The following is a 56,946-nucleotide window of genomic DNA, read 5'->3' on the forward strand; positions in this document are numbered from 1 at the left end:
GTCGACTCGTGCGGCAACCCGCTCGACGTCGGGCGTGAGGAACGGCTGTTCACGCCGAAGCAGCGGATCGGGCTCGCGGTGCGCGACGCCGGTTGCCGGTGGCCCCGGTGCGACCGTCCGGCGTCGTACTGCGAAGCGCATCACATCGATGAATGGCACCGCGACCAGGGCCGCACCGACATCGACCGGGGGATTCTGCTGTGCCGGTTCCACCATATGGAGCTGCACCACGGTGGATGGCGGATCACCCGCGACGGGAAGGGCGACTTCGTCCTGCACGGCACCGATGGATCGGCGACGATCCTCACCCGACGGTTGCCGCTCCGCTACCTCTGGGGCGACGTGGATCCACCACCCAAACGATTTCGCCCCGCCGCCTGACCGAACCCGCGAAGGGAACCCCGGCCAGGCCGGACGGAGTGCGCAGATGCGCTGATTCGTCTCGGGGATCCGGAGCCCGAGTATCAGCAGCAAGAACGCGCAGCTCCGCGGAGAGAGCGTCGGAGGTCGAAAGTAGACTCGAACCATGGCATCAGACTCCTTCGTCCACCTCCACGTGCACAGCGAGTATTCGATGCTGGACGGGGCCGCGCGCATCCAGCCTCTCGTGCAGGAGGCTGTCGCCCAGGGCATGCCGGCCGTCGCGGTCACCGACCACGGCAACACGTTCGCGGCGTTCGAGTTCTACAAGGCCGCCCAGGCGGTGGGCGTCAAGCCGATCATCGGCATCGAGGCCTACGTCACTCCGGGAACCCATCGCAGCGACAAGTCGCGGGTGCAGTGGGGATCGCCGGAGCAGCGCAGCGACGACGTGTCGGGATCCGGTGCCTACACCCACATGACGCTGCTCTCGGAGACCACCGAGGGCATGCACAACCTGTTCCGGCTGTCCTCGCGGTCGAGCCTGGAGGGCTACTACTTCAAGCCGCGCATGGATCGCGAGATCCTGCAGAAGTACTCCAAAGGCCTGATCGCCACGACCGGCTGCCCCTCCGGCGAGATCCAGACCCGGCTGCGTCTCGGCCAGTACGACGCCGCACGCGCCGCCGCGGCGGAGTTCCAGGACATCTTCGGCAAGGAGAACTACTTCGTCGAGCTCATGGATCACGGCCTCGAGATCGAGCGCCGCGTCATCGACGACCTGCTCAAGATCGGGAAGGACCTCGGGATCCCGCTCGTCGGCACGAACGACCTGCACTACACGCACCAGCACGACTCGACCAGCCACGCAGCCCTGCTCTGCGTCCAGTCCGGATCGACGCTGAACGACCCGAACCGGTTCAAGTTCGACGGCGACGGCTACTACGTGAAGTCCGCCGCCGAGATGCGCCAGGTGTTCCGGGACCACCCCGAGGCCTGCGACAACACGCTGCTGATCGCCGAGCGCTGCGACGTGTCTTTCAACACCGGCGCGAACTTCATGCCGCGCTTCCCGGTGCCCGAGGGCGAGACCGAGGAGAGTTGGTTCATCAAGGAGGTCGAGAAGGGCCTGCACTACCGCTACCCGGGCGGGATCCCCGACGCCGTGCGCACCCAGGCGAACTACGAGGTCGAGGTCATCTCGTCCATGGGGTTCCCGGGCTACTTCCTCGTCGTCGCAGACTTCATCAACTGGGCCAAGGACAACGGCGTGCGCGTCGGGCCAGGGCGCGGATCCGGTGCAGGATCCATGGCCGCGTACGCCATGCGGATCACCGACCTCGACCCGCTCGAGCACGGCCTCATCTTCGAGCGCTTCCTGAACCCGGACCGCGTCTCGATGCCCGACTTCGACGTCGACTTCGACGACCGTCGTCGCGGCGAGGTCATCCAGTACGTCACGGAGAAGTACGGCGACGAGCGCGTCGCGCAGATCGTCACCTACGGCACGATCAAGGCCAAGCAGGCGCTCAAGGACGCGGGCCGCGTGCTGGGCTTCCCGTTCAGCATGGGGGAGAAGCTCACCAAGGCCATGCCGCCGGCGGTGATGGGCAAGGACATGCCGCTGGACGGCATGTTCAACCCGGAGCACCCGCGGTACAAGGAGGCCTCCGAGTTCCGCGTCGTGATCGAGTCGGATCCCGAGGCGAAGACCGTGTTCGACACGGCTCTGGGCCTGGAGAACCTGAAGCGGCAATGGGGTGTGCACGCGGCCGGCGTGATCATGTCGTCGCACCCCCTGATCGACATCATCCCGATCATGAAGCGCGAGCAGGACGGCCAGATCGTCACGCAGTTCGACTACCCGTCCTGCGAGTCCCTCGGCCTGATCAAGATGGACTTCCTGGGGCTGCGCAACCTCACGATCATCTCCGACGCGCTCGCGAACATCCGTATGAACCGGGGGGAGGAGCTCGTGCTCGAGGACCTCGCCCTCGACGACCGTCCCTCGTACGACCTGCTCACGCGCGGCGACTCGCTGGGCGTGTTCCAGCTCGACGGCGGCCCGATGCGCTCCCTCATGCGCCTGATGAAGCCGGACAACTTCGGCGACATCTCGGCCCTCATCGCGCTCTACCGTCCCGGCCCGATGGGCGCCAACTCGCACACGAACTACGCCCTCCGCAAGAACGGCCTGCAGGAGATCACCCCGATCCACCCCGAGTTCACCGACTCGCTCAAGGACATCCTGGAGGAGAGCTACGGCCTCATCATCTACCAGGAGCAGGTGATGGCGATCGCCCAGCGGGTGGCCGGGTTCTCGCTCGGACAGGCGGACATCCTCCGCCGCGCGATGGGCAAGAAGAAGAAGTCCGAGCTGGACAAGCAGTTCGAGGGCTTCCGGGCCGGCATGAACGCGAACGGCTACTCCGACGGCGCCGTGAACGCGCTCTGGGAGATCCTGCTGCCGTTCTCCGACTACGCATTCAACAAAGCGCACTCCGCGGCCTACGGTGTCATCTCGTACTGGACCGCGTACCTCAAGGCTCACTATCCCGCCGAGTACATGGCGGCGCTGCTCACCAGCGTCGGCGACTCGAAGGACAAGATGGCGCTGTACCTGAACGAGTGCCGTCGCATGGGCATCAAGGTGCTGCCGCCGGACGTGCGCGAGTCGATCAATTACTTCGCGGCCGTCGGCGAGGACATCCGCTTCGGCCTCGGCGCGGTGCGCAACGTGGGATCCAACGTCGTCGAGGGGATCGTGCAGGGACGCAAGGAGGAGAACTTCACCTCCTTCCACGACTTCCTGAAGAAGGTCCCGCTGCACGTCGCGAACAAGCGCACCGTGGAATCCCTGATCAAGGCGGGCGCGTTCGACTCGATGGGCGACACCCGCCGCGCGCTCGTGGAGATCCACGAGGACGCGGTCGAGGCCGCGGTCGGGCAGAAGCGCAACGAGGCGCAGGGCGCGATCGGCTTCGACTTCGACAGCCTGTACGACGAGGTCGAGGAGGTGGCGCCTCCGAAGGTCCCGGCCCGGCCGGAATGGACCAAGAAGGACAAGCTCGCGTTCGAGCGCGAGATGCTCGGCCTGTACGTGTCCGATCACCCGCTCGCCGGTCTCGAGGTGCCGCTCGCGAAGCACGCCTCGATCGCGATCAACAGCCTGCTGGAGTCGGAAGATCTGCAGGACGGCGACCAGGTCACCGTCGCCGGGCTCGTCACGAGTGTGCAGCACCGCATCGCCAAGGCCAGCGGCAACCCCTACGGCATGATCACCGTCGAGGACTTCGGCGGTGAGATCACGATCATGTTCATGGGCAAGACCTACCTGGAGTTCCAGGGCACGCTGCAGCAGGACACGATCCTCGCGGTGCGCGGTCGCATCTCCCGCCGCGACGATGGCATGAACCTGCACGCGCAGTCCGCGTTCACGCCCGATGTGGGCTCGTTCGACGCCGCGGGGCCGCTGTCGCTCGTGGTGCCCGAGCAGCGCGCCACGGAACGCGTGATCGAGGACTTGGCCGAGGTGCTGCGCCGCCACGCGGGCGAGACCGAGGTGATGCTGAAGATGCATCGGGGTGGGCGCGCCAAGGTGTTCGAAGTGCCCATGCCGGTGTCGGTCACGGCCGACCTGTTCGGCGATCTGAAGTCGCTCCTCGGGCCGCAGTGCCTCGGCTGAGCGACCGTTCCGCCGGCGTTCGCGCCGTCGTTGTCCTGGGGGATGGCGCTCAGGGCCTCTCCATGGCGGCCCGGTAGTATCGGCGCGTTCGACGGCCGAGATCCGCTCCGGCCGCACGACGAAAGGATTCACTGATGACCGGCGACGTCCCCTTCGCTGAGATCGAGAAGGACGAGGAGTCCCGCGTGCGAGACGACGCGCAGCCCGCGGCGCATGACGACGTGGCGCTTCCCACCGTTGCTCCGCAGGAGGGCCACTTCGGTTTCACCCTCCGCGAGCTGATCATCGTCGGCGCCTGGCTGATCGCGTTCGTGCTGTCGTTCGTTCCCAGTGCCGGCAGCATCCTCGACATCACCTCGACGGTCTGGACGATGAACGGCTCGTGGATCCTCACGATCGGCGTCCCGACCGCGGCGACCTTCCTGATCGTGCTGCGGCGGCTGTCGCCCGAGGGGATCCGCCGGGTCGGATCGCTCGGCATCGATCAGTTCGCCTCGGTGGCCTACACGGTCGCCGCCGTCAGCTGGGCCGTGCTGCTCTGGCAGCAGGTGGTCCTGGTCGGCGCGACGCGGCAGTCGATCCTGCTCACCTGGCCGGCCTGGGTGGAGATCTTCGCGATGCTCGCACTCGTCGTCGTGACGGTGTTCGCCCGCCTCGTCCCCGCCGTCCGCGAGGACTTCGAGGGTCGCATGGAGACCCTCGCGCACCGCAACGCGAACCCGGTCCGTCCGGTGTTCTCGAAGCCGCGGCCGGTCCGCGCCCGCGGCAGCATCTCCGACCCGCAGTCCGCGGACGACGTGGATCCGGGTCTTCTGCACGAGAACGAGGTCGGCGCGGCCGGCCACGTCTCGGGCAGTGCCACCGGGGTCCTGAACCTGAACTCCGCCGGATACGTCCCGGAGCATCATCGTGAGTCGTTCCTCGCGTCCGACGTCTCGGATCCCGGGGCCGTCGCCGCAGCAGAGGCGGCTGCTCCGGCAGACGTGCCGTCCGCCGTGTCCGCGGACGCGCCCACCGAGGCGATCCTCGGCACCTGGGCGGCGGTCGGGACGCCGGGTACGACCGAGGGGCGGGACGGCGGAGCGGCGCCGCTGGCCCGGCCAGAGCCGGTCGAGCCGGTCGGCGATGAGACCCGCGGAACCGGACCCGCCGAGGCCGAGCAGTCCTCCGATGCCGCCGAGCACCCCGCCGAGCACCCCGCCGAGCACCCCGCCGAGGCCGAGCCTGCCACGACGGAGCACTCCTCCGCCGCCGCCGAGCACCCCGCCCAGGCCGAGGAGCCTGCCCGCAACCCGTCCGACACGATGACCCAGGTCCTCGGCGACCTGCTCGCGCCGGCCCCCGCAGACGACGTCGCGACGCACGCCGTCGAGGTCGTGCCTCCCGCCCCCGAGAAGAAGCCTGCCGGGTCGCAGAAGGGCGGCGAGCCGGCCCAGCCGTTCTGGGCGCTCGCGCCCGACGTCCGGCCGGTCCATGACGCCCGTGGCGAGGAGATTTTCCGGATCGGGCCGGATGCATGGATCCTGGTACTCGAGGATCGCGGCGGCGCCTTCGTGGTGCGCCACGACGACGGACGTGTCGGCTACCTGCACGACACCGAGAACATGACCCGAGGCTGAGGACGCATGCAGACGATCGACCTGAGGGGACGCACCCTCTCCGCCGCCGAGATGCTGGCGGCCGTGCCGCGTGCGACCGCCGCGCGCGCCGAGGCGCTGGCCACCGCCACCGCGATCGTGGAAGACGTCCGCGTGCGCGGCGAGGAGGCGCTGCGTGAGCAGGCCGAGCGGTTCGATCGGGTGCAGGATCACGCGATCCGCGTGCCCCGGGAGCACATCGAGGAGGCTCTCGCCGGTGTGGATCCCGCCGTGCGCATCGCGCTCCAGACGGCCATCGAGCGCGTGTGGGAGGGCTCGGTCGCCCAGATCCCGGCCCCCCGCATCACCGAGATCGGCCCCGGCGCCCGCATCGCGCAGCGCTGGCAGCCGGTCGGCCGCGTCGGCGTCTACATCCCCGGCGGCAAGGCGCCGCTCGCGTCGAGCGTCGTGATGAACGTCGTGCCCGCCCAGGTCGCCGGCGTCGGCAGCATCGCGCTCGCCTCGCCGCCTCAGGAGAGCGAGGGCGGCCGGATCCACCCCACGATCCTCGCGGCGGCCGGGCTGCTCGGCATCGACGAGATCTACGCGATCGGCGGCGCCGGCGCGATCGGAGCGCTCGCGCACGGCGTGGCGGCGATCGGCCTCGATCCGGTCGACGTGATCTCCGGCCCTGGCAACAACTACGTCGCCTCCGCCAAGCGCGCCGTCGCCGGCGTGGTGGGAACGGACTCCGAGGCGGGCGCGACCGAGATCCTCATCGTCGCGGACGCGCATGCGGATCCGCGGCTCATCGCGGTCGACCTGATCAGCCAGGCGGAGCACGACGAGCAGGCCTCGGCCGTGCTCGTCACCGACTCGGCCGTGCTCGCCGACCGCGTCGCCGCGGAGGTCGAGGCCGCCGCGGCGCGCACTCGGCACAGCGTCCGGGTGCAGACCGCGCTGAGCGGACCGCAGTCCGCGATCGTGCTCGTCGACGACCGGGCCGCGGCCGTCGCCTTCAGCAACGCCTACGCGCCGGAGCACCTCGAACTGCACCTGCTCGACGCAGAGGAGGCCGCCGCGGCCTTCACGAGCGCGGGCGCGGTCTTCGTCGGAGACCAGACGCCGGTGAGCCTGGGCGACTACATGGCCGGCAGCAACCACGTGCTGCCCACGGGCGGTCAGGCCCGGTACGCGTCCGGACTCGGCGCCTACACGTTCCTGCGCCCGCAGCAGGTGATCTCGTACGACCGGGATGCCCTGGCGCAGGCGCGGGAGGGCGTCGTCGCACTGGCGGAGGCCGAGGTGCTGCCGGCGCACGGCGAGGCCGTCGAAGCGCGGTTCGTCCCGGCTCCCGCGACCGGGGCGTAGGCTTTCACGAATGCACTGCCCGTTCTGCCGCCACCCGGACTCCCGCGTCATCGACTCCCGCACGAGCGACGACGGCCTGTCCATCCGCCGGCGTCGTCAGTGCCCCGAGTGCGGGGGGCGGTTCACGACCACCGAGACCGCGAGCCTGAACGTCATCAAGCGCTCCGGCGTGATGGAGCCGTTCAGCCGCGAGAAGGTGATCGCCGGCGTCCGCAAGGCGTGCCAGGGCCGCCCGGTCACGGAGGCCGATTTCGCGATCCTCGCCCAGCGGGTCGAGGAGTCCGTGCGGCAGACCGGTGTCTCCCAGCTCGACGCGAACGAGATCGGGCTGGCGATCCTCGGTCCCCTCCGCGATCTCGACGAGGTCGCCTATCTGCGGTTCGCGAGCGTGTACCAGGCCTTCGATTCGCTCGAGGACTTCGAGGCGTCCATCGCCGAGCTGCGCGCCGACCACCAGGGGGCGGACGACGCCCGGCCTGAGGACGCGGCGTCCGGATCCGTCCCCGCCGACCGGTAGCCTGGCAGGGATGTATGCCCTGCTCTTCCGCCTCGTCCTCGCGCGCCTCGATCCCGAGTTCGCGCACCACGCCGGCATGGTCGTGGTGCGGATCCTCGGCGTGCCCCCGTTCTCCTGGATCGCACGTGCGCTGACGCGGCCGGATCCGGCCGAGCAGGTGCAGGCGCTGGGAGTGACGTTCCCGACGCCGTTCGGCATCGCAGCCGGCTTCGACAAGAACGCGGTGGGCGTCCGCGGGCTGTCGGCACTCGGCTTCGGCCATGTCGAGGTGGGCACGATCACCGCGATCCCGCAGCCGGGAAACCCCAAGCCGAGGCTCTTCCGGCTGATCCCGGACCGTGCGGTGGTGAACCGGATGGGCTTCAACAACGAGGGCGCCGAGGCCGCGGAGAAGCGGCTGTGGAGGCTGCGCCGGCGCCGCCCGAGCGCGGTCATCGGCGTCAACATCGGCAAGAGCCGCGTGGTCGCCGTCGAGGACGCGACGGCCGACTACGTCGCATCCGCGGCGCGCCTCGCTCCGCTGGCCGACTATCTCGCGATCAACGTGTCCTCACCGAACACGCCGGGCCTGCGCGGCCTGCAGGCCGTGGAGACCCTCGCGCCGCTGCTGCGCGCGGTCAAGGACGAAGCCGGCAGCACGCCGCTGCTCGTGAAGATCGCACCGGACCTCCCGGACGACGAGATCACCGCGATCGCGAACCTCGCGGTCGCCGAAGGGCTGTCCGGCCTCATCGCCACGAACACCACGATCTCCCGCGAGGGACTCGTCACGGATCCCGCGAAGGTCGCCGCAGCGGGGGAGGGCGGACTCTCCGGCGCCCCGCTCAAGGAGCGCTCCCTCGCCGTGCTGCGGATCGTGCGCGCGGCGGTCCCGGAAGGGTTCTGCGTCATCTCGGTCGGCGGCGTGGAGACCGGCGCGGAGGTGCGCGAGCGGCTGGACGCCGGAGCCACGCTCGTGCAGGGCTACACCGGCTTCCTCTACCGCGGACCGTTCTGGGCCCGCCAGATCGCCAAAGGCCTGCGCCGCGGCTGAGCCCCGCCTGAGACGAGAAGAACCCGATGCGCGAGGCGCATCGGGTTCTGTCGTCGAAGGGATCAGGCGGGGTACTGCCCGCGCTTGACCTGCGGCTTCGGCAGTCGCATGAAACGCATCTGCAGCGACCGCATCGCCGCGTACCAGCCGAGCCCGCGCTCGCGGTTCTGCGCGCCGAACTTGTCCGCGATGCGGCGCTTCACCCGGATCCCGAGCAGCACCATGTCCAGCACGGAGATCGCGAGGTACGCCCACAGTCCGATGAAGGCCCAGTAGGCGACCAGGGTGTTCGGGATGAGCGAGACCACGATCACGACCACCATCAGGGCCATGACCCACTCGCTCAGATGCCAGCCGGCGTCGACGTAGTCGCGCACGTAGCGGCGCTGCGGTCCGCGGTCGCGGACCGGGAGGTACTTCTCCTCGCCGTTGGCCATGCCGATCCGCTGCCGCTCCTGGCGCTGGCGCAGATCGGCCTTCGCCTGCGCCCTGGCCTCCTTCGTGTCCGGCACGAGCGGGCGGCGTCGTGCGGCCTCCTGCTCGGCGCGGGTCGGCGTACGGCGCCCCTTGCCGGACGTCTCCGCGGCGGAGTCGTCGTTGGTGGAGGGGGAGGGCGTGGTCGGCACGGGGGCTCCTGGGATCGAGGGAGGAGGAAACGGGTGTTCCCTAAGATTACTCGCATGACTTCTCCCTCCTCCTCGGTCACCGCCCCCGGCGACCTCGAAGCAGCCGTCGCCGCCGCCGTGTCCTCGGGGATCCCGTCCGCGCTGAGCGACCTCGGTGCGCTGGTGCGGATCCCGGGGATCGCCTGGCCGGCCTTCGATCAGACCCAGCTCGAGCGCAGCGCGGCCGCCGTCGCCGAGCTCGCCGAGGGGACGGGCGTCTTCGACAGCGTGCGCGTGCTGCGCGCCGCCGTCCCCGGAACCGACGAGCACGGCCAGCCGGCGGTGCTCGCGACCCGTGCGTCCCGCAACGGCAAGCCCACGATCCTGCTCTACGCCCACCACGACGTGCAGCCCCCGGGCGCCGACGAGCTGTGGGACACGCCGCCGTTCGAGCCGACCGTGCGCGGCGGGCGCCTCTACGGGCGCGGGGCGGCGGACGACAAGGCCGGGATCATGGCGCACATCGCCTCGATCCGTGCCGTGGCCGAGGCCGTCGGCGACGACCTGGACCTCGGCATCGCGATGTTCATCGAGGGCGAGGAGGAGTACGGATCCCGTTCCTTCGGACAGTTCCTGAAGGACAACGAGGACGCGCTGCGCGCCGACGCCATCGTCGTCGCCGACTCGGGCAACTGGGACGCGGAGACCCCGGGGCTCACCGTGTCACTGCGCGGTGCGGTGCGCTTCACCCTGAAGGTCCGCACGCTCGACCACGCCTCGCACTCCGGCATGTTCGGGGGAGCGGTGCCCGACTCGATGCTCGCCACGATCCGCCTGCTCGACTCGCTCTGGGACGAGAACGGATCCGTCGCCGTCGCGGGGCTCGCGGTGCGGGACGCGGAGACGCCCGACTACTCCGAGGCGACGCTGCGCGACGAGGCGGGACTGCTCCCCGGCGTCTCGCCGATCGGCGACGGCACGATCCTCAGCCGGATCTGGAACAAGCCGTCCGTCACGGTGATCGGCATCGATGCGACCTCGGTCGACGCCGCGTCCAACACGCTGTCGCCGGAGACCACCGTCGTGCTCAGCTGCCGGGTCGCCCCGGGGCAGAGCGCCGAGGACGCCTATGCGGCGCTCGAGGCCCACCTGCGCGCGCACGCGCCGTTCGGGGCGGAGCTGACGTTCTCCGACCTGGATCTCGGCAACCCGTTCCTCGTCGACACGTCCGGATGGGCCGTCGGCCTCGTCCGCGGCGCGATGGCGGACGGCTACGGCAAGGCGCCGGTTGACCTCGGCATCGGCGGATCGATCCCGTTCATCGCCGACCTCGTGGAGACCTTCCCGGGGGCGCAGATCCTGGTCACCGGCGTGGAGGATCCGCACGCGAGGGCGCACAGCCCGAACGAGTCGCTGCATCTGGACACCTTCCGGCACGCCGTCGCGACCGAGGCCCTGCTGCTCACCCGGATGAACGAGATCACGCTGTAACGAGACGGTGGCGTGACCCGGCGCGCGTCGGCGGGCGGATGTTCGGCGGTAGACTCGACGGGACGGAACCCGTGCCTGTGCACGGCCGATCCAAGGAGCGACATGAGCGACATCACCCTCACCCCTGAGACCACCACCGCCCACGGCGTGAAGCTCACCGACGCGGCCGCGGCCAAGGTGAAGAGCCTGCTGGAGCAGGAGGGCCGTGACGATCTGCGCCTGCGCGTGGCCGTGCAGCCCGGCGGTTGCTCCGGCCTGATCTACCAGCTGTACTTCGACGAGCGCTACCTCGACGGCGACGAGACCGTCGACTTCGACGGCGTCGAGGTCATCGTCGACAACATGAGCGTGCCCTACCTGGACGGCGCCTCGATCGACTTCAAGGACACGATCTCGGAGCAGGGATTCACTATCGACAACCCCAACGCGCAGGGCTCCTGCGCGTGCGGCGACAGCTTCCACTGAGTCCGGAATCCCCCTCTCCAACCTCTGCGCCAGCCACACCGAACCTGCGTGGCTGGCGTGAATCGGGTGTGAGGTTGCCCTAGAATGGGCTTGCCCATGTCCGCGATCTGAAAGGTGCATCGTGCCCTCGAAACGCCGCCTTCGTTGGGCCGCTCTCCCTTTGGGAGTCGCGGCAGCCGTGGCCCTCGCGGGATGCTCTCCCACGGAGCTCCACGGATTCCTCCCAGGCTTCGTCGCGGACGGCACGCCGGCCACCAACCAGACCGACCGGGTCGCCGCGCTCTGGGTCAACTCCTGGATCGTGCTCCTCGTCGTGGGCATCGTCACCTGGGGTCTGATGGGCTGGGCCGCGATCGCGTACCGCCGTCGCAAGGGCCAGACCGGACTCCCGGTGCAGCTGCGCTACAACATGCCGATCGAGATCTTCTACACGGTCGTGCCGCTGATCCTGATCTTCGGCATGTTCGCCTTCACGGCACGCGACCAGACGATCATCGAGACGCAGTACGGCGCACCGGGCCAGCCCGCACCCGACGTGTCGATCACAGCGATCGGCAAGCAGTGGGCGTGGGACTTCCAGTACGACGGCAAGGAGAAGGACAACTCCGACGCGGTCTGGACCATGGGCGTCCAGGCACAGCCCGACAAGGCCGGCAACATCGACCAGGCGGCGCTGCCGACGCTGTACCTGCCGGTCAACAAGAAGGTGCACATCACGCTGCAGTCGCGCGACGTGATCCACTCCTTCTGGATCATCGACTTCCTGTACAAGAAGGACATGTACATCGGGAAGGACAACTCCTGGTCGTTCGTCCCGACCCGTGAGGGCACCTATCAGGGCAAGTGCGCCGAGCTCTGCGGCGAGTACCACTCGATGATGCTCTTCAACGTGAAGGTCGTCAGCGACGCGGACTACCAGGCGTACCTGACGAAGCTGCACGACGAGGGCAACACGGGCGACATCACCAACGCCTACGATCGCCTGACAAACCTCCCCGGCACCACCGGGAAGAACGAGACCACCCCGGAAGCGAAGTAAGCAGAATGACGAGCACTCTTCCCGGCACGTCTGAGGTCGGCTCCCGTCCGACGACGATTCCGCCCCGTCAGGCGGCCCTGCTCAGCTCGACCCGCGTCGAGCAGAAGGGCAACATCGTCGTCAAGTGGGTCACCTCGACCGACCACAAGACGATCGGGTACATGTACCTGATCGCGTCCGTGCTGTTCTTCCTCCTCGGCGGCGTGATGGCGCTCATCATCCGCGCCGAGCTCTTCTCGCCGGGCATGCAGATCGTGCCGACGAAGGAGCAGTACAACCAGCTGTTCACGATGCACGGCACGATCATGCTGCTGATGTTCGCGACCCCGCTGTTCGCAGGCTTCGCGAACGCGATCCTGCCGCTGCAGATCGGCGCTCCCGACGTCGCCTTCCCGCGTCTGAACGCGTTCGCGTTCTGGCTGTTCCTGTTCGGTTCGACCATCGCGGTCGCCGGTTTCCTCACCCCGCAGGGTGCGGCGTCGTTCGGCTGGTTCGCCTATCAGCCGCTCGCGAGCTCCTCGTTCACACCCGGCGCCGGCGGCAACCTGTGGATGATGGGTCTCGGCATCTCCGGTTTCGGAACGATCCTCGGCGCCGTGAACTTCATCACCACGGTCATCACCATGCGTGCTCCCGGCATGACCATGTGGCGTATGCCGATCTTCTCGTGGAACGCGCTCATCACGAGCCTGCTCGTGCTGATGGCCTTCCCGGTGCTGGCCGCCGCGCTGCTGGCCGCCGCCGCGGACCGCATCCTGGGCGCCCACATCTACGACCCGGCCAACGGCGGCGTGCTGCTCTGGGAGCACCTGTTCTGGTTCTTCGGCCACCCCGAGGTGTACATCATCGCGCTGCCGTTCTTCGGCATCGTGTCCGAGATCTTCCCGGTGTTCAGTCGCAAGCCGATCTTCGGGTACAAGACGCTCGTCTACGCCACCATCTCGATAGCGGCGCTGTCCGTCGCGGTGTGGGCGCACCACATGTACGTCACCGGCTCCGTGCTGCTGCCGTTCTTCGCCCTCATGACGATGCTCATCGCCGTCCCGACCGGTGTGAAGATCTTCAACTGGATCGGCACGCTGTGGCGAGGATCGGTCACGTTCGAGACACCCATGGTCTTCGCCCTCGGCTTCCTCGTGTCGTTCGTCTTCGGCGGTCTGACCGGCGTGATCCTGGCCTCCCCGCCACTGGACTTCTTCCTGTCCGACTCGTACTTCGTCGTCGCGCACTTCCACTACGTGGTGTTCGGCACGGTCGTGTTCGCGATGTTCGCCGGCTTCTACTTCTGGTGGCCGAAGTGGACAGGCCGGATGCTCAACGAGCGCCTCGGCTACGTGCACTTCTGGATGCTGTTCATCGGCTTCCACATGACGTTCCTCATCCAGCACTGGCTGGGCGTCGACGGCATGCCGCGTCGTTACGCCGACTACTCGGCCTACGACAACTGGACGTGGGAGAACCAGGTCTCCACGATCGGCGCCATCATCCTCGGCGCGTCGATGCTGCCGTTCTTCCTGAACGTCTGGCTGACGGCGCGCAAGGCCCCGAAGGTCACCGTGAACGACCCGTGGGGTTACGGCGCCTCGCTCGAGTGGGCGACCTCCTGCCCGCCGCCGCGGCACAACTTCACGTCGATCCCGCGCATCCGCAGCGAGCGTCCGGCGTTCGACCTCAACCACCCGGAGGCGGCGGAGCGCCCGGTCATGATGGCCACGGCAGACGGAAAGGGCCACTGACCCATGCGCGACAACATCGTCCTCTGGTGGATCCTCACCGGCTTCTTCGCCCTCATGGGCGTGACCTACACGGTCTGGAACATCATCGATCACCCCGATCGCCCGATCGTCACCGCGATCGAGTGGGTCGGCACCGTGGCGCTGTTCTTCGCGACGTTCATGGCCGCCATGATCGCGTTCTACCTGGACCGCACCCACAAGGCGCAGGGCGGGTCGCTGCCCGAGGACATCCTCACGAGTGACATCGACGACGGCGACCCGGAGCTCGGCGAGTTCAGCCCGTGGTCCTGGTGGCCGATCGTGCTGGCCGGATCCGCCGCCGTCGGCGCGATCGCGCTTGCCGTCGGAGAGTTCCTCTTCCCCGTCGCCCTCGCGATCTTCGTCGTGGCGATCGTCGGCTGGGTCTACGAGTACTATCGCGGTCACTTCGCCCGCTGAGCCACGTTCGGAAGGGGTCCGGGAGCTGCTGCTCCCGGACCCCTTCCGCATGATCGGACCGCTCACAGAGGCCGAGGAGTTGCCTGCCGCTCGAGCACGGAGGGGCCGTCCGTGAGCAGCTCCGTGCCTTCCGTACGGCGCCGGAGCCGGCGCGCTCCCGCACGAGCGACGGGCCGGTCCAGGAACGCGGCGCGGGCTTGACCGGCGCCCCGTTCGGACGTCGAGCTGATCGGACGCGGCGACGCGCTCTCTCCGGCACGGGAAGGACCGCGCCGCACGGGCTCAGGCACGGGAGGGACCGCGCCGCACGGGCTCAGGCGCGGGTGCGGATGCGGGGGACGCCGGTGAGCGGATCGACAGGGCGCCGGTGGACGCCGTCTGCGTTCTCGACGGGATAGCCCTCGCGGACCCAGTACTCGAAACCGCCGATCATCAGCCGCACGTCATATCCGAGCTTCGCGAACTCCAGGGCGCCCTTGTCGCCTGCGTTGCAGCCCGGACTCCAGCAGTAGACCACCACGGGCGTGCCGGCCGGGATCTCCTGCGGGGCGCGCGTCGCGATCTCGCTGTAATGCATGTGGATCGCGTCCACGACGCGCCCTTGCGCCCACGCCTCGTCGGAGCGCACATCGACCACGGCGATCGTCTCACCGGCCGCACGGGCCGTGTGGACGTCGCTGGCGTCCGTCTCGTAGGCGAGCTTGGCGGAGAAGTGGTCCTGGGCGGTGATCATGATGCCAGGCTACCCGGTGCGGGGACGGAGACGACGAAGGCCCCGTCGTGTGACGGGGCCTTCGTGACGAGCGGGGGAGCGGACTATTCGCCGCCCTCCTTCGGGGCGAGCGACTCGGGCGCCAGCGCCGAGCTGGGGGTGTTCGGAGTCTCGCTGACGTGCGACGCGTCGACCAGGGCGATCTGGTCCTCGCTCACGCCCGCGCGCTGGTGCGAGGCGACGATCTCGTCGTGCGCGGCCTCGTCCGTGTCGTGCAGGACGTGACGCTGGTGAGCGTCGGCTGCGGCGATCTCGGCCTGCGTGAGCGGAGAGAGGCGGTCCTCGAAGAACCAGCGGGACATCGAGGAGCGCAGGTTCTGCGTCCACGGGATGCGACCCTTGGCGTTGGGGCGGACCACGAGCGGCTCGTAGGTCTCCACGTCGACGAGCTTCCACCGGTCGTACACGTCGACGGGCTTGTGCACCTCGATGAACTCGCCGCCGGGGAGGCGGACGATGCGGCCCGACTCGTAGCCGTGCAGGACGATCTCGCGGTCCTTCTTCTGCAGCGCGATGCAGATGCGCTTGGTGACGAAGTAGCCGAGCACCGGGCCGACGAACAGCATGCCCTGGAGCGTGTGGATCACGCCCTCCATCGTGAGCATGAAGTGCGTCGCGATGAGGTCGGAGGAGGCGGCCGCCCACAGCGTGGCGTAGAAGATCACGCCGGCGACGCCGATCGCGGTGCGCGTCGCCGAGGAGCGCGGACGCTGGGCGATGTGGTGCTCGCGCTTGTCGCCGGTGATCCACGCCTCGATGAACGGGTACAGCGCGACGAGGACGATGAAGATACCCAGGACGATCACCGGCAGGATGATGCCGAACGACCACCGGTGGTCGAGGAACACGACGTCCAGATCCGACGGGGCGAGGCGGAGGGCCCCGTCCGCGAAGCCGATGTACCAGTCCGGCTGGGTGCCCGCGGACACCGGAGACGGGTCGTAGGGCCCGTAGTTCCAGATCGGGTTGATCTGGAACAGGGAGGCGATCAGCACGATCACGCCGAACGTGATGAACAGGAAGCCGCCCATCTTGGACATGTAGATCGGCATCATCGGGTAGCCCACGACGTTGTCGTTCGTGCGCGCGGGGCCCGCGAACTGCGTGTGCTTGTTGATGATCATGAGCATCAGGTGCAGCACCACGAACGCCAGGACGAGCGCGGGCAGCAGCAGGATGTGCAGCGTGTACAGGCGCCCCACGATCTGGTTGCCCGGGAACTCGCCGCCGAACAGCATGAACGAGGTCCAGGTGCCGATCAGCGGAAGACCCTTGATCATGCCGTCGATGATGCGCAGGCCGTTGCCCGAGAGCAGGTCGTCGGGAAGCGAGTAGCCGGTGAAGCCCTCGGCCATCGCGAGGATGAACAGCACGAAGCCGATCACCCAGTTCAATTCACGGGGCTTGCGGAATGCACCCGTGAAGAACACGCGGAGCATGTGCACGCCGATGCCGGCCACGAACGTCAGCGCCGCCCAGTGGTGGATCTGACGGACCAGCAGACCGCCGCGCAGGTCGAACGAGATGCGCAGGGTCGAGTCGAGCGCCGCGGACATCTCCACGCCGCGCATCGGGGGGTAGGCGCCCGCGTAGTGCGTCGGCACCATGGACGCCTGGAAGAAGAACGTCAGGAACGTGCCGGAGAGCAGCACGACCACGAAGCTCCACAGCGCGATCTCGCCGAGCATGAAGGACCAGTGGTCGGGGAAGATCTTCCGGCCGAGCTCCTTGACGAAGCCGGACAGGCTGGTGCGCTCGTCGAGATAGTTCGCCGCTGCGCCGACGAAGCGTCCGCCGAGCGGCTTCTCCGACGTCTGCGGATCGGTAACGGTTGCGGTGCTCACGGGCGCTCCCAGAAGCTCGGGCCGACGGGTTCGTGGAAATCGCTCTGCGCGACGAGGTAGCCCTCATCGTCGACGGTGATGGGCAGCTGCGGCAGCGGACGGGCGGCCGGGCCGAAGATGACCTTGGCCTCCTCGGTCACGTCGAACTGCGACTGGTGGCACGGGCAGAGCAGATGGTGGGTCTGCTGTTCGTACAGCGCGACCGGGCAGCCGACGTGGGTGCAGACCTTGGAGTACGCGACGATGCCGTTGTACGACCAGGTCTTGCGGTCCTCGGACTCCTTGAGCTGCTCCGGGAGCAGGCGGACGAGCAGCACCAGGGCCTTCGCCTTCTGCTCGAGGTAGCCGTCCTCGTGGCTCAGCTTGGAGAGCGGCTGGGGGATGACGTGCACCGCGGAGCCGAGGACGATGTCCGCGGCGCGGATCGGGGTGCCGTCGGGGTCGTGCGCCAGGCGCATGCCCTTCTCCCACATGGTGTGCTTGAGCAGCTGCACCGGGTCGCCGGCGATCGGGTCGTCCGGCGTGCTGTGCGGGGCCAGCCCGCGGAACAGGGTGACGCCGGGGATGATCGAGGCGACGACCGCGGCGATCAGCGAGTTGCGGATCATCACGCGGCGGCCGAAGCCGGATTCCTCGTTCGCGGCGGCGAACGCCTGGATGGCGGCCTCGCGGGTCGAGTCGCGGCCCCGGGTGGGGTGACGGTACTCGATGTGCTCCTTGTCGCTCATCACGGCCTTGGACCAGTGGATGCCGCCGATGCCGAGCGCGAGCAGGGCGAGGGCGATGCCGAGGCCGATGAAGAGGTTGTTGTAGCGCACATCGAGCAGCGAGCCGCTCTCGATCGGGAACAGCATGTAGGCGGCGACCGCCCAGATGCTGCCCGCGAGGGAGAGGTAGAAGAGCGTGTAGACCGTGCGGGCGGCGGTCTTCATCGCCTTCGGATCCTGATCCGTGATGCGCTCCCGGTGCGGCGGCATCCCGGGGTTCTGCGCGGGGTCGCTGACGTCGACGCTCAGCCCGGACGGGGGCTGATAGGCCCGGTCAAGAGCCTGCGAGTCGTCGTGTGCCATGGTTCTCCTCGTACGTTCTTCGATAAGCCGGCGTCAGTTGGACTTCGCCGTGATCCACACGGTGATGGCGACCAGAGCGCCGATTCCGAAGATCCAGATGAACAGTCCCTCCGAGACGGGCCCGAGGGATCCGAGATCCATGCCGCCGACCTGCGTGGCCTTCTGCTGGAAGAGCAGGGCGGAGATGATGTCGCGCTTGTCCTCGGCGGACAGGTTCATGTCGCCGAACACCGGCATGTTCTGCGGGCCGGTGACCATCGCGGCGTACATGTGCAGCGCGCTGGTCTTCGTCAGCGGCGGCGCGTACTTGCCCTCGGTGAGAGCACCGCCGGCCGCGGCGACGTTGTGGCACATGGCGCAGTTGATCCGGAACAGCTCGGCGCCGTGCGCGACGTCGCCCTTGCCGTCCGTGATCTTCTCGTCGGGGTAGGTGGGACCGGGAGCGACCGACTGCACCCACGAGGCGATGCCCCTGATCTGTTCCTCGGTGAACTGCGGGCGCTTCTGCGGTGCCTGCGGGCCCTGCATCTGCAGCGGCATGCGTCCGGTGGACATCTGGAACTCGACCGCGAGCTCGCCGACGCCGTAGAGGCTGGGGCCGGTGGAGGTGCCCTGCAGGTTCATGCCGTGGCAGGTCGCGCAGTTCGCCTGGAAGAGCTTCTGGCCCTCCGTCGCGGAGACCTGGGTGGTCGCCGAGGCGGGCTGGGATGCGGCGAACGCCGCGTTCGCGCCGGCGTAGGCGCCGCCGGTGATCATCAGGCCTGCGGCGATCAGGGCCGCGGCGGCCAGGGGGCTGCGACGGCCGGAACGGCGCTTCTTCTCACGTGCCATGTCGGGAATCCGCTCCGCTTCTTACTTCAGGAAATAGATGACGAGGAACAGCACGATCCAGACGACGTCGACGAAGTGCCAGTAGTAGGACACCACGATGGCCGTCGTCGCCTCCTTGTGCGTGAAGTTCTTGACGGCGAAGGCACGGCCGAGCGTGAGCAGGAACGCCACGAGACCGCCGGTGACGTGCAGCGCGTGGAAGCCGGTCGTGATGTAGAACGCCGAGGCGTACGAGTCGGCCGAGATCGGCATGCCCTCGGCGACCAGCTGCGAGTACTCCCAGACCTGGCCGGACACGAAGAACGCGCCCATCGCGAAGGTGATCCAGAACCACGGCACCATGCCCCAGCGCTTTCGGCCCCGCTCGCTCACCGAGGTGTACGGCTGCATGCGCTCCGCCGCGAACACGCCCATCTGGCAGGTGAACGAGGACGCCACCAGCACGAGGGTGTTGATCGCGGCGAACGGCACGTTGAGGTGCTCTGTGCGCATGGCCCAGAGCTGGGGGGACGTGCTGCGCAGGGTGAAGTAGATCGCGAAGAGTCCCGCGAAGAACATCACCTCACTGCCGAGCCAGACAATGGTTCCCACAGCCACCGGGTTGGGGCGTTTGATCGTTCTCGCCGCCGGGGCATACGTCGCTGAGGTCGTCACCCGTCCATTATGGCCGATCCGGGACGCCGATTGTCGCACCGCCGACGGCGGTTCAGCCCGTCGCCGGCTCGACGGGACCTCGGAACTCGCGGGGAATCCGCTGAGCGCCGGGGGATGACGGGTCTCTCGATCGGCGGTCACGACTCGGTCACATCGATAGGATCGCTGGCATGGCGGAAGTTCTGACCTGGCCCGACATCCTCTCCACCCTCCTCGCGGGGCGTGATCTGAGCGTGTACGAGTCGACCTGGGCGATGCGCCAGGTCATGCGCGGTCAGGCGACCCAGGCGCAGCTCGCCGGGTTCCTGGTGGGGTTGCGCGCGAAGGGCGAGACGATCGACGAGATCGTCGGCTTCCGCGACGCGATCCTGGAAGCCGCGGTGCCGCTGCCCGTGTCGTCGGACGTGCTCGACATCGTCGGCACCGGGGGAGACCGGGTCGGTACCGTCAACGTCTCCACGACCGCCGCGATCATCATCGGCGCCACCGGCATCCCCGTCGTCAAGCACGGGAACAGGGCGGCAAGCTCGGCATCGGGATCCTCCGACGTGCTCGGGGCCCTCGGCCTGCAGCTCACGCTGGATCCGCAGGCCGTCGCCGAGATCCTCGACCGCACCGGCATCACGTTCGCGTGGGCGGGCGCCTTCCACCCGGGCTTCAAGAACGCCGGCGCCGTGCGCGCCGAACTGGGCGTGCCGACCGTCTTCAACATGCTCGGCCCGCTGTGCAACCCGGCACGCGCCGAGGCCAACGCCGTCGGCGTCGCGCAGCTCGACCGGGTTCCGCTCATCACCGGCGTGTTCCGCACCCGCGGGGCCACGGCGCTGGTGTTCCGCGGCGACGACGGGCTCGACGAGCTCACGACCACCGGGCACAGCAGGATCTGGGAGGTCACCCTCGGCGACATCCACGAGCACGACCTCGATCCGCGGGACCTGGGCATCCCGCTCGCGGAGCTCTCCGATCTCATCGGCGGCGCGCCCGAGCACAACGCGGGAGTGCTGCGGCGCACGCTCGAGGGCGAGCGCGGCGCGGTGCGCGACATCGTGCTGCTGAACGCGGCGGCGGGCATCGTCTCCTACGAGCTCTCGCACGACCCGGCGCAGGCGCAGGTCCCGATCGTGCAACGGCTGCGCGACGCGCTGGGACGCGCGGAGGCCGCGATCGACGACGGCAGTGCCGAGGCCAAACTGGACGCGTGGGTCGCGGTCTCGCAGGAGCTGGCGGCGGGCTGATCGGGATGGATCCGCAGGACGCGCTGCTGGAGATCGCCCGTCTCCTGGAGCGCGAGCGCGCCTCGCGGTACCGCGCGAAGGCGTTCCGGGCGGCGGCGGCCATCTATGCCGACCTGCCGGAGGACGCGCGCGCCGACCTCGGGCGCATCCGCGGGACGAAGGGGATCGGCGACTCGACGTTCGAAGTGATCCGGCAGGCGCTGTCGGGGGAGACCCCGACCTATCTCGTCGAGTTGCGCGGCGAGGTGGAGCCCGAGATCGCGTCGGCGCTGCGCGGACGGCTGCGCGGCGACCTGCACGCGCACACCGAGTGGTCCGACGGCACGACGCCGATCGCGGCGATGGCCGACGCGGCCAGGGCCCTCGGCCACGAGTACCTGGCGATCACGGACCACTCGCCGCGCCTGCGGGTGGCGCGCGGGCTCACCGCCGAACGGCTGCGCACGCAGCTGCCGCAGGTGCGCGCGGAGAGCAGGGACGGGCTCACGATGCTGACCGGCATCGAGGTCGACATCCTCGAGGACGGCCGCCTGGATCAGGAGGACGACCTGCTCGGCGAGCTCGACGTGGTCGTCGCGTCCGTGCATTCCAAGCTGAGCATGGATCCCGCCCCGATGACGCGGCGCATCGTGAAGGCGGTCTCGCATCCGCGCGTGAGCGTGCTCGGTCACGTCACCGGGCGGCTCGTGCAGGGGGACCGCGGCACGCGCCCGCCCTCCCGGTTCGACGCGCGCGCCGTGTTCGAAGCCTGCGCGGAGCACGGGGTCGCTGTGGAGATCAACTCGCGCCCGGAACGGCAGGATCCGCCCGACGAGCTCATCGCGCTCGCCCTCGAGCTCGGCTGCCTGTTCTCGATCGACTCCGACGCGCACGCGCCGGGCCAGCTGTCGCTGCTGGACCACGGCGCGCAGCGCGCCGAGCGCGCCGGTGTGCCCGCGGAGCGGATCGTGACGACCTGGGGGCTGGAGCGACTGCTGCGCTGGGCCGGCTGAGCCGCGCGCTCTCAGGCCGTGCGGCTGAGCGCCTCCAGGGCACGGGCCATCGAGGTGCCGAGGTTCCACCTCTCGGCGACCGAGACGGCGGCCGCCTTCTCGGCGGCGTCGAGAGGCCGCAGCGCCTCCGCGGGAACCGCGATCGGCAGCGCCGTCGCGACGCGGACGACGGTCGGCGCCACCTCCAGATAGTCGGCGGCCGAGAGGATCTTCTTCGCGACGCCGGCGGACATGCCGTCCGCGGTCTCGGCGGCTGTGCGGATCGCGGCGAGGTCGCCGTGCTCCGCGAGCAGGGTGGCGGCCGTCTTCTCGCCGACCCCGGCGACCCCCGGCAGGCCGTCGGAGGCGTCCCCGCGCATGGTCGCGAAGTCGGCGTACTGCCGTGGCAGCACGCCGTACCTGCGCACCACGTTCTCCTCGGTCATGTCCTCGAGGTTGCTCATGCCGCGTGCGGTGTAGATCACCCGCACGGCACGGGCGTCGTCGACGAGCTGGAACAGGTCCCGATCGCCGGTGACGATGTCGACGGGCATGGCGGCGATCATGGCGAGCGTGCCGATCACGTCGTCCGCCTCGTGCTCCGCGACGCCGATGACCGGGATCCGCAGGGCCCGGAGCACCTCGCGGATGATCGGGATCTGCGCCTCGAGCGGATCGGGCACCTCCTCGACGTCCGCGCCGCCGGGGACCACCTCGACGACGCGGTGCGCCTTGTAGCTCGGGATGAGGTCCACGCGCCACTGCGGTCGCCAGTCGTCGTCCCAGCACGCCACGAGATGGGTCGGCCGGTAGGCGGTGACCAGCTTCGCGATCATGTCGAGGAGACCGCGGACCGCGTTGACCGAGGTGCCGTCGGGCGCCTTGACCGCATCCGGCACGCCGTAGAACGCGCGGAAGTAGAGACTGGCGGTGTCCAGGAGGAGCAGCTTCGGAGCGGCGTCGGTCATGCGGACAGTCTGCCAGCCCGGGGAACAGGACCGGGGTCGCCTGCGTTGCATCACACGTCGTGGTCGCGCCGTCGGCGTGCTGCGCTGCTTTCGTGCGGCCTCACGGCCTGATAGCATGAACCGTCACCCGTGGGGATTCGTCGCGCGTGCGTGACGAAAACCACATCCACCCGCTGCGGCGTGATCCTGCTCTCCGAGAGCCTGCGCCGCGGCCCGAGTATTCATCTACAAGGACAACCCACTACATGACTACCGCAACGGCCGCCCCGGCCACCAAGCAGGTCGCGATCAACGACATCGGATCTGCCGAGGACTTCCTGGCTGCGGTCGAGAAGACCCTGAAGTTCTTCAACGACGGCGACATCATCGAGGGCACGATCGTCAAGATCGACCGCGACGAGGTGCTGCTGGACGTCGGCTACAAGACCGAGGGCGTCATCCCCTCGCGCGAGCTGAGCATCAAGCACGACGTCGACCCCAACGAGGTCGTCTCCGTCGGCGACCAGGTCGAGGCCCTCGTCCTCCAGAAGGAGGACAAGGAAGGCCGTCTGATCCTGTCCAAGAAGCGCGCCCAGTACGAGCGCGCCTGGGGCGATGTCGAGAAGATCAAGGAGAACGACGGCGTCGTCACCGGTCAGGTCATCGAGGTCGTCAAGGGTGGACTCATCGTCGACATCGGCCTCCGCGGCTTCCTGCCGGCCTCGCTCATCGAGCTGCGCCGCGTCCGCGACCTCACGCCGTACCTCGGTCAGGAGCTCGAGGCCAAGATCCTCGAGCTCGACAAGAACCGCAACAACGTGGTCCTCTCGCGCCGCGCCCTGCTGGAGCAGACGCAGTCCGAGTCGCGCACCACGTTCCTGAACAACCTGCACAAGGGTCAGGTCCGCAAGGGCGTCGTGTCCTCGATCGTCAACTTCGGTGCGTTCGTCGACCTCGGCGGCGTGGACGGCCTCGTGCACGTCTCCGAGCTGTCCTGGAAGCACATCGAGCACGCCTCCGAGGTCGTCGAGGTGGGCCAGGAGGTCACCGTCGAGATCCTCGAGGTCGACCTCGACCGCGAGCGCGTCTCCCTGTCGCTGAAGGCGACGCAGGAGGACCCGTGGCAGGTCTTCGCCCGCACCCACGCCATCGGCCAGGTCACCCCGGGCAAGGTCACCAAGCTCGTCCCGTTCGGCGCGTTCGTGCGTGTCGCGGACGGCATCGAGGGCCTCGTGCACATCTCCGAGCTGTCCAGCAAGCACGTCGAGCTGGCGGAGCAGGTCGTGTCCGTGGGCGAAGAGGTCTTCGTCAAGGTCATCGACATCGACCTCGAGCGTCGCCGCATCTCGCTGTCGCTCAAGCAGGCCAACGAGTCGGTCGACCCCTACGGCACCGAGTTCGACCCGGCCCTGTACGGCATGCTCGCCGAGTACGACGAGAACGGCGAGTACAAGTACCCGGAGGGCTTCGACGCCGAGACCGGTGCGTGGAAGGAAGGCTTCGACGCCCAGCGCGAGGCATGGGAGCAGGAGTACGCCGCTGCGCAGACCCGCTGGGAGGCGCACAAGGCCCAGGTCCTCAAGGCCGCCGAGGCCGAGGCCGCCGCGGGCGACGACTTCGGTGCGGCTGCTCAGTCGTTCTCGAGCGACGCGTCCGGTGCGGGCACCCTCGCCGACGACGAGGCTCTCGCGGCTCTCCGCGAGAAGCTGTCGGGCGGCAACGCGTAAGCAACGCCTCAGCGAACGGGCCGTCACCTCCGGGTGGCGGCCCGTTCCGCATGTCCCGGGGTGCGAGGATGGACGCATGGCCCTCGTCGAGCTTCGCGGATCCGGTGTCGCCTCCGGGACGCGGATCCGCTCGCGGTGAGCTTCACCGGCCACGCCCCGGGGTCCTCCGGCTACCGGCGCCTTCTCGCAGGGCTGTTCCTGGCCGGCATCGCGACCTTCGCCCAGCTGTACTCGCCGCAGGCCGTGCTGCCGCAGATCGCCCGCGGCCTCGCCGTCGCCCCGGCCACCGCCGCGCTGAGCGTCTCGGCGGCCACGCTCGGGCTCGCGGCGTCCGTGATCCCGTGGTCGATCGTCGCCGACCGGGTCGGGCGCGTGCCGGCGATGGCGGCGGGCGTGCTCTCCGCGACGGTCCTCGGGATCCTGGCGCCGCTCGGCGACGACATCGCCACCCTGCTCGTGCTCCGCTGCGCCGAGGGCGTCGCGCTCGGCGCGGTGCCGGCCGTGGCCCTCGCCTATCTCGCCGAGGAGGTCGAGGCCCGTCATGCCGCCACGGCCGCGGGCAGTTACATCGCGGGGACCACCGTGGGCGGGCTCCTGGGGCGGATCGTCTCCGGCCTCGTCGCCGAGACCGCGGACTGGCGCGCGGGCGTGTGGACGGTCGCCGCGCTGTGCGCTGCGGCGGCTGTGCTCTTCCTCTGCCTCGTCCCGCGGGCGCGAGGATTCGTGCCGCACCGACGGCGCGCGGATCGGGGCCCCGGCGTGCTCGAGCGGCTGTGGGCGCCGCTGCGGTCCTCCGCGCAGCGGTCCCTGCAGCTGCAGGCCTTCCTGCTGATGGGCGCGTTCGTGGCGGTGTACAACTATCTCGGCTTCCACCTGGCCGGGCCGCCGTTCGCGCTGCCCGCCTGGCTCGTCACCCTGCTGTTCCTCGCCTATCTGGCCGGCACCGCGTCGTCGCCGTGGGCGGGCGTGCTCGCGTCGCGGACAGGACGCTTCCGGGTGCTCCTCGGATCGACCGGGGTGATGGCGCTGGGCGCTGCGGTGATGCTCGTGCCCGCTGCCGTCGTCGTGCTCCTCGGCCTGCTGCTGTTCACGGCTGGATTCTTCGCCGCGCACGCGATCGCGTCGGGCTGGACACCGGTGGCCGCGCCCGCCGGCAGCCGAGCGCAGGCGTCCTCGCTGTACTACTTCGCCTACTACGCCGGCTCCAGCCTGTTCGGCTGGGCCCTCGGGCTCGTGTTCGCCCAGGCCGGCTGGGGCTGGTTCCTCGGCGTCGTGATCGCGATGTGCGCGGTCGCCGCCGTCGCCGCGGGAACCGCGCTGCGCCACGCGCCCTCGGCCAGGGTCTGAGCCGCCCGGTCGCGCGTCCGCGCGCAGCAGGCCGTCCGGCCGCCGCCATGCTCTGCGCCTGTGCGAGACTGACGGGATGCCCCTCATCGCGCTCACCGGCGGCATCGCGTCGGGCAAGTCCACCATCGCCGCCCGGCTCGCGGAACGCGGTGCGGTCATCGTCGACGCGGACCGGATCGTGCGGGACGTGCAAGGCCCCGGATCGCCGGTGCTCGCCCGGATCGCAGACGAGTTCGGTCCCGAGATGATCCTTCCCGACGGTTCCCTCGACCGGCAGCGCCTCGGTGCGAGGGTGTTCGGCGACCCGGCGGCGCTGGAGCGGCTGAACGGCATCGTGCACCCGGCCGTGAAGGCGGAATCGCAGCGGCGGTTCGCGGCCGCGCTCTCCTCGGATCCGCGGGCCGTCGTCGTGTACGACGTGCCGCTGCTCGTGGAGGCGCGGGTCGACGACCCCTGGGACCTGATCGTCCTCGCGGACGCGCCCGCGCTGCTGCGCGAGGAGCGGCTGGTGACCGAGCGCGGGATGGACCGTGCGCACGCCCGGGCCAGGATCGCGTCGCAGGTGCCGGACGATCAGCGGCGGGCGATCGCGGACGTGCGGATCGACACGTCCGGGGAGCTGGGGGACACGCTCCGGCAGACCGACGAGCTGTGGGCGCGGCTGCGCGCGGAGGAGCCGGCGTGACGGCCCTGCTCGCCGCATACGACGCCCAGCTGCGCGGCCCGTCCGAGTTCCGCGGCGCCGAGGACGTGCAGCGGATCGGGCCCGTGACCGTGGGCGTGTTCCCGGGCGGCCGCGGCTTCGCGAGCTACCCGGACCTCGGCGGTGCCGGCGAGCGGCGGATCCGCTCCCTGGTTCGGGAAGTGGCCGCGCACTTCGCGGACAGGCCCGCGGTGCGGTCGGCGGAGTGGAAGACGCGCGGGCATGACGCCGCGCCCGGCCTCGCCGCGGCGCTGGTCGAGGAGGGCTTCGCGGCCGAGGACGCGGAGTCCGTCATGCTCGGCGAGGCCGCCGCGCTGACCGGCGACGTTCCGGTCCCCGGCGACGTGGTCCTCCGCGAGATCCGCGCCGAGCAGGACATCCTGGCGATGGAGCGCATGCAGGGCGAGGTGTTCGGCGATCCCGACTGGCGGAGCCGCGCCGAGCGCACGATCGCCCGGGTCGCGTCCGGCGCCGACATCGTGCTCTGGATCGCGGAGTCCGGCGGCCGGGTGGTCAGCGCCGGGCGCCTGGAACCCGTGCCCGGCACCGAGTTCGCCGGCATCTGGGGCGGAGCGACGCTGCCGGAGTGGCGCGGCAAGGGGATCTATCGTGCGCTCACGGCGAAGCGGGCGCAGGCGGCGCTCGAGCGCGGCGTGCGCTACCTGCACTCCGACTCGACGGAGTTCTCCCGCCCGATCCTGGAGCGCTCCGGGTTGCGCAAGGTCACGACGACCACGCCCTACGTCTGGACCAGGGGCGGCTGACCCGCGGACAGCCGTGACGCCCGGCGCCGCCACGGCCGCGGGTTCGCCGGTGGCGGATCCCGCCGCGATGTCGGTGGTGCCGCCTACGCTGGAATCATGCAAACCACACGATCGGTCCGGCCGTTCGAAGTCGTCAGCGAGTACGCCCCGGCCGGCGACCAGCCGCAGGCGATCGCCGAGCTCGCGGCGCGTATCAACGCGGGCGAGACCGACGTGGTGCTCCTGGGCGCGACCGGAACCGGCAAGTCGGCGACGACGGCGTGGCTCATCGAGCAGGTGCAGCGGCCGACGCTCGTGCTCGCGCACAACAAGACCCTGGCGGCGCAGCTCGCCAACGAGTTCCGCGACCTCATGCCGAACAACGCGGTGGAGTATTTCGTCTCGTACTACGACTACTACCAGCCCGAGGCGTACGTCCCGCAGACGGACACGTTCATCGAGAAGGACTCCTCGGTGAACGCCGAGGTGGAGCGGCTGCGTCACTCGACCACGAATTCGCTGCTCAGCCGGCGCGACGTGGTCGTGGTCTCCACGGTGTCGTGCATCTACGGTCTCGGCGCGCCCGAGGAGTACCTGCGCGCCATGGTCGCCCTGCAGGTGGGGGAGCGCTACGACCGCGACGCCCTGATCCGGCAGTTCATCTCGATGCAGTACAACCGCAACGACGTCGACTTCTCCCGCGGCAACTTCCGGGTGCGCGGCGACACGATCGAGATCATCCCGGTCTACGAGGAGCATGCGATCCGGATCGAGCTGTTCGGCGACGAGATCGAGGCGCTGTACTCGCTGCATCCGCTCACCGGCGATGTCATCGCGAAGCTCGACTCCGTACCGATCTTCCCGGCCTCGCACTACGTGGCGGGCACGGACGTGGTGCAGCGCGCCATCGGCACGATCGAGGCGGAGCTGGCCGATCGGCTGACCGAGCTCGAGCGGCAGGGCAAGCTGCTCGAAGCGCAGCGGCTGCGGATGCGGACGACGTTCGATCTCGAGATGCTGCAGCAGCTCGGCTTCTGCTCCGGCATCGAGAACTACTCGCGGCACATGGACGGACGCCAGGCGGGGGAGCCGCCGCACACCCTGCTCGACTTCTTCCCGGACGACTTCCTGCTCGTGATCGACGAGTCGCACGTGACGGTGCCGCAGATCGGGGCGATGTACGAGGGCGACGCGTCGCGCAAGCGCACCCTCGTCGATCACGGCTTCCGGCTGCCGAGCGCCCTGGACAACCGGCCGCTGCGCTGGGACGAGTTCACCAAGCGGATCGGGCAGACCGTGTACCTGTCCGCGACGCCCGGGAAGTACGAGATGGGCATCGCGGACGGCGTGGTCGAGCAGATCATCCGCCCGACCGGCCTGGTCGACCCGCAGATCGTGGTGAAGCCGTCCAAGGGGCAGATCGACGACCTGCTCGAGGAGATCAGGCTGCGCGTGCAGCGCGACGAGCGCGTGCTGGTCACCACTCTGACCAAGAAGATGGCGGAGGAGCTCACCGACTTCCTCGGCGAGCACGGCGTCCGGGTCCGCTACCTGCACTCCGACGTCGACACCCTCCGCCGGGTCGAGCTGCTCACCGAGCTTCGGGCGGGCGTCTACGACGTGCTGGTCGGCATCAACCTGCTCCGTGAGGGCCTCGATCTGCCCGAGGTGTCGCTGGTCGCGATCCTGGACGCCGACAAGGAGGGTTTCCTCCGCTCCGGGACCTCGCTGATCCAGACCATCGGCCGCGCTGCACGCAACGTGTCGGGCGAGGTGCACATGTACGCCGACAACATGACCGACTCGATGGCCAAGGCGATCGAGGAGACCGAGCGGCGCCGAGAGAAGCAGATCGCATACAACACGGCGCACGGGATCGACCCGCAGCCGCTGCGCAAGCGCATCGCCGACATCACGGACGTGCTGGCGCGTGAGGGGGCGGACACGGCCGAGATGCTGTCGAAGCGCAACCGCACGGGCCGGGGCAAGTCGCCCACGCCGAACCTGCGGCGCGTGGGGATCGCGGCCGAGGGCGCGATGCAGCTGGAGGAGACGATCGCCGACCTGTCCGCGCAGATGCTGGCCGCCGCCGGCGAGCTGAAGTTCGAGCTCGCGGCCCGGCTGCGCGACGAGGTTCAGGACCTCAAGAAGGAACTGCGCGCCATGGAGCGCGCGGGACACGCGTAGGAAGCCGGAGAGCGCATGGATGCCGCGATGACGGAGCTGGCGGACCGGATCCGCGCGCTGCTGGAGGACGACCTCGGGATCGAGGAGCGGCGGATGTTCGGCAGTCGCGCCTTCCTCGTGGATGGGCGGATCCTCGTCGGCGCGCGACGCGGCGGGGTGCTGCTCGTGCGCGTCGATGCAGAGCATGGCGCCACGTTGGCCATGCGCCCCGGCGTGTCTCCGGCCGTGATGGGGGCGCGCACCATGAGCGCGAACTGGCTGGATGTCGCCTCCGACGCGATCGCGGACGACGCGGCGCTGATGTTCTGGCTCGACGTCGCACGGGAGGATGCCGCCGGGGTCTTCTGACCGGCGGAAAGACCGGCGGTGCGCCGGGGCGGGTCAGGGACAGTGCATGAGCGGCTTGGGGCCGGTCCGGTCGAACTCGTGCTCGGTCATCGGCGCGTTGCACAGCGGGCAGGCCCGCTGAGCACGCTCGGCCGGGGAGGGCGGAGGCGTGGTCTCGTACGGCCCGACCGAAGCGGGACCGGCGAACCGGATGAGGTTCGTGTTGACCCAGGCGTACAGCCCGCCGGCTTCTCGGATGCGCTGGCGGAGCGGCGGCCGCTCCGGGGGTACGGATGAGGGACTCATGATCATTAGTGTACTAACTATTAGTGTCGTGGGTAGAATCGACCTGTGACCGCTCCGACCGCCGACGACCTGCTCCGCCTCGACAATCAGCTGTGCTTCGCGCTGGTGACGGCCGCGCGCAACGTCGTGGCGATCTACCGGCCGATCCTGGAGCCGCTCGGGCTCACGCATCCGCAGTACCTCGTGATGCTGGCACTGTGGGAGGAGTCGCCGCGTTCCCTGCGGGATCTCGCGACCGCCCTCGCGATGGACCCCGCAACCGCCTCCCCGCTCGTGAAGCGGCTGCAGGGCGATGGGCTGATCGAGCGCCGCCGCAGCGCCTCGGACGAGCGGCGGCTCGAGATCGCGCTGACCGCGAAGGGGACGGCGCTTCGAGCGCAGGCGGTGGACGTGCCCCGGCAGGTGATGGCGCGACTCGGGATGTCGATCCCCGAGGTCGAGGCGGTGCGCGACGGACTGATGCGGTTCGCCGGCGCCGTCGAGCTCTGACGACCCGCCGTGGTCGCTCCCGGCGGGTGTGCGACCGGCTGCGGGCCGTGATCGCGGGGGCGAGTGCCACCACGTAGGGTGAGGGCATGGTCCGCGACGACCCGCGAATTCGCACGTCTCCGCTGGCGGGAGCCCTCGCGGGCGTGGCGCTGCTGGCTGCGCTGCTGATGGCGATCGCCGCCTTGCAGGGGGTGCCGCAGTTCGGCGACATCGCGGTCGAGCGCCGGAGTCCGCTGCCCACCCCCACGACCGGGACGCAGACGCCTGGCGGCCCACCGGTCGGGCAGTTTCCCGACAGCCCTGTTCTCGGCATGATCGTCGTGGTCGTCGAGCTCGTGATCGGGGCAGGCTTCCTGGCCCTGTTCGCGTGGCTGTTCTGGCGTCTGGTCCGCGCGCTGTGGGTCGCTCGCCCGCTGAGCCGTGAGACCGGCGCCGCCGCCGATGCGGGCACGGGTGCCATTGCCGGAGACGAGCCCGTTGATGCGGGCGCGATCCGCAGCGCGGCCGCGGACGCGAAGCAGGCGATCGAGACCCATCGCGACCCCGGCGACGCGATCGTCGCCGCGTGGGTGCAGCTGGAGGAGGCGGCCGCCCGGGCAGGTCGGTCCCGACTCCCGTCCGAGACCCCGGGGGAGTTCGCCCTGAGGATCCTGCGTCGGCGGCCGGGCGTGGATGTCGAGCTCGAGACGCTGCTGCGACTGTACGAGTCGGTGCGATTCGGCGGCGCGCAGGCCGATGAGAGCGGGCGTGCGACCGCACGGCGGTGCCTCGCGATCGTCGAGGAGGCGTGGCGGTGAGACGTTGGATCGTGCTGGTCGTCCTCTGGATCGCGGTCGGCGTTCCGGTCGCGCTGCTGCTCGATTTCCTCGGCGTCCCGCTCCCCTTCGGCATCGCCTGGATCCTCGTCTTCGCGGCCGCGCTCCTCATCGCGCAGCAGAGCTTCCTCGACGAATCCGGCCCGTGGCCTCCTCCACCGCCGGAGCAGGTGCAACGCGGCTCCGAGGTGTCCCGGCTCGCCTGGGCCGTCGACGCCCGCACGGGAGTCGTGGGGATTCCGCTCCGCCGACGTGTCTCCGCGCTCGCGGACCGGCGACTGCGCGAGCACGGCTTGTCTCTCGAGAACGCCGACGCCGCAGCGGTCGACGCGATCCTCGGCCCCGGAGCGCACGCCGCTCTCATCGTCGCCGAGATGCGCCGCCCCGACCTCGAACGGCTCCTGCGCGCCTTGGAGGCCCCGCCCGTCCCGTCGAACCCGGAGAGAGCATGAGCATCGATCAGACCAGTGACGGCGACATCGCCGCCATCACCCGCACCGCATCCCGGGTGCTCGGCGGCGTGCGCACCGCAGTGGTCGGAATGGACGAACCGCTCACGCTCGCCCTGGCGACGATCCTCGCCGGCGGCCACGTGCTGTTCGAGGACGTCCCCGGTCTGGGCAAGACGCTCGCCGCGCGCAGCCTCGCCGGGGCGCTCGGGCTCGAGTTCCGCCGACTGCAGTGCACGCCGGACATGCTTCCGGGCGACGTCACCGGATCCTTCGTGTACGCGCCCGATTCCGGGGACTTCCGATTCCGCCCCGGCCCGATCTTCACGGGGCTGCTGCTCGCGGACGAGATCAACCGCACCACGCCCAAGACCCAGTCCGCGATGCTGGAGGCGATGGCGGAGCGGCAGGTGACCGTCGAGGGGCGTCGATACCCCCTGCCGGAGCCCTTCCATGTGATCGCGACATCGAATCCCATCGAGTACGAGGGCACGTACGCGCTGCCGGAAGCCCAGCTGGACCGCTTCATGGTGCGCCTGGCCGTGGGCTATCCCGCACCCGAGAACGAGGCGGGGATCGTCGAACAGCGCATCCGGCGCCAGCGCGAGCACACCGACGTGGACGCCGTGATCGACACGACGGAGCTGATCGCTCTCCAGGCGGCGGTCGAGCGGATCCATGTCGAGGACGATCTGATCCGCTATGCGGTGAATCTCGTCCGAGGCACCCGCACCGCGGCGAACGTGTCGGTCGGCGCCTCGCCGCGCGGGTCACAGGCGCTGATACTGCTGGCACGGGCCGTGGCGGCCATCGAGGGGCGCGGATACGTGCGCCCGGACGACGTCAAGCGCATCGCGATCCCCGTGCTCGCTCACCGGCTGACGCTCACACCTCAGGCGTGGGCGCAGGGCGTCGATCCGGCGGGCATCGTGAGCGCGGTCGTGAGCGCGACGCCCGTGCCGCCCACGGTGGCCGAAGCAGGCACGATCCGGCCATGATCGGGACTCGTTCGACGCTGCGTGCACCGCTGTCATGGCAGCGCACCCCGGTCCTCGCCGCGGCGTTTTGCGCAGCGGTGCTCCTCTCCGGCGCCGGCCTCGTGCTCGGCCGCCCCGACCTGATCGCGTCAGGGCTCCCGCTCGCGCTCGCCGGGGTGTGGGCGCTGCTCTGGCCACCGTACGCGACGTCCGTCGAGGTCGTGCTGAGCCTGGACGCCGCGGTGGATGCGGACTCCGTCGCGGGCGTGGTGGATGTCGTCACGGACGCGGAGTGGACCCAGCTCGCGGTCGACCAGGGAGGCGAGCGCACGGGCGAGGTGGAGACGAGCGCAGGAGAGGCGGCCCGCTCCCGCACCCGCGTCCTGCACTCCGGCCCGTCCGAGGCTCTCGCCGTCACGGCCCGCGCGCTGCACCACGACGGCGCCTGGGCGAGCGTGCCGACGCCGCGCGTGTCCGCCGTGTGGGCCGCGGCCCCGCGTGCACGGCGGATCGCCGAGCTCCCGCTCTCGCGGCGGCTGATCGGGCTGCATGGCGGTCACGAGGGGCAGCGCGGCGGCAGCGGAGGCGACTTTCGCGACATCCATCCGTTCGCGCCGGGCGATGAGCTGCGCCGGGTGGACTGGCGGGCGACGGCGCGGATGGCGCGGCGCCCCGGCGATCTGCTCGTGCGCCGGACCAACGCGTTGAGCGACAGCGCGGTCGTGATCGCGCTCGACACGGCCGACGACCTGGGCGCAGTCGTCGCCACCTGGGGGAGTGGCGCGACCGGGCGCAGCGGGCCCACCTCCATGGATCTCGGACGCGAGGCGGCGCTCTCGATCGCGAGCTCCGCGATCGGGGCCGGCGACCGTGTCGCGTTCCACGCGCTCTCGCCCGGCGGCCGCACGCTGCGCAGCGGATCCGGCGCCCGGCAGCTGGAGCGGCTGCGCGGCGTGATCGCCGGCATCGGCGCGGACGGCGACGGCACGCGCTATCGGCGCACGCCGCCCGTGCCTCCGGGGTCGATCGTGTTCGTGCTGTCGACGTTCTTCGACGGGGCCGCGGCCGATCTGGCCCTGCGGTGGAGCGCCGGCGGTCAGGCCGTCGTCGCGATCGACGTGCTCCCGACGCCGCGGACGCAGCGGCTGAGCGCCGCGCAGACCCTCGCGATGCGCACACTCCTGCTCGAGCGCGCGGGTGTTCTCGACGACCTGCGGGGCGCGGGGGTCGAGGTGGTGTCGTGGGACGCGGAGGATCCGATGGCCGCGCTCCGGATCGCGGCCCGCGTCGCGCGGCGCGATCGAGGACGCGGGGCTCTCAGGTGAGGGGCCCGCACGAGCTGACGGCGTCGGGTGCGGTGCCAGGGCCCGCGCTGCGCATCGGTGCGGCCGTCGTGGTCGTGGGCGGGGTGCTGCTGCTGAACCCGTATCCGCTGTGGTGGTGGGTCGCCGGGGCGGCAGCGTTGCTCTCCGTCATCGCCCCGCGGTCGATGGCCGCGTGGGTCGGCATCGCCTGCATCGCTCTGGGCCTGGTCCTGACCGCGCAGTCGGCGGGACGCACCGCGCTGGCCGTGCTGCTCATCCATGCCGCCCACGTGCTCGCATCCTGGGCCTGGGCGGTGCCTTGGCGCTCGCGGATCCGGCCGTCGGTGCTGCTGCCCGGCGTCCGCCGACTGCTGGTGATCCAGGCGATCGCGCAGACGGTCGCAGCGCTCATGGCGCTCGCCGTACCGCCCCTGCACGGACCGGGCTTCGCCTGGCTGGCGCCGCTCGGAGCCGCCGTGCTGACGTGTGCGAGCGCGATCGCGCTGCGGGTCTCGCTGGGGCCCGGTCCAGGCCGGCGGACCGTGTCGCGCACCGCCGTCGAGTCCGGTGCCCGGCCTCCCGCGGGCGCTCCCGGCGCCAATGTCGGAGGCCGCTCCTAGACTTGATGGGTGCCGATCGTACCCGTAACCAGCCCCGGAAGACTCAGTGTCCGCGGAGCCCGCGTCCACAACCTCCGCAACGTCGACCTCGAGATCCCCCGCGACTCCCTTGTCGTGTTCACCGGCCTCAGCGGGTCCGGAAAGTCCAGCCTCGCGTTCGACACCATCTTCGCCGAGGGGCAGCGCCGCTACGTCGAGTCGCTCAGCGCCTACGCCCGCCAGTTCCTCGGCCAGGTCGACCGACCCGACGTCGACTTCATCGAGGGACTGAGCCCGGCCGTCTCGATCGATCAGAAGTCGACGAACCGCAACCCGCGCTCGACCGTCGGCACGATCACCGAGATCTACGACTACATGCGCCTGCTCTGGGCGCGCATCGGGATTCCGCACTGCCCGCAGTGCGGCGAGCGGATCCAGCGGCAGACGGTGCAGCAGATCGCCGACCAGCTCATGGAGCTGCCCGAGCGCACCCGGTATCAGATCGTGGCCCCGGTGGTCAGCCAGAAGAAGGGCGAGTTCGTCGATCTGTTCCGCGAGCTCGGCGCGAAGGGCTACGCGCGCGCGATCGTGGACGGCGAGATGATCCAGCTCGCCGAGCCGCCGGTCCTGAAGAAGAGCTACAAGCACGACATCGGGGTGGTCGTGGACCGTCTCGTGGCCGCGCCCGACATCCTCGGCCGGGTCACGGACTCCGTGGAGACCGCCCTCGGGCTCGCCGGCGGAGTCGTGCAGGTGAACTTCGTGGACGAATCCGGCGACGACGCCTGGCAGTCCTTCTCCGAGAAGCTGGCCTGCCCGAACGGACACGCCATCACGCTCACCGAGATCGAGCCGCGCACGTTCTCGTTCAATGCGCCGTTCGGCGCCTGCCCGGCCTGCTCCGGGCTCGGCACCCGGATGTCGGTGGACACCGACCTGATGCTGGGCGACGAGAGCCTGTCGATCCGCGAGGGCGCGATCCTGCCGTGGACCACGCAGGGCAAGGGGCTGTTCCAGTACTACGAGCGCCTGCTCGAGGGACTCGCCGCCGATCTGGACTTCTCGCTGGACACGCCCTGGCACAGGCTGCACTCCGACGTGAAGGAGGCGGTGCTGCACGGCGAGAACTACAAGGTGACCGTCAAGTGGAAGAACCGCTACGGCCGGGAGATGCGCTACTCGTCGGGCTTCGAGGGCGTGGTGCCCTACATCGAGCGGCAGTACCAGCAGGCGGAGAGCGACACCCAGCGCAGCCGCTGGGGCGAGTATCTGCGCGAGGTGCCGTGTCCGGTCTGCAACGGCGACCGGCTCAAGCCCGAGGTGCTCGCGGTGCGCGTGCACGGCCACTCGATCGCCGAGGTCTCGCACAAGAGCCTCGCCGAGGCGCAGGAGTTCATGGCGCGCCTCGAGCTCACCCCTCGTGAGGCGAAGATCGCGGCGCAGGTGCTGCGCGAGATCCGGCTGCGGCTCGACTTCCTGCTGCAGGTCGGCCTGTCGTACCTGAACCTGAGCCGCTCGGCCGGATCCCTGTCCGGCGGCGAGGCGCAGCGGATCCGCCTCGCGACGCAGATCGGATCCGGGCTCACCGGCGTGCTCTACGTGCTCGACGAGCCGTCGATCGGCCTGCACCAGCGTGACAACCGTCGCCTCATCGAGACGCTGCTCACGCTCCGCGACCTCGGCAACACGCTGATCGTGGTCGAGCACGATGAGGAGACGATCGAGGCGGCGGACTGGGTGGTCGACATCGGACCCGGCGCGGGCGTGAACGGCGGACTCGTCGTGCACTCCGGCCCGTACGAGGCGCTGCTGCGCGAGCGCGGATCGATGACCGGCGACTACCTGGCCGGCCGCCGCGAGATCATCACCCCGAAGAAGCGCCGGCGGATCGACCGCAAGCGCATGTTGAGCGTGGTCGGCGCCAAGGAGAACAACCTGCAGAACGTCACGGCGGACTTCCCGCTGGGCGTGCTCACGGCGGTCACCGGCGTGAGCGGATCAGGCAAGTCCTCCCTCGTGAACGACATCCTGTACCGGGTGCTCGCCTCGCGGCTGAACGGGGCCCGCACGGTCCCCGGCAAGCACACCCGCGTCACCGGCCTGGACAATCTCGACAAGGTCGTGCACGTCGACCAGGCGCCGATCGGACGCACCCCGCGCTCGAACCCGGCGACCTACACGGGCGTGTTCGACCGCATCCGCACGCTGTTCAGCGAGACCCCCGAGGCGAAGGTGCGCGGCTATCAGCCCGGCCGGTTCAGCTTCAACGTCAAGGGCGGGCGCTGCGAGGCCTGCTCGGGCGACGGCACGATCAAGATCGAGATGAATTTCCTGCCCGACGTGTACGTCGACTGCGAGGTCTGCCACGGCAAGCGGTACAACCGCGACACCCTCGCCGTACACTACAAGGGCAAGAACATCGCCGAGGTGCTGGAGATGCCGATCGAGGAGGCCGCGGAGTTCTTCGAGCCGATCCAGGCGATCCACCGCTACATGAAGACGCTCGTGGACGTCGGGCTCGGCTACGTCCGGCTCGGCCAGTCGGCGACCACGCTGTCCGGCGGCGAGGCGCAGCGCGTCAAGCTCGCGACCGAGCTCCAGCGCCGCAGCAACGGGCGCAGCATCTACGTGCTCGACGAGCCCACCACGGGCCTGCACTTCGAAGACGTCCGCAAGCTCCTCGAGGTGCTGAACGGACTCGTGGACAAGGGCAACACGGTCATCGTGATCGAGCACAACCTCGACGTCATCAAGTCGGCGGACTGGGTGATCGACCTGGGGCCGGAGGGCGGATCCGGCGGCGGCCGGATCATCGCCACCGGCACGCCGGAGCAGGTCGCCCGCAACGCCGACAGCCACACCGGTGCCTTCCTCGCGGAGGTCCTGAACGTCCCCGCCGCGGCGGGCCGGCCGGGTGCGCGCCGGACGATCGAGCGCAAGGCGGGCTGATGGCGTCAGAACTGCCGTACAAGCCACGGGCGGGGGAGATCCCGACCGACCCCGGCGTGTACCGGTTCCGCGACGCGCAGGGACGGGTGCTCTACGTCGGCAAGGCGAAGAACCTGCGGCAGCGGCTGTCGAACTACTTCGCGCCGCTGCGGACCCTGCACGAGCGCACCCGGCGGATGGTCACCACGGCCGCGTCCGTGGAGTGGACCGTCGTTCCCACGGACGTCGACTCGCTGCAGCTCGAGTACATGTGGATCAAGGAGTTCGATCCGCCGTTCAACGTCCGCTACAAGGACGACAAGTCCTACCCCTTCATGGCGATCACGCTCGCCGACGAGGCTCCGCGGGTGATCGTCACGCGCAACCGGCGGATCCCGGGTGCGAAGTACTTCGGACCGTATCCGAAGGTCTGGGCGGTGCACGACACCATCGATCTGATGATCAAGGTGTTCCCGATCCGCACCTGCAGCGATGCCAGCTACCGCAAGGCGATGCAGTCCGGGCGGCCGTGCTTCCCCGGCCAGATCGGCAAATGCGGCGGTCCGTGCTCGATGACCGTCACGATCGCCGAGCACCGGGCGATGGTGGACGACTTCATCGCGTTCATGGAGGGCGGCGACGAGCGGTTCACCCGCGAGCTGACCCGGCGCATGCAGGAGGCGTCGGCGGCGATGGACTACGAGAGCGCCGCGAAGTACCGCGACCAGCTCGCCTCGATCGAGGCCGTGCTGGGCCGCAGCGCACTGGTGCTGCCGCAGGACGAGGACGCCGACCTGTTCGGCATCGCCGAGGACGAGCTGTCCGCCGCGATCCAGCACTTCGTGATCCGCGGCGGCCGGGTGCGCGGCGTGCGCGCGTCCACGCTGGACAAGGAGATTGACATCTCCGGGGCGGACCTCGTGGACCAGATCCTGCAGCGCGCATACGGCGAGGCCAGCGGCGAGCAGGTGCCGCGGCGCGTGCTGGTGCCGGCACTCCCGGACGACACCGCCGAGCTCGAGGAATGGCTCAGGAAACGGCGCGGGAAGAAGGTCGAGATCGCCGTGGCCCAGCGCGGGCAGCGCGCCGAGCTCATGCGCAACGCGACTCTGAACGCGCAGCAGGCGCTGATCCGGCACAAGACGCGCCGCTCGAGCGACTACGTCACCCGGTCCCAGGCGCTCACGGACCTGCAGGAGGCGCTCGGCCTGGACGAGGCGCCGCTGCGGATCGAGTGCTACGACATCTCGCACCTCGGCGGCACGAACGTGGTCGCCTCGATGGTGGTGTTCGAGGACGGCCTGCCGCGCAAGGACCAGTATCGCTCCTTCAACATCGCGGAGACCACCGACGACACGGATTCGATGTACCAGGTGCTGCGTCGGCGCCTGGCCCACATCGACGCGCCGGAGGAGCCGCAGGAGCCGGTGCTCGTCGGAGACGACGGCGAGGAGCTGGTGGTCATGGAGCGCCGCAGGCCGCGGTTCGCCTACCCGCCGCAGCTGCTGATCGTCGACGGCGGCAAGCCCCAGGTCGAGGCCGCGGCGCGGGCGCTGCGCGACGCAGGCCGGACCGGGATCGGCCTGTGCGGCATCGCCAAGCGGCTCGAGGAGCTCTGGCTGCCGGGGGAGGAGTACCCCGTCATCCTGCCGCGCACGAGCGAGGCCCTCTACCTCGTGCAGCGCCTGCGCGACGAGGCGCACCGGTTCGCCATCACCCACCAGCGCAAGCGCCGTCGGCGGGACATCTCGTCGATCCTCGGTGAGGTCCCCGGGCTGGGGGCGGCCAGGATCAAGGCGCTGCTGCGGCATTTCGGATCCGTCGCGGCGCTGCGCCGAGCCGACGCCGCCGAGATCCAGGAGGTGCAGGGCATCGGCCCCGCGCTCGCGGAGGCGATCCGCGCCCACCTGGCCCGCGGCACGGCTGCCATCGACGCTTCGGATCAGATCGACGGCTCGGATCCCGACGCGACCGCGGAGCTCGACCCCGCCGCGGTCACGGAGAGCGCAGAATCCGCGCCGTCGGATGATTCCGGCGCCCTCGCGTCTCGCTAGGCTGGAACCGAGCGAGGAGGACAGCAGATGAGCGCCGACCAGGGGGAGTTCCTGATCGTCACCGGAATGTCGGGCGCGGGGAGGTCGACCGTCGCGAACGTGCTCGAGGACCTCGGCTGGTACGTGGTCGACAACCTTCCTCCGCAGATGCTCCGCCCGCTGCTCGACCTCGCCAACCTGGGCGGGGCGGCGCTGCCCAAGGTGGCCGCCGTCGTGGACGTGCGCGGACGAGATCTCTTCGACGGATTCCCCGGTGTCGCCAAGGCCCTGCGCGAGCACGGGTCCGTCCAGGTCGTCTTCCTGGATGCGGCGGACGACGTGCTGGTGCGCCGGTTCGAGTCGGTGCGCCGACCGCACCCGCTGCAGGGCGACGGCACGCTGCTGGACGGCATCCGCACCGAGCGCACGCGCGTCGCGCCTCTGCGCGAGGCCGCCGACATCATCATCGACACCTCGAACTTCAACGTGCACCAGCTGGCCAACAAGGTCACCGAGGTGTTCGCCGAGGAGGGCGCCGCCCGGCACAAGCTCACGATCATGAGTTTCGGGTTCAAGTACGGGCTGCCGTCCGACGCCGACCTCGTCGCCGACATGCGGTTCCTGCCGAACCCGTTCTGGATCGACGAGCTGCGCGGATCCACCGGCCTGGACTCCGAGGTGCGCGAGTACGTGCTCACCCGCGACGGCGCCCAGGAGTTCCTGGACGCGTACGCGGCGGCGCTCGCGCCGGTCCTGGAGGGCTACCAGCGCGAGAACAAGAGCCACTCCACGGTCGCGGTGGGCTGCACAGGCGGCAAGCACCGCTCTGTCGCGATGGCCGAGGAGCTCGCCCGCCGTCTGGGACAGACGCCGGGCGTCGCCGTGACCGTGCGGCACCGCGACCTCGGGCGCGAATGACGCCGGCCCCGGCGGGTGCGACGCGCCGAGGCCGGGTAAGCTGATCCTTCGCGCCGCAATCCGGCGCTGCCCGAGAGAAGGAGACCCGTGGCTCTCACCACCGACGTCAAAGCAGAGCTCGTCAGCATCCGGAATGCACCCCCCACGGTGCGTGTCGCGGAGGTGACGGCAGTGCTGCGTTTCGCCGGCGGTCTGCACTCGATCGCGAACCGCATCGCGGTCGAGGCCGAGGTGGACGCGGAGCTGCTCGCGCGCCGCGTGGCCCGTGATCTCGCCGAGCTGTTCGGCGTCCGCCCCGAGATCGCGCCGATCCAGGGCGCATCCAGCCATGACGGAGCCAAGTACGCGGTGCGCGTGATCGCGGCGGGGGAGACCCTGGCGCGGCAGACGGGTCTGCTCGACCAGCGCCGCCGGCCCGTCCGCGGCCTGCCCAATCGCCTCACCACCGGCTCGCGGGAGGAGCTCGCAGGGCTCTGGCGCGGCGCGTTCCTCGCCGCGGGATCGCTCAGCGAGCCCGGTCGCTCGGCGGTCCTCGAGGTCGCCTGCCCCTCGTCCGAGGCCGCCATGGCCCTCGTCGGCGCGGCGCACCGCATCGGCATCTCCGCGAAGGCCAGGGAGGTCCGCGGCATGCCGCGCGTGGTGATCCGCGAGGCCGAGGGGATCCGCGCCCTGCTCGTCCTCATGGGCGCCACGCAGACGGCGGCGACCTGGGAGGAGATGCGCCAGCGCCGCGAGGTGCGCGCCGGCGTGAACCGTCTCGTGAACTTCGACGACGCGAACCTGCGCCGCTCGGCACAGGCGGCGGTCGCCGCGTGCGCGCGCGTCGAGCGCGCCCTGGAGATCCTCGGCGAGGATGTGCCGGAGCATCTGCGCACGGCCGGGGCGCTCCGCCTCGCGCATCGCGACGCGAGCCTCGACGAGCTCGGCCACCACGCCGACCCGCCGCTGACCAAGGACGCCGTGGCGGGTCGCATCCGGCGCCTGCTCGCGATGGCCGACAAGCGCGCTCAGATCGACGGCATCCCCGGCACCGAATCCGCGGTGCCCGCCGGAATCGACCTCTGATCCGCCCCAGGATTCCAGCCTGCGGAAACGCGCCCTGCGCCGTCCGGATCCGCCCTGTCACACGGGGAAGGATCCCCGCGCGGGGCGCGTTGCCGTCGTTAGGATGGTGAACGTCCCGCCCCGCGCGCACACCGCGTCGCGGGGGACCGACAAGCGCCGCGCGCGCGGTGCGGATTGGATGAAATCGACATGGCGACCTACACGCTGCCCGACCTTCCCTACGACTACGCGGCCCTCGAGCCGCACATCAGCGGCAAGATCATGGAGCTGCACCATGACAAGCACCACGCCGCCTACGTCGCCGGCGCGAACGCCGCGCTGGACGGTCTCGCCGAGGCCCGCGAGTCCGGCAACCTGGCCAATGTGAACCGCCTCGAGAAGGACCTGGCGTTCCACCTGGGCGGCCACGTCAACCACTCGATCTTCTGGACCAACCTGTCGCCGAACGGCGGCGGCCAGCCCGAGGGCGAGCTCAAGGCGGCCATCGACGAGTTCTTCGGATCGTTCGAGAAGTTCCAGGCGCACTTCACCGCTGCTGCGATGGGGATCCAGGGCTCCGGCTGGTCCGTGCTGAGCTGGGACCCGATCGGCGCCCGCCTCATCATCCAGCAGCTGTTCGACCAGCAGGGCAACACCGCGCAGGGCACCGTGCCCCTGTTCCAGCTGGACATGTGGGAGCACGCCTTCTACCTCGACTACCTCAATGTGAAGGCGGACTACGTCAAGGCCGCGTGGAACATCGCCGACTGGGAGAACGTCGCCCGGCGCTTCGAGGCAGCGCGCGAGAAGACCAACGGACTGCTGGTACTGTCGTAAAAGATGGGCGTCCTGATGGGCGAAAATCCCATCAGGACGCCGTTGTCCGCGCAATCCGCAAGAATCACGCACTTCCTTGAGTAAGAACCAGGAGACTTTCGTGTCTGTCAAGATCGGTATCAACGGCTTCGGCCGCATCGGACGCAACTACTTCCGCGCAGCGCTGGAGCAGGGTGCGGACCTCGAGATCGTCGCGGTCAACGACCTCACCGACAACAAGACCCTCGCGCACCTGCTGAAGTACGATTCCGTCGGCGGCGTCCTGAAGGCGGACGTCAGCTACGACGAGTCGAGCATCACGGTCGACGGCAAGCACATCAAGGCGTTCGCCGAGCGCGACCCCGCGAACCTGCCCTGGGGCGAGCTGGGCGTCGACATCGTCATCGAGTCGACCGGCTTCTTCACCAAGGCGGAGCTCGCCAAGAAGCACATCGAGGCCGGCGCCAAGAAGGTCCTGATCTCGGCCCCCGCCACCGGCGACGACGCGACCATCGTGATGGGCGTCAACGAGGAGACCTACAACCCGGAGACGGACCACATCATCTCCAACGCCTCCTGCACCACGAACTGCCTCGCACCGCTCGCGAAGGTGTTCAACGACGAGTTCGGCATCGTCCGCGGCTTCATGATGACCGCGCACGCGTACACGGCCGACCAGAACCTGCAGGACGGCCCGCACGGCGACCTGCGCCGCGCCCGCGCGGCCGCGATCAACATCGTCCCCGCATCGACCGGCGCCGCCAAGGCCATCGGCCTGGTGCTGCCCGAGCTCAACGGCAAGCTCAGCGGTTCCTCCTACCGCGTCCCGGTTCCCACCGGGTCGATCGTCGACCTGACGCTCATCACCGAGCGCGAGGATCTGACGGCCGACGAGGTCAACGCCGCATACGCGAAGGCTGCCGCCGACGGCCGTCTCGCCGGCTTCCTGCAGTACAACGAGGACCAGATCGTCTCGAGCGACATCCAGGGCAACGCGCACTCCTCGATCTTCGACGCGACCCTGACCAACGTCTCCGGCAACCTGGTCAAGGTGTCCAGCTGGTACGACAACGAGTGGGGCTACTCCAACCGTCTCGTCGACCTCACCGAGTACGTCGCCGAGCGCCTCTAAGCTCGACACATGACTCTGCGCACGCTCGACTCCCTCAAGGAATCGGTCGGCTCGCTCGACGGCGCACGCGTCATCGTCCGTTGCGATCTCAACGTCCCGCTCCGGGACGGGATCATCACGGACGATGGCCGCGTGCGCGCGTCGGTGCCGACCCTCAAAGCCCTCATCGATCAGGGCGCCCGTGTGATCGTCTGCTCGCACCTGGGACGCCCCGACGGGGCCCCGGACCCGCAGTACAGTCTCGCGCCGGTCGCTGCCCGCCTCGGCGAGCTGCTCGGCCAGGAGGTCGCCTTCGCGACCGACACGGTCGGATCCTCCGCGCAGGAGGCCGTCGCCGCGCTGCAGCCGGGCGGCGTCGTCGTGCTGGAGAACCTCCGCTTCAACGCGGGGGAGACGGCGAAGGACGACGCCGAGCGCCGCGCCTTCGCGGAGCAGCTCGCCGCCCTCGGCGAGGCGTTCGTCTCCGACGGCTTCGGGGTGGTGCACCGCAAGCAGGCCAGCGTCTACGACCTCGCCCAGCTCCTGCCGTCCGCGGCCGGGCTGCTGATCGAGGCCGAGCTGACCGTGCTGGACAGGCTCACCGAGAACCCCGAGCGGCCCTACACGGTCGTGCTCGGCGGATCGAAGGTGTCGGACAAGCTCGGCGTGATCTCGCACCTGCTGCCGCGTGTCGACCGCCTGCTGGTCGGCGGCGGCATGCTGTTCACGTTCCTCGTGGCCGAGGGCCACGCGGTCGCGTCCAGCCTCCTGGAGAAGGAGCAGCTCGACACCGTGCGCGGGTACATCGCGGAGGCGAAGGAGCGCGGCGTCGAGCTCGTGCTCCCCACCGACGTCGTGGTCGCCGCATCGTTCTCGGCCGACGCCGCGCACGAGGTCGCGGCGGCGGACCGGATCGAGGACACCTCGTTCGGCGCGTCCGGGATCGGCCTCGACATCGGACCGGACACGGCGGCACGCTTCGCCGAGGCGATCCGCGGATCGAAGACCGTCTTCTGGAACGGCCCCATGGGCGTGTTCGAGTTCCCGGCGTTCGCCGCCGGCACCAAGACGATCGCGCAGGCGCTCACCGAGACCGAGGGCCTCAGCGTCGTCGGCGGCGGCGACTCGGCCGCAGCGGTGCGCCAGCTCGGCTTCGCCGACGACCAGTTCGGTCACATCTCGACGGGTGGGGGCGCGAGCCTCGAGTTCCTCGAGGGCAAGAAACTCCCCGGCCTGGAGGTGCTCGGATGGGCGTGAACAATCGGACCCCGCTGATCGCGGGCAACTGGAAGATGAACCTGGACCACCTGCAGGCGGTCGCGTTCGTGCAGAAGCTGCACTGGACGCTGAAGGACGCGAAGCACGAGGACGGGACGGTCGAGGTGGCGGTGTTCCCGCCCTTCACCGACCTGCGCAGTGTGCAGACCCTGATCGACGCCGACAAGATCCCGTTCGCCCTCGGCGCGCAGGACCTGTCGGCGCACGACTCCGGCGCGTACACCGGCGAGATCTCCGGCGCGTTCCTGGCGAAGCTCGACGCGCGCTACGTCATCATCGGCCACTCGGAGCGGCGCGAGTACCACGCCGAGTCCGACGAGGTCGTGGCGGCGAAGACCAAGGCGGCGCTCACGCACGGCCTGGTGCCGGTGATCTGCGTCGGCGAGACGGCCGAGGACCTGGAGAAGTTCGGCGCGAGCGCCGTCCCCGCCGGTCAGCTCGAGGCGGCCCTCGCCGGGCTTCCCGCGACGGCGGACATCGTGGTCGCGTACGAGCCGGTCTGGGCCATCGGATCGGGCCAGGCGGCCACGCCTCAGCAGGCGCAGGACGTGTGCGCGGTGCTTCGCGGCGTGATCGCGAAGAGCCTCGGCGACGACGCGGCCGCGCGCACCCGGATCCTCTACGGCGGCTCGGTCAAGTCGGTGAACATCGCGGGCTTCATGCGCGAGCCGGACGTGGACGGCGCCCTCGTGGGCGGTGCCAGCCTGGTGGTCGACGAGTTCGCCGCGATCGTCCGGTATCAGAAGCACGTCGGGGTGTGATCCGGAGGCGGATCCCCGCCCCGACGTATAATTGACCGTTACCCGGGCTCCCGCACGTCCGTGCGGGCCCGAGCGAAAGGCCGATCCGTGGATATTCTCCAGTTCATCCTGCAGGTCCTGCTGGGCATCACCAGCGTCCTGCTGACACTCCTGATCCTGCTCCACAAGGGGCGCGGCGGCGGTCTGTCAGACATGTTCGGCGGCGGGATGTCCTCCGCGGTCGGATCCTCCGGACTGGCGGAGCGCAATCTCAACCGTTTCACCGTGGTCCTCGCGCTCGTGTGGTTCGTCGCGATCGTGGGCCTCGGTCTCATCACGAAGTTCGAGGTGATCTGATGGCCACCGGCGGCAACGCGATCCGGGGAACCCGGGTCGGATCCGGCCCGATGGGCGAGCAGGACCACGGGTACCACGCCGACCGCATCGCGATCTCGTACTGGGACGGGCTCGGCAACGAGGCCGTGCGGTACTTCGCGGCGGGCCTGCCCGAGGAGGAGATCCCGGACATCATCGATCACCCGCACTCCGGCCTCCCGGCCGGACGCGACAAGGAGAACCCGCCTGCGATCGCCAAGCCCGAGCCGTACAAGACGCACCTCGCCTACGTGAAGGAGCGCCGCACGGACGAGGAGGCCGAGCAGCTGCTCGACGACGCGCTGCAGCAACTGCGCGAGCGCCGCGGCCAGCGCTGATCCTCCGGCACACGCATCGAGAGCCCCCGCTTCGGCGGGGGCTCTCGACGTCTCAGCACCGGGCGCGGCGATACGCGCGCCCGGCACGCGCGATGGTGCGGGGAAACCGGTCAGCGGCAGCTGCTCGCGGTCTGGATCAGCGACTCCGGGGGAGCGCCGTAGGCGGAGGTGCCGTTCGCGTCGTCCGTGTACCCCATGCTGATCGCCCACGCGGTCGCCCAGGCCTCCGCGGTCTGGGCGTTCGTCGTGTCGTACATCGCGCGGCAGCGGACGGTGATCGCGTGCCCGACCTCGTGAGCGACGATCGCGTGCGCGGCATCGCTCGGCCAGTCCTCTGCGATCGAGTTGGACAGCCGGATGGTCGCGTAGCCGCCCTGGTCGTACCACCACGCCGTCTCGCCGGAGAGGTAGTCGTTCGGCCCGCCCTTCCCGTTCACCAGATCCGCCCATTCGAAGTCCATCAGCACGCCCGGTGCGAGTGAGCGGGCGAACGCCTCCAGCTGCAGTCGGGAATCCTCGAGCGGACCGGCCTCGGCGGCCAGGGTCGCCGCGTGCGAATCCTGCAGCTTCTGCACCGCCAGCACCAGGGCGGGGTACACCGTCGTGACCCGGTCCTGCAACGGCGTGGCGAGGCTCTTCACCTGGGTGACCATGCTGCGCAGCGCCAGCACGCTCTCGTTGGTCGCGGGGACGTTGGCGGCCTCGGCCGCGGCCGCACGATCGGCGGCGGAGATCAGGGCCGCGGAACCCGCGGCCTGCACGGCCGTGACCGAGCCCTCGACCTTCTTCTCGGCGGACGACAGCGCCGTCGCGTTCTTGCGGGCGTCCGCGGCCTCGGTGCGCAGCCGGCCGGCCGCGGCCTGCGCGTCCCAGAACCAGAACGGCTTGGCGATCTTCGCCGGAGGCCGCGCCGGGATCAGCGCGTTCGCGGCCTTCGTCTCCTGCGTGCCACGGTCATCGGCCGCGGTCAGCGCGGTCCGATCCGCCGGGGTGATGAGGTCGCTCTGCACCGCGAGCACGGCGTCGACGATCTTCGCGGTGCCGTCGCTGCGGGTGAGCGCGGCACGGACCTGCTGCACGGCGGCGTCCTGCCCTGACTCGGCCCGGTTCAGCGACGTGCGAGCCGCGTCGAAGCCCTGCGCTGCGCTGATCTGGACGGCGGTGAAGCCTGCCGCGAGCAGCGCGACCGCGGTCACCGAGAGCGTCCACGCGAGCACCCGCCGGCGGGAGCGCTGAGCGCGCGGCGGCTCCGGCTCGGCGTCAGCGCCGGGCGCGGAGGCGGCCCCTGGTGCGGCGAACGTGCCGGTGAACTGCGGCGGCAGCAGGTGCTCGGACGCGTGCCGGCCGGAGTCCGGATCCTCGGAGGGCGAAGGGGCGAGCGGATCTGCCATCGATGTCCCGTCGGTCGTTCCAGAAGTCGAATCGGGCGGAGAGCGGGAACCACCGGGACGTCGTACCCGGGAGAGCTCTCTCCTGCGATGATGCAGGGTCGACCGAGAAGGAGGCAACTCTCGTTCGGGCGTTCGAGAATCAGATGCCGAGCAGCGTGCCGTCTCGCGGCGCCGGCGAAGGAGATAAGGTGCCGGATAAGGTGCACCAGGCCGGTTTCGGAGGGGGGCGATGGCCCGCGATCCGTTACGGGAGTAGGGGAGGGGATGACGGGAATCGAACCCGCGTCATTAGTTTGGAAGACTAAGGCTTTACCATTAAGCTACATCCCCGGAATCCGGCGGAATTCCGCTGGATTCTCTCTTCACTTGGGTGTCCTGGATTCTCCGGGCCGAGGCCCTCGGATCCGTGTCCGGACTCCTACGAGCATACCGGACTGTCGAGGCTGCTTCGTTCCGTTAGACTCGTGAAGGCCGTTCCCGCGCGCGCGGGTTCCTACCCGGGGCGTAGCTCAGCTTGGTAGAGCGCCCGCTTTGGGAGCGGGAGGTCGCAGGTTCAAATCCTGTCGCCCCGACGTTCATACACGTCGCACTCGCGGGGGTCACCGCGCGGGAGATTCACAAGGAGAACACACCAGCATGGCGAACAGCACCGTCGAGAAGCTTGCCCCGACCCGGGTGAAGCTGCACATCACGGTCACCCCCGAAGACCTCAAGCCCAGCATCGAGCACGCCTACGAGCACATCGCTCAGGACGTGCAGATCCCTGGCTTCCGCAAGGGCAAGGTGCCCGCGCCGATCATCGACCAGCGCGTCGGCCGCGGCGCGGTCATCGAGCACGCCGTGAACGAGGGCCTGGACGCCTTCTTCCGCGAGGCGTCCCTCGAGCACAACCTGCGCATCGTCGGCCGTCCCTCGGCCGAGGTCGTCGAGTGGCCGAACGAGAAGGACTTCGGCGGCGACCTCAAGGTCGAGATCGAGGTCGACGTCCGCCCGGAGATCGAGGTCCCCTCGCTCGACGGCATCACCGTGACCGTCGACGCCGTCGAGGCCGACGACGCCGCCCTGGACGCCGAGCTGGACCGCCTGCGCGCGCGCTTCGGCACCCTGGTCCCCGTCGACCGCCCCGTGAAGTCTGGCGACTTCGTCGAGCTCGACCTGGTCGCCGCGATCGACGGCACCGAGATCGACCGCGCCGAGGGCGTCTCCTACGAGGTCGGCTCGGGCGAGCTGCTCGAGGGCATCGACGACGCGATCGAGTCGCTCACGGCCGGTGAGGACACCACCTTCCGCTCGAAGCTCGTCGGCGGCGACCACGCCGGCGAGGAGGCCGAGGTCTCCGTCACGATCAAGGCCGTGAAGGAGCGCGAGCTGCCCGAGGCGGACGACGACTTCGCCCAGATCGCCAGCGAGTTCGACACGATCGCCGAGCTGCGCGACAGCCTGCGCGAGTCGGTCTCGCAGCAGGGCGTCTTCACGCAGGCGTCCGCCGCGCGCGACAAGCTCGTCGAGACGCTGCTCGAGCAGATCGAGATCCCCGTCCCGCCGCAGCTCATCGAGGACGAGGTGCACAACCACCTCGAGGGCGAGGGCCGCCTGGAGGACGACGAGCACCGCGCAGAGGTCACCGAGGCCAGCACCAAGCAGTTCCGCACCCAGGTCCTCCTCGACGCCATCGCCGAGGACGCCAACGTGCAGGTCTCGCAGGACGAGCTCAGCCAGTACCTGATCCAGTCGGCCGCGCAGTACGGCATGGCTCCGCAGGAGTTCGTCGAGGCGCTGCAGTCCGCGAACCAGCTGCCCGTGCTCGTCGGCGAGGTCGCTCGCAACAAGGCCCTCGCGGTCGCGCTCGGGAAGGTCACCGTGGTCGACTCCAACGGCAAGGCCGTGGACCTGACCGGCTTCGTGGCCACCGACGACGAGGCCGAGGACGCCGCCGAGGCTCCGGCCGAGGAGAAGCCGGCCGCCAAGAAGGCGCCGGCGAAGAAGGCTCCGGCGAAGAAGGCGCCCGCCAAGGCCGACGAGGCCGAGGACGCCGTCGAGGCTCCGGCCGCGGAGAAGCCCGCCGCCAAGAAGCCGGCCGCCCGCAAGGCCCCGGCCAAGAAGGCCGCCGAGAAGGCCGCCGACGCCGAGTAAGCAGCGGATCCGTTGATCCGGAAGAGGGCGGGTGCATGACGCACTCGCCCTCTTCGCATCCCGAGGAGAGACATGAGCGACTGGCAGGACAGGATCGACGCCGTCTGGGAGGCCGCAGCCGGCGGAGTCGTCGACGACGACGTCATCACGCGAATCGACGCCATCGCGGCGGAGCGCGGATCCGACGACGCGGAGGCCGCGTTCGCACGCGCCGGCGCCCGCGACTCCGCGGGCCGGCCGGACGAAGCGGTGCCTCTGTACCGGCGGGCCCTCGAGCTCGGCCTCGACGGCGACCGGCGCGCGCAGGCGACGATCCAGCTCGCCAGCTCGTTGCGCAACCTCGGCGACGTGGGGGGTGCGCTCGCACTCATCTCCGCGGAGCAGGACGCGCACCCGGACTCGGCGTACCGGGACGCGATCGCGGCCATGCATGCGCTGGCGCTGGCCAGCGCGGGACAGCCGGAGCGCGGGCTCGCCGTGGCGATCCTCGCCCTGGTCCCGCACATGCCGCGCTACCACCGGTCGATGACCGCGTACGCGCGCGAGATCGGCGGCGGCGACGCCTGATATGCCGACGGCGAACACGGCGGGGACGCCGATCCCGCGCCGGTAGATTCGAATCACCGAACACGGAAACAGGAGCGGAAATGGCTGAACCCCTGGTCGCGACGAGCGTCTTCGACAGGCTGCTCAAGGATCGAATCATCTGGCTGGGATCCGAGGTGCGGGACGAGAACGCCAACGAGATCTGCGCAAAGATCCTCCTTCTCGCCGCTGAGGACCCCGAGAAGGACATCTACCTCTACATCAACTCGCCCGGCGGATCCATCACGGCCGGCATGGCGATCTACGACACCATGCAGTTCGTGCCGAACGACATCGTGACGGTCGGCATCGGCATGGCCGCCTCGATGGGGCAGCTGCTGCTCACCAGCGGCACCAAGGGCAAGCGGTACATCACGCCGAACGCGCGCGTGCTGCTGCACCAGCCGCACGGCGGCTTCGGCGGCACGGCCAGCGACATCCAGACGCAGGCGCAGCTCATCCTGTCGATGAAGCAGCGCCTCGCCGAGATCACGGCGGGTCAGACCGGCAAGACGGTCGAGCAGATCAACGAGGACGGCGACCGGGACCGCTGGTTCACCGCCACCGAGGCCCTCGAGTACGGATTCGTCGACCACATGCGCGAGCACGCCAGCGACGTGCACGGCGGCGGCGGCACCGGCGCGGACAACGCGGGCGCGGACAAGTAAGGCAGGACAGGACACATGTACACACCCACCTTCCGCGCGGCCGGCAACCTGCCCTCGAGCCGCTACGTCCTGCCTCAGTTCGAGGAGCGCACCGCCTACGGCTTCAAGCGTCAGGACCCGTACAACAAGCTCTTCGAGGATCGCGTGATCTTCCTCGGGGTGCAGGTCGACGACGCCTCCGCCGACGACGTCATGGCGCAGCTGCTGGTCCTCGAGAGCCAGGACTCCGAGCGCGACATCACCATGTACATCAACTCGCCCGGTGGATCCTTCACCGCGATGACCGCGATCTACGACACCATGCAGTACGTGGCGCCGCAGATCCAGACCGTCGTGCTGGGCCAGGCCGCCTCCGCCGCATCGGTGCTGCTCGCCGCCGGCGCCCCCGGAAAGCGCCTCGCGCTGCCGAACGCGCGAGTGCTGATGCACCAGCCCGCGATGGGCGAGGCGGGGCAGGGCCAGGCATCCGACATCGAGATCCAGGCCGCCGAGATCCTGCGGATGCGCACCTGGCTCGAGGAGACCATGGCGCATCACACCGGCCAGCCGGTCGAGAAGGTCAACCGCGACATCGATCGCGACAACATCCTCTCCGCCCAGCAGGCCAAGGCCTATGGCATCGTCGACCAGGTGCTGTCGAGCCGCAAGCGCCAGGCGCTGAGCTGACACCCAGCCCCACGAGAAGGGCGGTCCGGGAGCGCATCCCGGGCCGCCCTTTCGTGTCCGCCGCGGTTGCGCGGATGCGTATGAGCCGCTGCTCATATGAGCGTCACGCTGCGCGTGCGCGTGCCTGACGATATCCTCGGAGCATGGCCCGGCCCGCGATCGACGACGACGAACTGCTCGCCGTCCGCGTCGCGGAGCTGTACTACGACGAGGACAAGACCCAGGACGAGATCGGCGGTCTGCTCGGCATCTCGCGGTGGAAGGTCGGCCGTCTGCTGCAGCAGGCCAGGGCCGACGGGATCGTGCGGATCGAGATCGTGCATCCCCGCGCCCGCAAACTCGGGATCGAGCGCGAGCTGCGCTCCCGCTTCGGCCTGGCGGATGCCGTCGTGGTGCCGAACGGCGGCACCGACGCCGAGACGCTGACCCGCGTGGCCCAGGGCGCCGCGGACCACCTCACCGCGCTGCGCCCGGTGCCGAAGACGCTCGCCGTGAGCTGGGGACGCACCCTCACGGCGGTCGCCGAGCGGCTCTCCGAAGGCTGGGCGCGCGGCGTCACCGTCGTGCAGATGAACGGCGGGGTGAGCGTCAACCGCCGCCCCGGCGGCGCCGCGTCCCTGGCCGCGACGATCGCTCAGCGCGCCTCGGGCCAGGTCGCCCTGCTGCCCAGCCCGGCGATCCTGGAGCGGCTCGAGACCAAGCAGGCGATCGAACGCGACCGCACCGTCGCGGGAGTGCTCGCACAGGCCGCCGACGCGGACGCCTACCTGTTCACCGCGGGCGTGTGCGACGCCGGATCCGCGCACGTCGAGAACGGCTATCTCACCGTCCGCGACATCGAAGAACTGGCGCGTCGTGGCGCCGTCGGCGACGTGCTCGGCCGCTACATCGACGCGGACGGCAACGTCGTCGATCCCGAACTGGACGCCCGCACGGTCGGCCTCGGCCTGGACCGGCTGCGTGCGGCGCGCACCTCCGTCTTCGTCACCGCGGGTCAGGCGAAACACGACATCGCCCGCACCGTGGTGACCGCGAAGCTGTGCACGATGGTGGTCACCGACGAGGAGACCGCCCGAACCCTCTTGGAGCTGGATCAGTGACCGGAACAGTGACGACCACCGAACTCGCACGGCGCACCGCGGTGCAGGTGATCGGCGGCGAACCCGACGATCTCACCCTGCGCAGATTCCTGCACGGACTGCCCGGCGTCGACGCCGTCGGCCTGGAGCAGCGCTCGGCGGGCCTCGGCACCAGGTCGATCAAGACGACGTCGAAGGCGTGGGCGCTGGACACGATCATCCGGCTCATCGACCTGACCACCCTGGAAGGCGCCGACACCCCGGGCAAGGTGCGCTCGCTGGTGTCGAAGGCCAAGCTCCCGGACGCCTCCGACCTGACCTGCCCCTCGGTCGCCGCGGTGTGCGTGTACGGCGACATGGTGCCGTATGCCGTGGAGGCGCTCGGAGCGCGACACGGCGACCCCGACCACGGCGGGATCTCCGTCGCGGCCGTGGCGACCGCCTTCCCGAGCGGTCGGGCCTCGCTCGCGGTCAAGCTGGCCGACACCCGCGACGCGGTCGACGCCGGGGCGGACGAGATCGACATGGTCATCGACCGGGGCGCCTTCCTCGCCGGCCGCTACGGCCAGGTGTTCGACCAGATCGTCGCGGTCAAGGACGCCTGCCGTCGCGACGACGGCACCTCGGCATCGCTGAAGGTCATCCTCGAGACCGGCGAGCTGAACACCTACGACAACATCCGGCGCGCGTCCTGGCTCGGGATCCTCGCCGGCGGCGACTTCATCAAGACCTCCACCGGAAAGGTCGCTCCGGCCGCGACCCTGCCGGTCACGCTGCTCATGCTCGAGGCCGTGCGCGACTGGCATCGCCTCACCGGCGAGCGCATCGGCGTGAAGCCGGCAGGCGGGATCCGCTCCTCCAAGGACGCGGTGAAGTACCTCGTGCACGTCGCGGAGACCGTGGGGGAGGAGTGGCTGCAGCCGCACCTGTTCCGTTTCGGCGCCTCGAGCCTGCTCAACGACGTGCTGCTGCAGCGTCAGAAGCTCACCACCGGCCACTACTCCGGCCCCGACTACGTCACGATCGACTGAGAGGCCCGCCATGGGATTCCTGGAATACGCGCCCGCGCCCGAGTCGCGGAGCATCGTCGCCCTGAAGGACGAGTACGGGCTGTTCATCGACGGCGAGTTCGTCGAGGGTCGCGGGGCCTCCTTCGCGACGATCTCACCCGCCGACGAGTCGCGGATCGCGACCGTCGCGCACGCCTCGGATGAGGACGTCGACCTCGCCGTGGCCGCCGCCCGCCGTGCCTACACCAAGGTGTGGTCGAAGCTGAGCGGCCGCGATCGCGGCAAGTACCTGTTCCGGATCGCCCGCCTCGTACAGGAGCGCGCCCGGGAGCTCGCCGTGGCGGAGAGCCTGGACAACGGAAAGCCGATCAAGGAGAGCCGCGACGTCGACGTGCCGCTCGTCGCCTCGTGGTTCTTCTACTACGCCGGCTGGGCCGACAAGCTCGAGTACGCGGGCGCCGGCCCGAACCCGAAGGCGCACGGCGTCGCGGGGCAGGTCATCCCGTGGAACTTCCCCCTGCTGATGCTCGCCTGGAAGGTCGCCCCGGCCCTCGCCGCCGGCAACACGGTGGTGCTGAAGCCCGCCGAGACCACGCCGCTCACGGCGCTGATCTTCGCGGAGATCCTGCAGCAGGCCGACCTGCCCGCCGGCGTCGTCAACATCGTCACCGGCGCGGGCGCGACGGGTGCCGCCGTGGTGCGCCATCCCGATGTCGACAAGGTGGCGTTCACGGGATCCACCGGCGTCGGCCGCGAGATCGCGCGTTCCGTCGCCGGCACGGGCAAGGCGCTCACCCTCGAGCTCGGTGGCAAGGCCGCGAACATCGTGTTCGACGACGCGCCGATCGACCAGGCCATCGAGGGCATCGTCAACGGCATCTTCTTCAACCAGGGCCACGTGTGCTGCGCGGGCAGCCGGCTGCTCGTACAGGAGTCGATCCACGACGAGGTCATCGACCGGCTGAAGTCGCGCCTGTCCACGCTGCGCCTCGGCGACCCGCTGGACAAGAACACCGACATCGGCGCGATCAACTCCGCCGAACAGCTGGCCCGCATCCGGGAGCTCAGCCAGGTCGGCGAGGACGAGGGCGCCGAGCGCTGGACCGCCGACTGCGTCATCCCGGAGAAGGGCTTCTGGTTCGCTCCGACGATCTTCACCGGGGTCGAGGCCTCGCATCGGATCGCCCGCGAGGAGGTGTTCGGGCCGGTTCTCTCCGTGCTCACGTTCCGCACTCCCGCGGAGGCCATCGCGAAGGCGAACAACACGCCCTACGGACTCTCCGCAGGAGTGTGGAGCGACAAGGGGTCTCGGATCCTCGCCGTCGCGGACCGCCTGCGTGCGGGCGTCGTGTGGGCCAACACGTTCAACCGATTCGACCCGTCCAGCCCGTTCGGCGGCTACAAGGAGTCCGGCTACGGCCGCGAGGGCGGCAAGCAGGGCCTCGCCGCGTACCTGAAGGGATCCGCAGCATGAGCGCGCGACTGACCGTCCCGAAGACCTACAAGCTCGCGATCGGAGGAGCCTTCCCGCGCAGCGAGTCCGGGCGCACCTACGAGGTCACCACGCCCAAGGGCGCCTTCCTCGCCAACGCGGCCAAGGCGTCCCGCAAGGACGCCCGTGACGCGGTCAAGGCCGCGCGCGCGGCGCAGGCCGGCTGGGCGAAGGCCACCGCCTACAACCGCGGACAGGTGCTCTACCGCGTCGCCGAGGTGCTCGAGGGCCGCAAGGCGCAGTTCGTCGACGAGATCGTCGCGCAGCAGGGCGTGTCCGCCGCCGCCGCGGGCGCTCAGGTCGACGAGGCCATCGACCTGTGGGTCTGGTACGCGGGCTGGTGCGACAAGTACGCCCAGGTCGCGGGCAACCTGAACCCGGTCGCCGGCGCCTACTTCAACATCTCCGCGCCCGAGCCGACCGGCGTCGTCGCGATCGTCGCGCCGCAGGACTCCGCGCTGCTCGGGCTGGTCTCGGTGGTGGCGCCCGCACTGGTCGCGGGCAACGCCGTGGTCGCGATCGCGAGCGAGCAGTATCCGCTGTCCGCGATCAGCCTCGCCGAGGTGCTCGCGACCAGCGACGTGCCGGGCGGCGTGGTGAACATCCTGACCGGATCCCCGGCCGAGATGGCGCCATGGCTGGCCGCGCACGCCGACGTGAACGCGCTGGACCTGGCGGGCGCGGGCTCGCTCGAGTGGGTCGACCTGCAGATCTCCGCCGCCGACACCCTGAAGCGGGTGCTGGCGCCGGGCGAGGTCGTGGCATCGCCGCAGCGGATCGCCGCGTTCACCGAGGTGAAGACCGTGTGGCACCCGAAGAGCATGGTCTGATCGATCCCGGCCGCTGCGCCTTTGTTTCGAACGACCCGCCCTGCTGCGCGCAGGGCGGGTCGTTCGTCATGAAAGCCGGATCCGAGGCCCGTTCGCCCAGCGCGGAGCGGCGCGACCGCCAGGTTCCGTGGCGATGCGACCCGTTGTCGGATGTTGCGGTTAGGCTCGAACAGCGGCATCAGCGCCCCGCGATCGCATCGCTTCCCGCGACCGCGGTTCACGTCTCGAAGGAGGACGCGCATGGCTCGTATCGGTGAGAGCGCCGACCTGTTCAAGTGCTCGTTCTGCGGCAAGAGCCAGAAGCAGGTCCAGCAGCTCATCGCCGGCCCCGGCGTGTACATCTGCGACGAGTGCGTCGAGCTCTGCAACGAGATCATCGAAGAGCGCATGGCCGAGTCCGCGAACGGCGAGGTCGCCGAATTCGACCTGCCCAAGCCGCGCGAGATCTTCTCCTTCCTCGAGGAGTACGTCGTCGGCCAGGAGCCGGCGAAGAAGGCCCTCGCGGTGGCGGTCTACAACCACTACAAGCGCGTCCGCGCCCGCGGCACCCTGCTCCCCGCCGAGCAGAAGGCCGACGAGATCGAGATCGCCAAGAGCAACATCCTGATGATCGGCCCGACGGGCTGCGGCAAGACCTACCTCGCGCAGACCCTGGCGAAGCGGCTGAACGTGCCGTTCGCCGTGGCCGACGCCACCGCGCTCACCGAGGCCGGCTACGTGGGCGAGGACGTGGAGAACATCCTCCTCAAGCTCATCCAGGCGGCCGATTACGACGTCAAGCGGGCCGAGACCGGCATCATCTACATCGACGAGATCGACAAGATCGCACGCAAGGCGGAGAACCCGTCGATCACCCGCGACGTCTCCGGCGAGGGCGTGCAGCAGGCGCTGCTGAAG

General features: G+C 69.9%; 53 protein-coding genes and 2 tRNA genes (1 of these 55 only partly in view). 45 read left to right on the forward strand and 10 right to left on the reverse strand.

Annotation, left to right across the window (positions count from 1 at the left end):
- The 6 genes from ACTJJZ_RS15790 to ACTJJZ_RS15815 form a co-directional block, all read left to right on the forward strand.
- Positions 1-381 (forward strand): HNH endonuclease signature motif containing protein (locus tag ACTJJZ_RS15790; RefSeq protein ID WP_440721995.1); only part of this gene is annotated, 381 nt, incomplete at its 5' end.
- A gap of 145 nt (positions 382-526) precedes the next feature.
- A complete protein-coding gene (gene dnaE, locus ACTJJZ_RS15795; protein WP_440722145.1) occupies positions 527-4,045 on the forward strand; it encodes a DNA polymerase III subunit alpha in 3,519 nt (1,172 codons plus the stop codon).
- A gap of 134 nt (positions 4,046-4,179) precedes the next feature.
- On the forward strand, positions 4,180-5,664 hold the full coding sequence (locus tag ACTJJZ_RS15800) for a hypothetical protein (RefSeq protein ID WP_440722146.1): 1,485 nt from the start codon (positions 4,180-4,182) through the stop codon (positions 5,662-5,664).
- Between the two features lie 6 nt (positions 5,665-5,670).
- Positions 5,671-6,993: a histidinol dehydrogenase gene (gene hisD, locus ACTJJZ_RS15805; protein ID WP_440722147.1), complete on the forward strand. Its 1,323-nt coding sequence runs from the start codon at positions 5,671-5,673 to the stop codon at positions 6,991-6,993.
- A 10-nt stretch (positions 6,994-7,003) separates the two neighbouring features.
- Positions 7,004-7,510: a transcriptional regulator NrdR gene (nrdR, locus tag ACTJJZ_RS15810; protein ID WP_440722148.1), complete on the forward strand. Its 507-nt coding sequence runs from the start codon at positions 7,004-7,006 to the stop codon at positions 7,508-7,510.
- A 10-nt stretch (positions 7,511-7,520) separates the two neighbouring features.
- Positions 7,521-8,543 carry a quinone-dependent dihydroorotate dehydrogenase gene (locus tag ACTJJZ_RS15815; protein WP_440722149.1) on the forward strand — a complete coding sequence of 341 codons (1,023 nt, stop codon included), beginning with the start codon at positions 7,521-7,523 and terminating at the stop codon, positions 8,541-8,543.
- Positions 8,544-8,605: 62 nt separating this feature from the next.
- On the opposite strand, the gene ACTJJZ_RS15820 is transcribed toward ACTJJZ_RS15815, so the two are convergent.
- Positions 8,606-9,169 (reverse strand): DUF3043 domain-containing protein, encoded by a 564-nt coding sequence (locus ACTJJZ_RS15820; protein WP_440722150.1) that lies wholly within the window; start codon positions 9,167-9,169, stop codon positions 8,606-8,608.
- A 54-nt stretch (positions 9,170-9,223) separates the two neighbouring features.
- On the opposite strand from ACTJJZ_RS15820, the gene ACTJJZ_RS15825 reads away from it, so the two are divergent.
- The 5 genes from ACTJJZ_RS15825 to ACTJJZ_RS15845 all read left to right on the forward strand — a co-directional run bounded on the left by ACTJJZ_RS15825 (position 9,224) and on the right by ACTJJZ_RS15845 (position 14,317).
- Positions 9,224-10,639 carry a dipeptidase gene (locus ACTJJZ_RS15825; RefSeq protein WP_440722151.1) on the forward strand — a complete coding sequence of 472 codons (1,416 nt, stop codon included), beginning with the start codon at positions 9,224-9,226 and terminating at the stop codon, positions 10,637-10,639.
- 102 nt (positions 10,640-10,741) lie between these two features.
- A complete protein-coding gene (gene erpA / locus ACTJJZ_RS15830; RefSeq protein ID WP_440722152.1) occupies positions 10,742-11,104 on the forward strand; it encodes an iron-sulfur cluster insertion protein ErpA in 363 nt (120 codons plus the stop codon).
- A gap of 121 nt (positions 11,105-11,225) precedes the next feature.
- Positions 11,226-12,143 (forward strand): aa3-type cytochrome oxidase subunit II, encoded by a 918-nt coding sequence (ctaC, locus tag ACTJJZ_RS15835; RefSeq protein ID WP_440722153.1) that lies wholly within the window; start codon positions 11,226-11,228, stop codon positions 12,141-12,143.
- 5 nt (positions 12,144-12,148) lie between these two features.
- Entirely contained in the window at positions 12,149-13,879 is a 1,731-nt protein-coding gene (ctaD, locus tag ACTJJZ_RS15840; protein ID WP_440722154.1) for an aa3-type cytochrome oxidase subunit I, read from the forward strand.
- 3 nt (positions 13,880-13,882) lie between these two features.
- Positions 13,883-14,317, forward strand: a complete 435-nt coding sequence (locus tag ACTJJZ_RS15845; protein ID WP_440722155.1) for a cytochrome c oxidase subunit 4 — start codon at positions 13,883-13,885, stop codon at positions 14,315-14,317.
- A 313-nt stretch (positions 14,318-14,630) separates the two neighbouring features.
- Here the strand turns inward: ACTJJZ_RS15845 and ACTJJZ_RS15850 are convergent, their stop codons facing one another.
- From ACTJJZ_RS15850 to ctaE, 5 genes are all read right to left on the reverse strand, one after another.
- A complete protein-coding gene (locus tag ACTJJZ_RS15850) occupies positions 14,631-15,050 on the reverse strand; it encodes a rhodanese-like domain-containing protein (RefSeq protein ID WP_440722156.1) in 420 nt (139 codons plus the stop codon).
- Positions 15,051-15,133: 83 nt separating this feature from the next.
- Positions 15,134-16,933 carry a cytochrome bc1 complex cytochrome b subunit gene (gene qcrB / locus ACTJJZ_RS15855; RefSeq protein WP_440722157.1) on the reverse strand — a complete coding sequence of 600 codons (1,800 nt, stop codon included), beginning with the start codon at positions 16,931-16,933 and terminating at the stop codon, positions 15,134-15,136.
- Positions 16,930-18,003 carry a cytochrome bc1 complex Rieske iron-sulfur subunit gene (gene qcrA / locus ACTJJZ_RS15860; RefSeq protein ID WP_440722158.1) on the reverse strand — a complete coding sequence of 358 codons (1,074 nt, stop codon included), beginning with the start codon at positions 18,001-18,003 and terminating at the stop codon, positions 16,930-16,932. The genes qcrB and qcrA overlap by 4 nt, the downstream gene beginning before the upstream one ends.
- Positions 18,004-18,036: 33 nt before the next feature.
- A complete protein-coding gene (gene qcrC, locus ACTJJZ_RS15865; protein WP_440722159.1) occupies positions 18,037-18,834 on the reverse strand; it encodes a cytochrome bc1 complex diheme cytochrome c subunit in 798 nt (265 codons plus the stop codon).
- Between the two features lie 21 nt (positions 18,835-18,855).
- Positions 18,856-19,488 (reverse strand): aa3-type cytochrome oxidase subunit III, encoded by a 633-nt coding sequence (ctaE, locus tag ACTJJZ_RS15870; protein WP_440722160.1) that lies wholly within the window; start codon positions 19,486-19,488, stop codon positions 18,856-18,858.
- A gap of 170 nt (positions 19,489-19,658) precedes the next feature.
- On the opposite strand from ctaE, the gene trpD reads away from it, so the two are divergent.
- Both trpD and ACTJJZ_RS15880 read left to right on the forward strand, forming a co-directional pair.
- Positions 19,659-20,723 (forward strand): anthranilate phosphoribosyltransferase, encoded by a 1,065-nt coding sequence (gene trpD, locus ACTJJZ_RS15875; RefSeq protein ID WP_440722161.1) that lies wholly within the window; start codon positions 19,659-19,661, stop codon positions 20,721-20,723.
- A 5-nt stretch (positions 20,724-20,728) separates the two neighbouring features.
- Positions 20,729-21,715: a PHP domain-containing protein gene (locus tag ACTJJZ_RS15880; protein WP_440722162.1), complete on the forward strand. Its 987-nt coding sequence runs from the start codon at positions 20,729-20,731 to the stop codon at positions 21,713-21,715.
- A gap of 11 nt (positions 21,716-21,726) precedes the next feature.
- Here ACTJJZ_RS15880 and ACTJJZ_RS15885 read toward each other — a convergent pair whose 3' ends face one another.
- On the reverse strand, positions 21,727-22,662 hold the full coding sequence (locus ACTJJZ_RS15885) for a 5'-3' exonuclease (protein ID WP_440722163.1): 936 nt from the start codon (positions 22,660-22,662) through the stop codon (positions 21,727-21,729).
- 245 nt (positions 22,663-22,907) lie between these two features.
- On the opposite strand from ACTJJZ_RS15885, the gene rpsA reads away from it, so the two are divergent.
- The 6 genes from rpsA to ACTJJZ_RS15915 all read left to right on the forward strand — a co-directional run bounded on the left by rpsA (position 22,908) and on the right by ACTJJZ_RS15915 (position 29,696).
- Positions 22,908-24,368, forward strand: coding sequence for a 30S ribosomal protein S1 (rpsA, locus tag ACTJJZ_RS15890; RefSeq protein ID WP_440722164.1), 1,461 nt, complete (start codon positions 22,908-22,910; stop codon positions 24,366-24,368).
- Between the two features lie 135 nt (positions 24,369-24,503).
- Positions 24,504-25,715 (forward strand): MFS transporter, encoded by a 1,212-nt coding sequence (locus ACTJJZ_RS15895; protein ID WP_440722165.1) that lies wholly within the window; start codon positions 24,504-24,506, stop codon positions 25,713-25,715.
- A 76-nt stretch (positions 25,716-25,791) separates the two neighbouring features.
- Positions 25,792-26,400 (forward strand): dephospho-CoA kinase, encoded by a 609-nt coding sequence (coaE, locus tag ACTJJZ_RS15900; protein ID WP_440722166.1) that lies wholly within the window; start codon positions 25,792-25,794, stop codon positions 26,398-26,400.
- Entirely contained in the window at positions 26,397-27,182 is a 786-nt protein-coding gene (locus tag ACTJJZ_RS15905; RefSeq protein ID WP_440722167.1) for a GNAT family N-acetyltransferase, read from the forward strand. Before coaE ends, ACTJJZ_RS15905 begins: the two co-directional genes overlap by 4 nt.
- Positions 27,183-27,278: 96 nt before the next feature.
- Entirely contained in the window at positions 27,279-29,348 is a 2,070-nt protein-coding gene (gene uvrB / locus ACTJJZ_RS15910) for an excinuclease ABC subunit UvrB (RefSeq protein WP_440722168.1), read from the forward strand.
- A 27-nt stretch (positions 29,349-29,375) separates the two neighbouring features.
- Positions 29,376-29,696, forward strand: a complete 321-nt coding sequence (locus tag ACTJJZ_RS15915) for a TfoX/Sxy family protein (RefSeq protein WP_440722169.1) — start codon at positions 29,376-29,378, stop codon at positions 29,694-29,696.
- Between the two features lie 33 nt (positions 29,697-29,729).
- Here ACTJJZ_RS15915 and ACTJJZ_RS15920 read toward each other — a convergent pair whose 3' ends face one another.
- Positions 29,730-29,981: a hypothetical protein gene (locus ACTJJZ_RS15920; protein ID WP_440722170.1), complete on the reverse strand. Its 252-nt coding sequence runs from the start codon at positions 29,979-29,981 to the stop codon at positions 29,730-29,732.
- Between the two features lie 45 nt (positions 29,982-30,026).
- Between ACTJJZ_RS15920 and ACTJJZ_RS15925 the strand changes: the two genes are divergently transcribed.
- The 16 genes from ACTJJZ_RS15925 (at position 30,027) to ACTJJZ_RS16000 (ending at position 46,195) form a co-directional block, all read left to right on the forward strand.
- A complete protein-coding gene (locus ACTJJZ_RS15925; RefSeq protein WP_440722171.1) occupies positions 30,027-30,470 on the forward strand; it encodes a MarR family winged helix-turn-helix transcriptional regulator in 444 nt (147 codons plus the stop codon).
- Between the two features lie 86 nt (positions 30,471-30,556).
- Positions 30,557-31,267: a DUF4129 domain-containing protein gene (locus ACTJJZ_RS15930; protein WP_440722172.1), complete on the forward strand. Its 711-nt coding sequence runs from the start codon at positions 30,557-30,559 to the stop codon at positions 31,265-31,267.
- A complete protein-coding gene (locus ACTJJZ_RS15935; protein ID WP_440722173.1) occupies positions 31,264-31,737 on the forward strand; it encodes a hypothetical protein in 474 nt (157 codons plus the stop codon). The genes ACTJJZ_RS15930 and ACTJJZ_RS15935 overlap by 4 nt, the downstream gene beginning before the upstream one ends.
- Entirely contained in the window at positions 31,734-32,732 is a 999-nt protein-coding gene (locus ACTJJZ_RS15940) for an AAA family ATPase (protein ID WP_440722174.1), read from the forward strand. The genes ACTJJZ_RS15935 and ACTJJZ_RS15940 overlap by 4 nt, the downstream gene beginning before the upstream one ends.
- Complete coding sequence (locus ACTJJZ_RS15945; protein WP_440722175.1) at positions 32,729-34,036, forward strand: DUF58 domain-containing protein; 1,308 nt, start codon at positions 32,729-32,731, stop codon at positions 34,034-34,036. Before ACTJJZ_RS15940 ends, ACTJJZ_RS15945 begins: the two co-directional genes overlap by 4 nt.
- A complete protein-coding gene (locus ACTJJZ_RS15950; RefSeq protein ID WP_440722176.1) occupies positions 34,033-34,635 on the forward strand; it encodes a hypothetical protein in 603 nt (200 codons plus the stop codon). Before ACTJJZ_RS15945 ends, ACTJJZ_RS15950 begins: the two co-directional genes overlap by 4 nt.
- 9 nt (positions 34,636-34,644) lie before the next feature.
- Entirely contained in the window at positions 34,645-37,563 is a 2,919-nt protein-coding gene (gene uvrA, locus ACTJJZ_RS15955; protein ID WP_440722177.1) for an excinuclease ABC subunit UvrA, read from the forward strand.
- The gene (uvrC, locus tag ACTJJZ_RS15960; RefSeq protein WP_440722178.1) at positions 37,563-39,596 is read left to right on the forward strand and encodes an excinuclease ABC subunit UvrC; all 2,034 of its coding nucleotides are present in this window, start codon (positions 37,563-37,565) and stop codon (positions 39,594-39,596) included. Before uvrA ends, uvrC begins: the two co-directional genes overlap by 1 nt.
- A gap of 27 nt (positions 39,597-39,623) precedes the next feature.
- The gene (gene rapZ / locus ACTJJZ_RS15965; protein ID WP_440722179.1) at positions 39,624-40,493 is read left to right on the forward strand and encodes an RNase adapter RapZ; all 870 of its coding nucleotides are present in this window, start codon (positions 39,624-39,626) and stop codon (positions 40,491-40,493) included.
- A gap of 87 nt (positions 40,494-40,580) precedes the next feature.
- Positions 40,581-41,558 carry a DNA-binding protein WhiA gene (whiA, locus tag ACTJJZ_RS15970; RefSeq protein ID WP_440722180.1) on the forward strand — a complete coding sequence of 326 codons (978 nt, stop codon included), beginning with the start codon at positions 40,581-40,583 and terminating at the stop codon, positions 41,556-41,558.
- A 189-nt stretch (positions 41,559-41,747) separates the two neighbouring features.
- Positions 41,748-42,374: a superoxide dismutase gene (locus ACTJJZ_RS15975; protein ID WP_440722181.1), complete on the forward strand. Its 627-nt coding sequence runs from the start codon at positions 41,748-41,750 to the stop codon at positions 42,372-42,374.
- Between the two features lie 100 nt (positions 42,375-42,474).
- A complete protein-coding gene (gene gap, locus ACTJJZ_RS15980) occupies positions 42,475-43,485 on the forward strand; it encodes a type I glyceraldehyde-3-phosphate dehydrogenase (RefSeq protein ID WP_440722182.1) in 1,011 nt (336 codons plus the stop codon).
- 9 nt (positions 43,486-43,494) lie between these two features.
- Entirely contained in the window at positions 43,495-44,721 is a 1,227-nt protein-coding gene (locus ACTJJZ_RS15985) for a phosphoglycerate kinase (RefSeq protein ID WP_440722183.1), read from the forward strand.
- On the forward strand, positions 44,712-45,503 hold the full coding sequence (tpiA, locus tag ACTJJZ_RS15990) for a triose-phosphate isomerase (RefSeq protein WP_440722184.1): 792 nt from the start codon (positions 44,712-44,714) through the stop codon (positions 45,501-45,503). The genes ACTJJZ_RS15985 and tpiA overlap by 10 nt, the downstream gene beginning before the upstream one ends.
- Before the next feature lie 87 nt (positions 45,504-45,590).
- Entirely contained in the window at positions 45,591-45,839 is a 249-nt protein-coding gene (secG, locus tag ACTJJZ_RS15995; RefSeq protein WP_440722185.1) for a preprotein translocase subunit SecG, read from the forward strand.
- Positions 45,839-46,195, forward strand: a complete 357-nt coding sequence (locus ACTJJZ_RS16000) for an RNA polymerase-binding protein RbpA (protein ID WP_440722186.1) — start codon at positions 45,839-45,841, stop codon at positions 46,193-46,195. The genes secG and ACTJJZ_RS16000 overlap by 1 nt, the downstream gene beginning before the upstream one ends.
- A gap of 110 nt (positions 46,196-46,305) precedes the next feature.
- Here ACTJJZ_RS16000 and ACTJJZ_RS16005 read toward each other — a convergent pair whose 3' ends face one another.
- Entirely contained in the window at positions 46,306-47,586 is a 1,281-nt protein-coding gene (locus ACTJJZ_RS16005; protein ID WP_440722187.1) for a hypothetical protein, read from the reverse strand.
- Between the two features lie 259 nt (positions 47,587-47,845).
- Positions 47,846-47,916 (reverse strand) — tRNA-Gly (locus tag ACTJJZ_RS16010).
- Between the two features lie 168 nt (positions 47,917-48,084).
- On the opposite strand from ACTJJZ_RS16010, the gene ACTJJZ_RS16015 reads away from it, so the two are divergent.
- The 10 genes from ACTJJZ_RS16015 to clpX all read left to right on the forward strand — a co-directional run.
- Positions 48,085-48,158: transfer RNA gene (locus ACTJJZ_RS16015), tRNA-Pro, on the forward strand.
- A gap of 64 nt (positions 48,159-48,222) precedes the next feature.
- Entirely contained in the window at positions 48,223-49,719 is a 1,497-nt protein-coding gene (gene tig / locus ACTJJZ_RS16020) for a trigger factor (RefSeq protein ID WP_440722188.1), read from the forward strand.
- Positions 49,720-49,791: 72 nt separating this feature from the next.
- Positions 49,792-50,286: a tetratricopeptide repeat protein gene (locus ACTJJZ_RS16025; protein ID WP_440722189.1), complete on the forward strand. Its 495-nt coding sequence runs from the start codon at positions 49,792-49,794 to the stop codon at positions 50,284-50,286.
- An 80-nt stretch (positions 50,287-50,366) separates the two neighbouring features.
- A complete protein-coding gene (locus tag ACTJJZ_RS16030) occupies positions 50,367-50,972 on the forward strand; it encodes an ATP-dependent Clp protease proteolytic subunit (protein WP_440722190.1) in 606 nt (201 codons plus the stop codon).
- Between the two features lie 15 nt (positions 50,973-50,987).
- The gene (locus tag ACTJJZ_RS16035) at positions 50,988-51,638 is read left to right on the forward strand and encodes an ATP-dependent Clp protease proteolytic subunit (RefSeq protein WP_440722191.1); all 651 of its coding nucleotides are present in this window, start codon (positions 50,988-50,990) and stop codon (positions 51,636-51,638) included.
- Positions 51,639-51,781: 143 nt separating this feature from the next.
- The gene (locus ACTJJZ_RS16040; RefSeq protein ID WP_440722192.1) at positions 51,782-52,738 is read left to right on the forward strand and encodes a sugar-binding transcriptional regulator; all 957 of its coding nucleotides are present in this window, start codon (positions 51,782-51,784) and stop codon (positions 52,736-52,738) included.
- A 41-nt stretch (positions 52,739-52,779) separates the two neighbouring features.
- Positions 52,780-53,748 carry a deoxyribose-phosphate aldolase gene (gene deoC, locus ACTJJZ_RS16045; protein WP_440722209.1) on the forward strand — a complete coding sequence of 323 codons (969 nt, stop codon included), beginning with the start codon at positions 52,780-52,782 and terminating at the stop codon, positions 53,746-53,748.
- 10 nt (positions 53,749-53,758) lie between these two features.
- Positions 53,759-55,201: an aldehyde dehydrogenase family protein gene (locus ACTJJZ_RS16050; RefSeq protein WP_440722193.1), complete on the forward strand. Its 1,443-nt coding sequence runs from the start codon at positions 53,759-53,761 to the stop codon at positions 55,199-55,201.
- Positions 55,198-56,049: an aldehyde dehydrogenase family protein gene (locus ACTJJZ_RS16055; RefSeq protein WP_440722194.1), complete on the forward strand. Its 852-nt coding sequence runs from the start codon at positions 55,198-55,200 to the stop codon at positions 56,047-56,049. The genes ACTJJZ_RS16050 and ACTJJZ_RS16055 overlap by 4 nt, the downstream gene beginning before the upstream one ends.
- Before the next feature lie 240 nt (positions 56,050-56,289).
- Positions 56,290-56,946, forward strand: the 5' portion of a protein-coding gene (gene clpX / locus ACTJJZ_RS16060) for an ATP-dependent Clp protease ATP-binding subunit ClpX (RefSeq protein ID WP_440722195.1). It continues 612 nt past the right edge of the window; 657 of the gene's 1,269 nt are visible here — the first part of the coding sequence; the start codon lies at positions 56,290-56,292; its stop codon lies beyond the right edge, outside the window.

Origin of the sequence: Microbacterium sp. 22242 (assembly GCF_052045495.1) — a bacterium.
Lineage (GTDB): Bacteria > Actinomycetota > Actinomycetes > Actinomycetales > Microbacteriaceae > Microbacterium.

Bases quoted from the DNA above. Each gene is read 5' to 3' on its own strand.
- ACTJJZ_RS15940 (WP_440722174.1), top strand. From the start codon at position 31,734: ATGAGCATCGATCAGACCAGTGACGGCGACATCGCCGCCATCACCCGC.
- tig (WP_440722188.1), top strand. From the start codon at position 48,223: ATGGCGAACAGCACCGTCGAGAAGCTTGCCCCGACCCGGGTGAAGCTG.
- ACTJJZ_RS15930 (WP_440722172.1), top strand. From the start codon at position 30,557: ATGGTCCGCGACGACCCGCGAATTCGCACGTCTCCGCTGGCGGGAGCC.
- ACTJJZ_RS15985 (WP_440722183.1), top strand. From the start codon at position 43,495: ATGACTCTGCGCACGCTCGACTCCCTCAAGGAATCGGTCGGCTCGCTC.
- ACTJJZ_RS15850 (WP_440722156.1), bottom strand. From the start codon at position 15,050: ATGATCACCGCCCAGGACCACTTCTCCGCCAAGCTCGCCTACGAGACG.
- nrdR (WP_440722148.1), top strand. From the start codon at position 7,004: ATGCACTGCCCGTTCTGCCGCCACCCGGACTCCCGCGTCATCGACTCC.
- tpiA (WP_440722184.1), top strand. From the start codon at position 44,712: ATGGGCGTGAACAATCGGACCCCGCTGATCGCGGGCAACTGGAAGATG.
- ctaD (WP_440722154.1), top strand. From the start codon at position 12,149: ATGACGAGCACTCTTCCCGGCACGTCTGAGGTCGGCTCCCGTCCGACG.
- ACTJJZ_RS15975 (WP_440722181.1), top strand. From the start codon at position 41,748: ATGGCGACCTACACGCTGCCCGACCTTCCCTACGACTACGCGGCCCTC.
- rapZ (WP_440722179.1), top strand. From the start codon at position 39,624: ATGAGCGCCGACCAGGGGGAGTTCCTGATCGTCACCGGAATGTCGGGC.
- coaE (WP_440722166.1), top strand. From the start codon at position 25,792: ATGCCCCTCATCGCGCTCACCGGCGGCATCGCGTCGGGCAAGTCCACC.
- hisD (WP_440722147.1), top strand. From the start codon at position 5,671: ATGCAGACGATCGACCTGAGGGGACGCACCCTCTCCGCCGCCGAGATG.
- ACTJJZ_RS16035 (WP_440722191.1), top strand. From the start codon at position 50,988: ATGTACACACCCACCTTCCGCGCGGCCGGCAACCTGCCCTCGAGCCGC.
- ACTJJZ_RS15825 (WP_440722151.1), top strand. From the start codon at position 9,224: ATGACTTCTCCCTCCTCCTCGGTCACCGCCCCCGGCGACCTCGAAGCA.
- erpA (WP_440722152.1), top strand. From the start codon at position 10,742: ATGAGCGACATCACCCTCACCCCTGAGACCACCACCGCCCACGGCGTG.
- ACTJJZ_RS15885 (WP_440722163.1), bottom strand. From the start codon at position 22,662: ATGACCGACGCCGCTCCGAAGCTGCTCCTCCTGGACACCGCCAGTCTC.
- uvrC (WP_440722178.1), top strand. From the start codon at position 37,563: ATGGCGTCAGAACTGCCGTACAAGCCACGGGCGGGGGAGATCCCGACC.
- qcrC (WP_440722159.1), bottom strand. From the start codon at position 18,834: ATGGCACGTGAGAAGAAGCGCCGTTCCGGCCGTCGCAGCCCCCTGGCC.
- qcrA (WP_440722158.1), bottom strand. From the start codon at position 18,003: ATGGCACACGACGACTCGCAGGCTCTTGACCGGGCCTATCAGCCCCCG.
- ACTJJZ_RS15945 (WP_440722175.1), top strand. From the start codon at position 32,729: ATGATCGGGACTCGTTCGACGCTGCGTGCACCGCTGTCATGGCAGCGC.
- ACTJJZ_RS16025 (WP_440722189.1), top strand. From the start codon at position 49,792: ATGAGCGACTGGCAGGACAGGATCGACGCCGTCTGGGAGGCCGCAGCC.
- ACTJJZ_RS16005 (WP_440722187.1), bottom strand. From the start codon at position 47,586: ATGGCAGATCCGCTCGCCCCTTCGCCCTCCGAGGATCCGGACTCCGGC.
- ACTJJZ_RS15920 (WP_440722170.1), bottom strand. From the start codon at position 29,981: ATGAGTCCCTCATCCGTACCCCCGGAGCGGCCGCCGCTCCGCCAGCGC.
- ACTJJZ_RS15915 (WP_440722169.1), top strand. From the start codon at position 29,376: ATGACGGAGCTGGCGGACCGGATCCGCGCGCTGCTGGAGGACGACCTC.
- ACTJJZ_RS16000 (WP_440722186.1), top strand. From the start codon at position 45,839: ATGGCCACCGGCGGCAACGCGATCCGGGGAACCCGGGTCGGATCCGGC.
- ACTJJZ_RS16040 (WP_440722192.1), top strand. From the start codon at position 51,782: ATGGCCCGGCCCGCGATCGACGACGACGAACTGCTCGCCGTCCGCGTC.
- trpD (WP_440722161.1), top strand. From the start codon at position 19,659: ATGGCGGAAGTTCTGACCTGGCCCGACATCCTCTCCACCCTCCTCGCG.
- ACTJJZ_RS16030 (WP_440722190.1), top strand. From the start codon at position 50,367: ATGGCTGAACCCCTGGTCGCGACGAGCGTCTTCGACAGGCTGCTCAAG.
- ACTJJZ_RS15800 (WP_440722146.1), top strand. From the start codon at position 4,180: ATGACCGGCGACGTCCCCTTCGCTGAGATCGAGAAGGACGAGGAGTCC.
- ACTJJZ_RS15845 (WP_440722155.1), top strand. From the start codon at position 13,883: ATGCGCGACAACATCGTCCTCTGGTGGATCCTCACCGGCTTCTTCGCC.
- ACTJJZ_RS15880 (WP_440722162.1), top strand. From the start codon at position 20,729: ATGGATCCGCAGGACGCGCTGCTGGAGATCGCCCGTCTCCTGGAGCGC.
- ACTJJZ_RS15815 (WP_440722149.1), top strand. From the start codon at position 7,521: ATGTATGCCCTGCTCTTCCGCCTCGTCCTCGCGCGCCTCGATCCCGAG.
- uvrB (WP_440722168.1), top strand. From the start codon at position 27,279: ATGCAAACCACACGATCGGTCCGGCCGTTCGAAGTCGTCAGCGAGTAC.
- ACTJJZ_RS16050 (WP_440722193.1), top strand. From the start codon at position 53,759: ATGGGATTCCTGGAATACGCGCCCGCGCCCGAGTCGCGGAGCATCGTC.
- rpsA (WP_440722164.1), top strand. From the start codon at position 22,908: ATGACTACCGCAACGGCCGCCCCGGCCACCAAGCAGGTCGCGATCAAC.
- ACTJJZ_RS16055 (WP_440722194.1), top strand. From the start codon at position 55,198: ATGAGCGCGCGACTGACCGTCCCGAAGACCTACAAGCTCGCGATCGGA.
- dnaE (WP_440722145.1), top strand. From the start codon at position 527: ATGGCATCAGACTCCTTCGTCCACCTCCACGTGCACAGCGAGTATTCG.